The sequence below is a fragment of the Burkholderia sp. RF4-BP95 genome (assembly GCF_001521985.1).
GTDB classification, from domain to species: Bacteria; Pseudomonadota; Gammaproteobacteria; order Burkholderiales; family Burkholderiaceae; genus Burkholderia; species Burkholderia diffusa.
In genome coordinates this window covers 57,672-115,342 of record NZ_LOSX01000047.1, presented here as the reverse complement: position 1 = coordinate 115,342, position 57,671 = coordinate 57,672, and the positions used below count along the sequence as shown (strand labels likewise).

At 67.8% G+C, this 57,671-nt stretch carries 45 protein-coding genes (1 of these 45 only partly in view); 23 read left to right on the top strand and 22 right to left on the bottom strand.

Annotated elements, in window-relative coordinates; translation table 11 throughout:
- Positions 1-1,669, bottom strand: the 5' portion of a protein-coding gene (locus WS46_RS17805; protein WP_059691306.1) for an FdhF/YdeP family oxidoreductase. 656 nt of this gene lie to the left of the window's left edge; 1,669 of the gene's 2,325 nt are visible here — the first part of the coding sequence; its start codon is at positions 1,667-1,669; the stop codon falls past the left edge of the window.
- Positions 1,670-1,821: 152 nt separating this feature from the next.
- Between WS46_RS17805 and WS46_RS17800 the strand changes: the two genes are divergently transcribed.
- The gene (locus WS46_RS17800; protein ID WP_059691305.1) at positions 1,822-3,243 is read left to right on the top strand and encodes a PLP-dependent aminotransferase family protein; all 1,422 of its coding nucleotides are present in this window, start codon (positions 1,822-1,824) and stop codon (positions 3,241-3,243) included.
- 67 nt (positions 3,244-3,310) lie between these two features.
- Here the strand turns inward: WS46_RS17800 and WS46_RS17795 are convergent, their stop codons facing one another.
- The 7 genes from WS46_RS17795 to WS46_RS17765 all read right to left on the bottom strand — a co-directional run bounded on the left by WS46_RS17795 (position 3,311) and on the right by WS46_RS17765 (position 9,266).
- Positions 3,311-4,552: a mechanosensitive ion channel family protein gene (locus WS46_RS17795; protein ID WP_059691304.1), complete on the bottom strand. Its 1,242-nt coding sequence runs from the start codon at positions 4,550-4,552 to the stop codon at positions 3,311-3,313.
- Positions 4,553-4,850: 298 nt separating this feature from the next.
- A complete protein-coding gene (locus WS46_RS17790) occupies positions 4,851-6,305 on the bottom strand; it encodes a DHA2 family efflux MFS transporter permease subunit (RefSeq protein WP_059691303.1) in 1,455 nt (484 codons plus the stop codon).
- A complete protein-coding gene (locus WS46_RS17785) occupies positions 6,302-6,865 on the bottom strand; it encodes an isochorismatase family protein (protein WP_059691302.1) in 564 nt (187 codons plus the stop codon). Before WS46_RS17785 ends, WS46_RS17790 begins: the two co-directional genes overlap by 4 nt.
- 67 nt (positions 6,866-6,932) lie before the next feature.
- Complete coding sequence (locus WS46_RS17780) at positions 6,933-7,388, bottom strand: MarR family winged helix-turn-helix transcriptional regulator (protein WP_059691301.1); 456 nt, start codon at positions 7,386-7,388, stop codon at positions 6,933-6,935.
- A gap of 93 nt (positions 7,389-7,481) precedes the next feature.
- Positions 7,482-7,718, bottom strand: a complete 237-nt coding sequence (locus tag WS46_RS17775; RefSeq protein ID WP_059533907.1) for a hypothetical protein — start codon at positions 7,716-7,718, stop codon at positions 7,482-7,484.
- Positions 7,719-7,764: 46 nt separating this feature from the next.
- Positions 7,765-8,832, bottom strand: a complete 1,068-nt coding sequence (locus tag WS46_RS17770) for a serine hydrolase (RefSeq protein WP_059691300.1) — start codon at positions 8,830-8,832, stop codon at positions 7,765-7,767.
- Positions 8,833-9,029: 197 nt separating this feature from the next.
- The gene (locus tag WS46_RS17765) at positions 9,030-9,266 is read right to left on the bottom strand and encodes a hypothetical protein (RefSeq protein WP_082725353.1); all 237 of its coding nucleotides are present in this window, start codon (positions 9,264-9,266) and stop codon (positions 9,030-9,032) included.
- A gap of 93 nt (positions 9,267-9,359) precedes the next feature.
- On the opposite strand from WS46_RS17765, the gene WS46_RS17760 reads away from it, so the two are divergent.
- Positions 9,360-10,235 carry a LysR family transcriptional regulator gene (locus tag WS46_RS17760; RefSeq protein WP_059684736.1) on the top strand — a complete coding sequence of 292 codons (876 nt, stop codon included), beginning with the start codon at positions 9,360-9,362 and terminating at the stop codon, positions 10,233-10,235.
- 71 nt (positions 10,236-10,306) lie between these two features.
- Positions 10,307-10,591: a hypothetical protein gene (locus tag WS46_RS17755; protein WP_059534015.1), complete on the top strand. Its 285-nt coding sequence runs from the start codon at positions 10,307-10,309 to the stop codon at positions 10,589-10,591.
- 72 nt (positions 10,592-10,663) lie between these two features.
- Here the strand turns inward: WS46_RS17755 and WS46_RS17750 are convergent, their stop codons facing one another.
- The 3 genes from WS46_RS17750 to WS46_RS17740 form a co-directional block, all read right to left on the bottom strand.
- Entirely contained in the window at positions 10,664-11,410 is a 747-nt protein-coding gene (locus WS46_RS17750) for a transporter (RefSeq protein ID WP_082725352.1), read from the bottom strand.
- A 67-nt stretch (positions 11,411-11,477) separates the two neighbouring features.
- Positions 11,478-14,240 (bottom strand): magnesium-translocating P-type ATPase, encoded by a 2,763-nt coding sequence (gene mgtA, locus WS46_RS17745; protein WP_059691297.1) that lies wholly within the window; start codon positions 14,238-14,240, stop codon positions 11,478-11,480.
- A 717-nt stretch (positions 14,241-14,957) separates the two neighbouring features.
- On the bottom strand, positions 14,958-16,607 hold the full coding sequence (locus WS46_RS17740) for a S8 family peptidase (RefSeq protein WP_059691296.1): 1,650 nt from the start codon (positions 16,605-16,607) through the stop codon (positions 14,958-14,960).
- Between the two features lie 415 nt (positions 16,608-17,022).
- On the opposite strand from WS46_RS17740, the gene WS46_RS17735 reads away from it, so the two are divergent.
- A complete protein-coding gene (locus WS46_RS17735; RefSeq protein WP_059691295.1) occupies positions 17,023-17,919 on the top strand; it encodes a glutamate/aspartate ABC transporter substrate-binding protein in 897 nt (298 codons plus the stop codon).
- 138 nt (positions 17,920-18,057) lie between these two features.
- Here WS46_RS17735 and WS46_RS36490 read toward each other — a convergent pair whose 3' ends face one another.
- Positions 18,058-18,183: a hypothetical protein gene (locus WS46_RS36490; protein WP_257130006.1), complete on the bottom strand. Its 126-nt coding sequence runs from the start codon at positions 18,181-18,183 to the stop codon at positions 18,058-18,060.
- A 38-nt stretch (positions 18,184-18,221) separates the two neighbouring features.
- On the opposite strand from WS46_RS36490, the gene WS46_RS17730 reads away from it, so the two are divergent.
- Positions 18,222-19,469, top strand: coding sequence for a multidrug effflux MFS transporter (locus WS46_RS17730; RefSeq protein WP_059691294.1), 1,248 nt, complete (start codon positions 18,222-18,224; stop codon positions 19,467-19,469).
- Positions 19,470-19,515: 46 nt separating this feature from the next.
- Here the strand turns inward: WS46_RS17730 and WS46_RS17725 are convergent, their stop codons facing one another.
- A complete protein-coding gene (locus tag WS46_RS17725; protein WP_059691324.1) occupies positions 19,516-20,208 on the bottom strand; it encodes a hypothetical protein in 693 nt (230 codons plus the stop codon).
- 88 nt (positions 20,209-20,296) lie between these two features.
- On the opposite strand from WS46_RS17725, the gene WS46_RS17720 reads away from it, so the two are divergent.
- Entirely contained in the window at positions 20,297-21,862 is a 1,566-nt protein-coding gene (locus tag WS46_RS17720; RefSeq protein ID WP_179949167.1) for a YgcG family protein, read from the top strand.
- An 80-nt stretch (positions 21,863-21,942) separates the two neighbouring features.
- The gene (locus tag WS46_RS17715; RefSeq protein WP_059691292.1) at positions 21,943-22,563 is read left to right on the top strand and encodes a LemA family protein; all 621 of its coding nucleotides are present in this window, start codon (positions 21,943-21,945) and stop codon (positions 22,561-22,563) included.
- A gap of 17 nt (positions 22,564-22,580) precedes the next feature.
- Here the strand turns inward: WS46_RS17715 and pbpC are convergent, their stop codons facing one another.
- Positions 22,581-24,818, bottom strand: a complete 2,238-nt coding sequence (pbpC, locus tag WS46_RS17710) for a penicillin-binding protein 1C (protein ID WP_059691291.1) — start codon at positions 24,816-24,818, stop codon at positions 22,581-22,583.
- A gap of 10 nt (positions 24,819-24,828) precedes the next feature.
- On the bottom strand, positions 24,829-30,861 hold the full coding sequence (locus WS46_RS17705; RefSeq protein WP_059691290.1) for an alpha-2-macroglobulin: 6,033 nt from the start codon (positions 30,859-30,861) through the stop codon (positions 24,829-24,831).
- Between the two features lie 310 nt (positions 30,862-31,171).
- Here WS46_RS17705 and WS46_RS17700 point away from each other — a divergent pair, with 310 nt between their 5' ends.
- From WS46_RS17700 to WS46_RS17680, 5 genes are all read left to right on the top strand, one after another.
- On the top strand, positions 31,172-31,678 hold the full coding sequence (locus tag WS46_RS17700; protein ID WP_059691289.1) for a sugar dehydrogenase complex small subunit: 507 nt from the start codon (positions 31,172-31,174) through the stop codon (positions 31,676-31,678).
- Positions 31,678-33,297 (top strand): GMC family oxidoreductase, encoded by a 1,620-nt coding sequence (locus WS46_RS17695; RefSeq protein ID WP_059533877.1) that lies wholly within the window; start codon positions 31,678-31,680, stop codon positions 33,295-33,297. The genes WS46_RS17700 and WS46_RS17695 overlap by 1 nt, the downstream gene beginning before the upstream one ends.
- Positions 33,298-33,299: 2 nt before the next feature.
- Positions 33,300-34,577 carry a cytochrome c gene (locus WS46_RS17690; RefSeq protein ID WP_059691288.1) on the top strand — a complete coding sequence of 426 codons (1,278 nt, stop codon included), beginning with the start codon at positions 33,300-33,302 and terminating at the stop codon, positions 34,575-34,577.
- A gap of 175 nt (positions 34,578-34,752) precedes the next feature.
- Positions 34,753-35,172 (top strand): DoxX family protein, encoded by a 420-nt coding sequence (locus WS46_RS17685; RefSeq protein ID WP_059533874.1) that lies wholly within the window; start codon positions 34,753-34,755, stop codon positions 35,170-35,172.
- 63 nt (positions 35,173-35,235) lie between these two features.
- Positions 35,236-36,339 carry a porin gene (locus WS46_RS17680; protein WP_059691287.1) on the top strand — a complete coding sequence of 368 codons (1,104 nt, stop codon included), beginning with the start codon at positions 35,236-35,238 and terminating at the stop codon, positions 36,337-36,339.
- A gap of 195 nt (positions 36,340-36,534) precedes the next feature.
- Here the strand turns inward: WS46_RS17680 and WS46_RS17675 are convergent, their stop codons facing one another.
- Positions 36,535-37,845, bottom strand: coding sequence for an MFS transporter (locus WS46_RS17675; RefSeq protein WP_059691286.1), 1,311 nt, complete (start codon positions 37,843-37,845; stop codon positions 36,535-36,537).
- Between the two features lie 43 nt (positions 37,846-37,888).
- The gene (locus WS46_RS17670) at positions 37,889-39,073 is read right to left on the bottom strand and encodes a M20 aminoacylase family protein (RefSeq protein WP_059691285.1); all 1,185 of its coding nucleotides are present in this window, start codon (positions 39,071-39,073) and stop codon (positions 37,889-37,891) included.
- 181 nt (positions 39,074-39,254) lie between these two features.
- Between WS46_RS17670 and WS46_RS17665 the strand changes: the two genes are divergently transcribed.
- Positions 39,255-40,157, top strand: coding sequence for a LysR substrate-binding domain-containing protein (locus WS46_RS17665; protein WP_059533866.1), 903 nt, complete (start codon positions 39,255-39,257; stop codon positions 40,155-40,157).
- A 177-nt stretch (positions 40,158-40,334) separates the two neighbouring features.
- Positions 40,335-40,655: a pyrimidine/purine nucleoside phosphorylase gene (locus tag WS46_RS17660; RefSeq protein ID WP_006478890.1), complete on the top strand. Its 321-nt coding sequence runs from the start codon at positions 40,335-40,337 to the stop codon at positions 40,653-40,655.
- A gap of 112 nt (positions 40,656-40,767) precedes the next feature.
- On the opposite strand, the gene WS46_RS17655 is transcribed toward WS46_RS17660, so the two are convergent.
- From WS46_RS17655 to WS46_RS17640, 4 genes are all read right to left on the bottom strand, one after another.
- Entirely contained in the window at positions 40,768-41,100 is a 333-nt protein-coding gene (locus WS46_RS17655; RefSeq protein ID WP_175909541.1) for a hypothetical protein, read from the bottom strand.
- 424 nt (positions 41,101-41,524) lie between these two features.
- A complete protein-coding gene (locus WS46_RS17650; RefSeq protein WP_059691284.1) occupies positions 41,525-43,312 on the bottom strand; it encodes a chloride channel protein in 1,788 nt (595 codons plus the stop codon).
- 30 nt (positions 43,313-43,342) lie between these two features.
- Positions 43,343-43,756 (bottom strand): MarR family winged helix-turn-helix transcriptional regulator, encoded by a 414-nt coding sequence (locus WS46_RS17645; protein ID WP_059533862.1) that lies wholly within the window; start codon positions 43,754-43,756, stop codon positions 43,343-43,345.
- 107 nt (positions 43,757-43,863) lie between these two features.
- Entirely contained in the window at positions 43,864-45,039 is a 1,176-nt protein-coding gene (locus WS46_RS17640) for an HPP family protein (protein ID WP_059691283.1), read from the bottom strand.
- 365 nt (positions 45,040-45,404) lie between these two features.
- On the opposite strand from WS46_RS17640, the gene WS46_RS17635 reads away from it, so the two are divergent.
- From WS46_RS17635 to WS46_RS17595, 9 genes are all read left to right on the top strand, one after another.
- A complete protein-coding gene (locus WS46_RS17635) occupies positions 45,405-46,373 on the top strand; it encodes a LysR family transcriptional regulator (protein WP_059691282.1) in 969 nt (322 codons plus the stop codon).
- 182 nt (positions 46,374-46,555) lie between these two features.
- Complete coding sequence (locus WS46_RS17630; protein WP_059691281.1) at positions 46,556-47,464, top strand: LysR substrate-binding domain-containing protein; 909 nt, start codon at positions 46,556-46,558, stop codon at positions 47,462-47,464.
- Positions 47,465-47,682: 218 nt separating this feature from the next.
- Entirely contained in the window at positions 47,683-48,711 is a 1,029-nt protein-coding gene (locus tag WS46_RS17625) for a TRAP transporter substrate-binding protein (protein ID WP_059691280.1), read from the top strand.
- 3 nt (positions 48,712-48,714) lie between these two features.
- On the top strand, positions 48,715-50,601 hold the full coding sequence (locus WS46_RS17620; RefSeq protein WP_059691279.1) for a TRAP transporter large permease subunit: 1,887 nt from the start codon (positions 48,715-48,717) through the stop codon (positions 50,599-50,601).
- A gap of 8 nt (positions 50,602-50,609) precedes the next feature.
- Positions 50,610-51,686: a LacI family DNA-binding transcriptional regulator gene (locus tag WS46_RS17615; protein WP_059691278.1), complete on the top strand. Its 1,077-nt coding sequence runs from the start codon at positions 50,610-50,612 to the stop codon at positions 51,684-51,686.
- Positions 51,683-52,705: a D-isomer specific 2-hydroxyacid dehydrogenase family protein gene (locus WS46_RS17610; protein WP_059691277.1), complete on the top strand. Its 1,023-nt coding sequence runs from the start codon at positions 51,683-51,685 to the stop codon at positions 52,703-52,705. The genes WS46_RS17615 and WS46_RS17610 overlap by 4 nt, the downstream gene beginning before the upstream one ends.
- Positions 52,702-53,556 (top strand): amidohydrolase, encoded by an 855-nt coding sequence (locus tag WS46_RS17605; RefSeq protein WP_059691276.1) that lies wholly within the window; start codon positions 52,702-52,704, stop codon positions 53,554-53,556. The genes WS46_RS17610 and WS46_RS17605 overlap by 4 nt, the downstream gene beginning before the upstream one ends.
- Before the next feature lie 641 nt (positions 53,557-54,197).
- Complete coding sequence (locus WS46_RS17600; RefSeq protein WP_059533845.1) at positions 54,198-54,968, top strand: hypothetical protein; 771 nt, start codon at positions 54,198-54,200, stop codon at positions 54,966-54,968.
- A gap of 20 nt (positions 54,969-54,988) precedes the next feature.
- A complete protein-coding gene (locus tag WS46_RS17595; RefSeq protein ID WP_059691275.1) occupies positions 54,989-56,122 on the top strand; it encodes a LysM peptidoglycan-binding domain-containing protein in 1,134 nt (377 codons plus the stop codon).
- A 93-nt stretch (positions 56,123-56,215) separates the two neighbouring features.
- Here WS46_RS17595 and WS46_RS17590 read toward each other — a convergent pair whose 3' ends face one another.
- Positions 56,216-57,304 (bottom strand): calcium:proton antiporter, encoded by a 1,089-nt coding sequence (locus WS46_RS17590; RefSeq protein ID WP_059533841.1) that lies wholly within the window; start codon positions 57,302-57,304, stop codon positions 56,216-56,218.
- Positions 57,305-57,671: the final 367 nt, after the last annotated feature.

Here is a 57,671-nt window from a genome sequence, read left to right as displayed (position 1 = left end):
GCTCCGACATCAGGTTCGGCGACGCCGGTTTGTTCATCCCGTACGACACGTGGACCATGCTCATCGAATCCTCGACCGTCACGCCCTGCGCGACGTTGTCCTGCAGGTCGATCTCGGTGCGGCCGAGCGTCGGCAGGATCAGCGCATCGCGGCCGTGGATCAGGTGGCTGCGGTTCAGCTTCGTCGTGATGTGCACGGAGAGATCGCAGCGGCGCATGCCTTCCCACGTGCGCGGCGTGTCGGGCGTCGCCATCGCGAAGTTGCCGCCGAGACCGATCAGCACTTTCACGTGGCCTTCGAGCATGCCTTCGATGGTTTCGACGACGTCGTAGCCGTGCTCGCGCGGCGGCTCGAAGTCGAACACGTGGCCGAGCCGGTCGAGGAACGTCTGCGACGGTTTTTCCTCGATACCGACCGTGCGGTTGCCCTGCACGTTCGAGTGGCCGCGCACCGGGCACAGGCCCGCACCGGGGCGGCCGATGTTGCCGCGCATCAGCATCAGGTTCGTCAGCATCTGCACGGTCGCGACCGAATGCTTGTGCTGGGTGATGCCCATCCCCCAGGTCGCGATCACGCGCTCGCTGCGTGCATAGCGTTGCGCGAGGCCGTCGATCTGCTCGTACGACACGCCGCTTTCGGCCGTCAGCGCGGACCAGCTTTCGTTGCGCAGATCGTCGGCGAACGCATCGAAGCCGGCCGTGTGCTCGCCGATGAACGCCGTGTCGAGCACGCGCGGCGCATCGGCGGCGCGCGCGGCATCGTCGAGTTCGAGCACGCGCTTCGCCATTCCCTTGATCAGCGCGAAATCGCCGCCGATCGTCGGCTGGATGAAGGTCGACGCGATGTTGGTGCCCGACATCGTCAGCATCTCGAGCGGGCTTTGCGGATCGGCGAAGCGCTCGAGCCCGCGTTCCTTCAGCGGATTGATCGACACGATCGTCGCGCCGCGCTTCGCGCATTCGCGCAGCTCGCCCATCATCCGCGGATGGTTTGTCGCCGGATTCTGGCCGAAGATCAGCAGCATGTCCGCGTGCTCGAAATCGTCGAGCGTGACGGTGCCCTTGCCGACGCCGACCGACGCCGGCAGCCCGCGGCTCGTCGCCTCGTGGCACATGTTCGAGCAGTCGGGGAAATTGTTCGTGCCGTAGCGCCGCACCAGCAGCTGATACAGGAACGCCGCCTCGTTGCTCGCGCGGCCGGACGTGTAGAACGCTGCCTGGTTCGGGGCCGGCAGCGCGCGCAGGTGGCGTGCGATCAGGTCGAACGCGTCGTCCCACGCGATCGGCACGTAGCGGTCGGTCCGCGCGTCGTACACCATCGGGTCGGTCAGGCGGCCGTGCTGTTCGAGTTCGAAATCCGTCTGCTCGAGCAGCTCGGCGACGGTGTGCGCGGCGAAGAATTCGGGCGTCACGCGCTTGCTCGTCGCCTCGGCGGCCACGGCCTTCACGCCGTTCTCGCAGAATTCGAACGTCGACGCATGCTGGCGGTCGGGCCACGCGCAGCCCGGGCAGTCGAAGCCGTCCGGCTGGTTCTGGCGCAGCAGCGTGCGGTAGTTGCCGCCGCTGACCTTTTCCTTGATCAGGTTGATCGTGACGGCTTTCAGCGCGCCCCAGCCGGCGGCCGGGTGGGTGTACGGTTCGATGCGCGCGGCGGCGGATTTCTTTTTCATGATGCGTGTGTCGGGGTCGATGCACGGAGAGTACGCGCGGTGCGGCGGCCGCTGTGTGTACACCTTTCATCTTCAAAAAAGAGTACAGTTCCGGCCAGTCAGGTGGTGGCAACCGCAACTGTGTTGTTGAAGGGTTGTTGAAAGGGAGGCGCGTGAAGCGTTACGAACAACTGGCCGACGATCTGCAGGCGCAGATCGAGCGCGGCGTGTACCGGCCCGGCGAGCGGATTCCGTCGGTGCGCCAGGCGAGCCGGCAGCAGCAGCTCAGCGTCACGACCGTGCTGCGTGCGTATCTCGTGCTCGAGAGCCGTGGGCTGATCGAGAGCCGGCCGCAGTCGGGCTACTTCGTGCGGGCGCGGGCCACGGCGCCGGCACAGGCCGAGCTGCACGTGTCGGCGCCGACCGCCGAACCGTCGGCGGTGGACGTGAGTCGGCTCGTGCTGTCGACGCTGCGTTCGATCGCGCGCGACGACGCGGTGCCGCTCGGTTCGCCGTATCCCGATGCGTCGCAGTTCCCGGTGCAGCGTCTCGCGCGCTACGCACAGGCGATCGGCCGGCGCCGCACGCGCTGGGGCGTGATCGACGACCTGCCGCCCGGCAACCAGGAGTTGATCCGCCAGATCGCGCGGCGCTACGCGGAGCGCGGGATCCCGGTCGAGCCGGGCGAGATCGTGGTGACGATCGGCGCGACGGAGGCGATCAACCTGTGCCTGCAGGCCGTTGCAAAGCCCGGCGACACGATCGCGGTGGAGTCGCCGACGTTCTACGCGATGCTGCATGCGATCGAGCGGATGGGTATGCGCGCGCTCGAGGTGGCGACCCATCCGGGCGACGGCATCGATCTCGACGCGCTCGAACGGATTCTCGCGCGCGAGCGCATCGCCGCATGCATTGTGATGCCCAATTTCCACAATCCGCTCGGCTTCCAGATGCCCGATGCGCGCAAGCGCGCGCTCGTCGAGCTGCTCGCGAAGCATGACGTGCCCGCGATCGAGAGCGACGTCTATCACGAGCTGCATTACGGCGACACGACGCCGAGCGCGCTGAAGTCGTACGACCGCGACGGCCTCGTGCTGCATTGCGCGTCGTTCACCAAGAGCCTGTCGCCGCGCTACCGGATCGGCTGGGCGATGCCCGGCCGCTACCGCGACCAGGTCGAGAAGCTGAAATTTCTGAACACACTCGCGACGCCCGCGATCGAGCAGCTCGCGATCGCCGAATACCTGAAGCACGACGGCTACGATTTCCACCTGCGGCGGATGCGCAAGCAGTATGCGCAGCAGGCGAGCCTGATGAGCGCGATGGTGCGGCGCTTCTTCCCGGAAGGTACGCGATTGTCGCAGCCGCAGGGCGGGTACGTGCTGTGGGTCGAGCTGCCGCCGCAGGTCGACGCGATGAAGCTGTATGCGCGCGCGCTCGCGCAGGGGATCACGATCGGGCCCGGCCACATGTTCTCGGCGACCGCCGACTACCGGCACTTCATCCGGCTCAACTACAGCTATCCGTGGTCGCGGCAGATCGAGGACGCGTTGAAGGTGGTGGGGCGGCTCGCGGCCGAGTGCGCGGGGCGGTGAGCGGCGGCACGCGCGCCGCGATGCCGCGTTGCCGGCGGCGACCCGTTGCAGGCCGCCGCGGCGAGCCCTAGCGCGCGTGCGGCGCCGGCATGTCGGCTTGCGCCGCGCCGGCCATCCGGCGCATGTCGAAGCCCGACGGATGCTGGTACACGCGCAGCCCGAACTCGGGCAGCACCGCGATCAGATGATCGAACAGATCGGACTGGATCGCCTCGTAGTCGACCCAGGTCGTCGTGTCGGTGAAGCAGTACAGTTCGAGCGGAATGCCCTCGGCCGTCAGCGGCAGCTGGCGCGCCATGCACGTCATGTCGCGGCGGATCCGCGGATGGCCTTTCAGATAGTTCGCGACGTACGCGCGGAACGTGCCGAGATTCGTCAGCTGGCGGCGGTTCGCCTGGCATTCGCCGGCCGCGCCGAGCGTGCCGTTCCATTGCGCGATCGCGTCGACCTTGTCTTCGAGGTAATCCTTCAGGAGCGTCAGGCGTTCGAGCCGTTCGATCTCGTCGTTGCCGAGAAAGCGCACGCTCGTCGCGTCGACGAACAGCGCGCGCTTGATGCGGCGCCCGCCGGCCTCGGTCATCCCGCGCCAGTTCTGGTAGCTCTCGGTGATCAGCTTCCAGGTCGGCACCGTGATGATCGTGTGATCGAAGTTCGCGACCTTGACCGTGTTCAGCGTGATGTCGATGACGGTGCCGTCCGCGCCGGCCGATGGCATCGTGATCCAGTCGCCGATCCGCAGCATGTCGTTCGACGACAGTTGCACGCCGGCGACGAGGCCGAGCAGCGTGTCCTTGAAGATCAGCATCAGCACCGCCGACATCGCGCCGATGCCCGACAGCAGCAGGCCGATCTGCTTGCCGGTCGCGTCGCCGATCACGACGAGCGCGGCCGTGATGAACATCACGAGCTTGACGAGCTGCATCGCGCCTTTCAGCGACAGGCGCGGCTGGTCGCGCCGGCTCGTGCGATGCGTGTGCTCGAGCGCGGACAGCGTCGCGCTGATCGTCATCGACACCAGGAACACGATCAGCGCGAACAGCACCTTGTCGGCGGCTTGCGCGGCCACGGCGGGGATGCCGGGCACCGCGCCGAGCCCGAGCTTGATCACGACGAACGGCACGATGCGGTTCAGCCACTTGAATGCGCCGAACTCGAACAGCGCGTCGTCGATACGGGTGGCCGACAGCCGCGCAAGACGCGCGACCACGCGGAACAGCAGGAAATGGGCGGTGGCCGTGATCGCGCCGGCGGCAGCGAGCAGGATGAGGATGCCGACGAGCGGCGCAAACCAGGATTCGTTCAGGGTCATAAGGTCAGGCAGGGTCCTTCTCGTGTGTTGAATCTGCGCCGCGATGCGGCGTGCGCCCGATGAAGGGCACATGTAAGGGACCGTGATTGTGCCATCGGGTTCCGGCCGGATGTCGCGCACGCATGGCGTAGGGCTCCGGAGCATTTTCAGCGTTACGTCGGACTGCGTCGTTTTCATGCCGCGCAGCACGTTGCGCGTTTGCCATGCAGTGCCCGCGAGGGGCACGTGTCGCGCGGCGGCGAGCGGGGCGGAACGCGCAGGTCCGGTCGACCATCGATACGGGCAGTGGCGTCTGCATTCACCGCGAACCGGCCCGCGCGGCCCCCGCCGGCCGTCCGCCCGCGCCGCTCGACCATCGCGGCAGCCGCAGCGTCGTCACGAAGCTCGCCGCATGCAGCGTGCAAAGCAGGCCGAACGCCCACGCGTAGGCGGCCCCATGCGCGCCGCCCGTCGACGCGGATTCGGCCTGCAGCCGCCACGCGAGAAACAGCGTGCACATCGTCGTGAACGTCGGGCCGCCGAGGCGCTGAACGATATTGAGCGACGTCGTCGCCATCGGCAGGTTGCGCCGCTCGACCGACGCATACGCGGCGGAAATCGACGGTGCGCCGATCGCGCTCTGCCCCATTCCGCGCAGAAACAGCGCGGGCACCAGCACGTAGGGATCGTAGCCGGCCAGCGCCAGATACACGAACGGCAGCGTCGCGGCGAGCGCGAGCAGCGCGCCGGCGGCGGCCAGCCGGCGCACGCCGAACCGGCCGGTCAGCGCGCCCATCGACGGATAAGTGACGAGCATGCCGAGCCCGAGCGGCGCCAGCAGCCAGCCCATCTCGCCGGGCGAGCGGCCGCACGCTTCGATCAGGAACACCGGAATCAGCATCTGGCCCGCGTAGATCGCGCCGTTCGACAGAAACTGCGTGGCAGCGGCCGCGCCGAATACGCGCGAGCGAAACAGCGCGAGATCGATCAGCGCATGCTCGCCTTTGCGCCGCTCGACGCGCAGGAACGCGGCGAGCAGCAGCACCGACCCCATGATCGCGGCGATGCCGGGCATCGCGTCGATGCGCTCGGCGCCATACAGGAACAGCACGAGCGCCGGCGACAGCAGTGCGAGGCCGACCCAGTCGAGTTCGCGCCGCTGCGTTTCGTCGCAGTCGCCGGGCAGGAACCACACGGCCAGCGCAAGCGCCAGTGCACCGACCGGCAGATTCACGAGAAACAGCCAGCGCCACGAGGCGTGCTGCAGGATCGCACCGGCGACGACCGGCCCGAGGATCGGCGCGATCAGCACGGGCACCGCCGCATAACCGATCACGCGTGCCATCTGCTGGCCGGCCACGCGCGCGATCATCATCTGCGCCATCGGTGCGAGCAGCCCGCCGCTGACGCCCTGCAGCACGCGGAACGCGATCAGCGACGGCGCGGACCACGCGAGCCCGCACAGCGCCGACGTCAGCGTGAACGCGGAGAAACACCACAGGTACAGCGCCTTCGCGCCGATGCGGTCGACCAGCCAGCCGTTCAGCGGCAACACCAGTGTGAGGGCGAGCAGGTAGCCGCTCGTCACCCACTGGATCGTCGACAGGCTTGCGTGCAGATCGGTCGCGAGGCTCGCCAGCGATACGTTGACGATCGTCGCGTCGAGTTGCGACAGCAGCGAGCCGAGCGTCGCGACGGCGCTGACTTTCCAGATCGACGGATCGAGCCGGCCGGCCGCATGGCCCGGCGCCGGCCGAGCGCGTTTGTCGCTCACGCGCCGCGCCGGTCGAGCAGCGCGAGGATTGCTTGCGTCGGACCCGTCTCGCCCAGGCGCGGGAACAGCCGTTCGACGCTGTTCGTATGCGCGTCGGCGTTGAGGTCGGTCATCGCGTCGACCGCGAGCGTCACGTTGTAGCCGAGTTCGTGCGCCTGGCGGGCCGTCGATTCGACGCCGATGCTCGTCGCGATGCCGGCCAGCACGATCTGCGTGACGCCGGCGGCTTTCAGGTGCGCGTCGAGACCGGTGCCGGTAAACGCGCCCCAGGTCTTCTTCGTCACGACATGGTCGCTTGGCTGGCGGTTCAGTTCGGGCAGAAGATCGGTCCAGTCGGCGGGAAGGGCATCCAGACGCACCTGCTGCTGCGTGCGGCCCGGCGCGCTGCCGGCAACGTTGACGAGCACGACCGGCAGGCCGCGGCTACGGAAGGCGTCGAGCAGCGCGCGCGTGCGCTCGATCACCGGTGCGACCGGGTGAGCGGTGGGCAGCGCGACGATGCCCTTCTGCAGGTCGATGACGACGAGTGCCGTTTGCGTGTCGAGACGGGTCGTGCTCATGGCGTGATGCTCCGTGAAGTGGGCGAAGGAAAGCGTGCGCGCGGATGCCGCGCGGCACGCATGCGGGTCACTGCTCGCCGATGCGCCGGATCAGCGGAATCGCGGCGGCAAGCGTGCGGATGTCTTCGGGGGCGAGCTTCTCGATCGCGGCACCGAGCCACTTGTGCTTCGCGGTGTTGCGCTTGCGACGCGCCGCGAGGCCGGCCGCGGTCAGCATGAAGAGGATCTGGCGGCCGTCGGTCGGATGAGGCTCGCGTTCGACGAGCCCGTCTTCCTCGAGGCTCGCGAGAATCGCCTTCATCGACTGCGGCTTCATCGCCTCGGCGCGGGCGAGATCGGCGGTGGTCATCGGGCCTTGTCGTTCGAGCCGTGCGAGCGCGCTCGTCTGCGACATGCCGAGCCCTTCGGATTCGATCTCGGAACGCAGCCGGCGGATCAACTGGCCGACCGCGAGGGTCAGATCGGCGGCGACGGTATCGGCGGAAACGCCGGGTGAGCGTGGCGGTGTCATGCGGCGAATCATAGAACACGACAGTTTAACTTGCAAGTTTGGCTGTCGAATTTGGCGGGCGTGCGAGATGCGTGGTGTGTCGGTGCGGTGGGAGTGGGCAGCGCGTTACGCGCGGCGCGGTGACGGAATCGGCACGACGTCGTTGTACTTCGGCGACGCATTCTCGTGCAGCAGGTCGCCGAGATATTGCGCGAGTTCGTCCGCGGCGAGCGCGGACGGAATCTGCAGGTTGGCCGGCCGTCGCTTGCCGTCGGTGCCGAGATCGAACACGGTCCAGCGGCCGTTCGAACGCACGACGGCGAGCAGGCGTCCGAATGCGTTGAAACGGTATTCGTCCTGCATGGCATCGCTCCTTCGTGGATGAGCGCGCGGGCCGCGCGCGTCGTGCTTACTGGATCGAGCAGGCCAGCCAGCGATGGATCTTCAGGGCATCGCTCGACACGCCGGCGCGCGTCGGCGCGCCGAGCAGCACGACCGTTTCGCGGCGGCCCTTCACGTGCATGCGCATGACGACGCCGTGCCCCGATTCGTTGATGAAGCCGGTTTTCTGCAACCGGATCGGCAGGCGGCCGTGGCGGACGAGCGGATCGGAGTTCACGTAAAGCAGCTCGCCGTCGCCGGCCTGCACGGTGGTCGACGTGTCCGTCGAGAAATAGCGGATCAGCGGATCCTGCGCGGCCGCGGCGACGAGCCGCGCGAGATCCTCGGCGGTCGACACGTTGTGCGGCGAGAGGCCGGTCGGTTCGCGGAAATGCGTGTGGCGCATCCCGAGCCGGCGCGCCTCGCGGTTCATCGCCTTCACGAACGCGGCACGGCCGCCCGGATAGTCGCGGCTCAGCGCGGCGGCCGCGCGATTTTCCGACGACATCAGCGCGATATGGAACATCTGGCGGCGCGACAGTTCGGCGCCGATCGGCAGCCGCGAACCGGTGAACTTGATCGTGTCGCGGTCGCGCGAGGTGACGCGCAGCACGCCGTTCAGCGGACGGTCCGCGTCGCGCGCGACGACGGCGGTCATCAGCTTCGAGATCGACGCGATCGGCCGCACCGTGCGTGCGTTGCGGGCCAGCAGCGGCGTGCCGGAGTCGACGTCGAGCACGTAGGCCGCGCGCGAGTGCAGCGAGCGTACCGCGCGCGGGCTATAGCCGCAGCTTGCGAGCAGGCGCGGCTTCGCGGCGGGGCGAGGGCGAACCGCATTCGTGCGTTTCGCGCGCCGCTGCGGTGCGGGCGCCGCGTGACGCTTGACCGCTTGATGCTTCACCCGCGGGCGGCGATGCTTGACGGCCTTGTGCTTGCGGGGAGCGGGCTTTTTCTTGACGACTTTCGCATGCGCATGCGGCGACGCGGTGCGATGCGGCTGCGCGGACGCGTTCGTCGCGAACGCGAGTGTCAGGAACGAGAGGGCGATGATCAGGGTGGTCCGGGCGCGAGGCAGGCGCGCGATGAGGCCGGTCAAGCGAAAGTCTCCTTTTCTCGCGCGTTGCGGCGGCGCGAAATGCGTGGGCGGTCAGCGGGTGCGGGAAATTATAAGGTCGATCGCGTGGCGATGACGATGGAAGTGCGCGCAATGATGCGTGATGCGCGCGGATTCCTGCGGTTTTTTTGCGGAGGATCGAACGCGTGCGTTCGGCGGCGGGCGCCAGGTGTCGCGATTCAACGCGGCCAGTTCCGCCGCGACACGACCGCGAAGCTGATCGCGATCGAACCGGTGGCGGCACGTGGCGGCACGTCGTCCAGCGCATCGCCGAAGCGCAAGCGGCGGCTGCGGCCGTCGGCGCGTGCGGTGCGACGCTCGGGCGCCGGCGCGTCGGGCCCGGCATCGCTTGCGCCGGCGACGACCGTGTCGCACGACGCGTCGGTCAGGCACTCGGCCGCATGATCGAAAGGCATGGTAGGTAACTCCGAAAGGGGCGTTTCCGTATTGAACGTCACGCCATTCGATCAGTAAAATGAATGTTTCGATCGATACGATTCCTTTGAAGAATGGAATTGAAACTGCTGCGCACTTTCCTGACGGTCACCGAACTCAGCCATTTCAGCCGTGCGGCCGACACGCTGCACATGAGCCAGCCGGCGCTGAGCAAGCAGATCGGCGCGCTCGAGGCGAGCCTCGGCGGCAAGCTGTTCGAGCGCGGGCGGCACGGCGCGGAGCTGACGCCGTTCGGTGAACGCTTCCTGCCCGACGCGCAGGCGCTCGTGCGCGACGCCGACGAGATTCTCGCGCGTGCACGGGAGGCGACCAGCGGGCAACGCGGGCATTTGCGGCTCGGCATCTGCCTGTCCGTGCTGACGCTCGTGCCGAAACTCGTCGCGGAATTCCGGCGCCGCAATCCGGGCATCGCGGTCACGCTGAGCGACCTGTCGTCGTCCGAGCAAACTCGTCGGCTCCGCGCGGGCAAGCTCGACGCGGGGTTCCTGCGTTTGCCGTCGGATGAAGGATTGTCGTCGTTCAAGGTGATCGACGAGGGGCTGGCGCTCGCGGTGCCGCCGCACCTCGGCTTCAAGCGCGTGCCGGCCGATCTCGACGTGCTCAACGAGATCGGCTTCATCGCGCTGCAGCGCGCACGCGGCCCCGGGCTCGCCGCACAGATCGACCGGTGGTGCGTCGAGCGGCGCTTCGTGCCGCAGGTCACGCAGCAGGCGGAGGACGTGCAATCGGTGCTCACGTCGGTCGCGGCCGGGGTCGGCGTCGCGTTCATTCCTTCGCGTGCGCAGTATCTGCTGCGCGACGCGACCGTATTGCCGCTCGCCGGCAGGGACGCGAAATGGCGCGTCGGGCTGGCATGGCTGTCCGGTCGTGACGATCCCGTGACCACGCGTTTCGTGTCGTTCATGCGCGCCGCGATCAAGGGCGCGTGACCGGGCGTATAGTGTCCGCGATTGCATCCTTCCTGAATGCCGGTCCCGCACCGGCTCGCGAACCCGAACCGATGACTTCAGAATCCGACGACGCCCCGCTCGATCCCGCACTCGTTGCGACGCTCGCGACGCTGCACGACGCCGCGACCGATCCGTCCGGCAGGACGTGGTCGCTGCCGAAAATCGCGAAGCGCACCCAATTGCCGATGAGCACGCTGCGCCGCGTGCTGACGCAACTCGACGCCGCCGGCCTGAGCGCGACGACGCTGAACGACGACGGCACCGGCAGCGCCGCATTGACCGAAGCGGGGCGCGCCGTGTGCGCGCAACTGTTCGGCGCGAACGACGGCAAATGAGAAAACGGGCCGCCCGAAGGCGGCCCGTCGCGGTGCGGTCAGACATGCGGCGTCGGCCGCATCGTCACGGCATCACCACCGCGCCGTTACTCCACCCATGACGGAATGACGGTAGGTTTGGTCGTTCAGCCCGTGCCGGTAGCCGATGTCGAGATCGAGCCAGCGCCTCGGCGAGTAGATCGCACCCGCGATCACGAATGCCGGATTTGCGCCGGCCGTGCTTTCGGTGTTGCGCGATACGCCGATGTCCGCCACGAACTGCAGTTTGTCGGTTGCCTTGTAGAGCGCCGCGGCCGACACGGCCCAGACCGAGCGCAGATCGCCCTGGCGATTCGGCTGGTAGGCGAGGCCCGCATTCGCGAGCAGCGAGAAGCGCGCGACGTCGGCTTGCGCGAGCAGCGTCGCGCCGGTGCCGACACGGCCCGTGCCGAGCCCGCGACCGTCGTTGCCGGTCGGCATCGTCACCTTCGGTTTCAGCGCGAGCGACAGCGGCCCGCGTTCGACGAAGCGCCATTTCATGCCGATCTCGACATCGCCGATGCCCGCGCCGTTTTCGTCGGTGCGCGTTTGCAGATGCGTGTAAGGCGCGCTCACGTAGAGATCGACGTGCTCGCCGAACCCGCGCGTGAGCGTCGCGTTCCACAACTGATGGCGGCCGTTCTCGTCCTGTTTCGAGGTTTCCTCGCCGTTGAATTCGAACTGCCAGTTCGCATTGCCCTGCGTGCCCGTGTCGTCGCTGACGAGCGGATGCGCCGCGTAGGCATCCAGCGGCGCGAGGAGGGCGCTCGCGGCCGCGAGCGGAAGCATTCTTCTTTTCATCACGTCACCTGTAGTGCGTCGTGGGCGTGCCACCCATGCGGGCCGGCACGCCGTCGTTTGGAGGAAGTCAGAACCACTGCTTGTAGCGACGCACATAGATCGTCTTGACGATCTGCGCGAGCAGGATGTAGCCGACCATCGTCGCGGCGAGCCACAGCCAGTAGGTGCCCGGCAGGTGCATGAAACCGAGCGAATCCGCGAACGGCGAGAACGGCAGCCAGCAGCCGATCGCGATCGCGGTGAACGTCGACAGCAGCACCGGCAGCGCGGCCGTGCTCTGCAGGAACGGAATCTTCTGCGTGCGCAGCAGGTGCACGACGAGCGTCTGCGACACGAGGCTCTCGATGAACCAGCCCGAGTTCATCACGATCTGGCCGCCCGAGCCGCCGTGCAGGTGATACATCGCACCCGCGCCGAACACGGTCCACATCAGCACGTAGGTCGTGATGTCGAACACCGACGACGTCGGCCCGACCCACAGCATGAAGCGGCCGATGTTGCCGGCTTCCCACTTGCGCGGCTTCTTCAGGAACTCCGGATCCATCTTGTCCCACGGCAGCAGCATCTGCGACGTGTCGTAGATCAGGTTCAGCACGAGCAACTGGGTCGCGAGCATCGGCTCCCACGGCAGGAACGCGCTGGCGACGAGCACCGAGAACACGTTGCCGAAGTTCGAGCTGGCCGTCATGTTCAGGTACTTCAGGATGTTGCCGAACGTCTCGCGGCCCTTGATCACGCCTTCCTCGAGCACCATCAGGCTCTTTTCGAGCAGGATGATGTCGGCGGTTTCCTTCGCGATGTCGGCGCCGCTGTCGACCGAAATGCCGACGTCGGCGTCGCGCAGCGCGGGTGCGTCGTTGATGCCGTCGCCGAGGAAGCCGACCGTGTGGCCGTTCGCCTGCAGCGCCTTCACGATGCGCGCCTTCTGCAGCGGCGTGAGCTTCGCGAACACCGTCGTGCGTTCGACGAGCTGCGCGAGCGTCGCGTCGTCGAGCGCCTCGATTTCAGCGCCGAGCACCGGCCTGCCCGGTTCGAGGCCGACCTGGCGGCACACCTTCATCGTGACGGTCGGGTTGTCGCCCGTCAGCACCTTCACCGACACGCCGTTCTCGCGCAGCGCGGCGAGCGCCGGTGCGGCCGATTCCTTTGGCGGATCGAGGAAGGTCAGGAAGCCGCGCACGACGAGGTCGCGCTCGTCGGCGGTGCGGTACTGTTCGCGTTCGTCGCCGCGCGGGATCGCGCGGGTCGCGAGCACCAGCACGCGGAAGCCGTCCTCGTTGTAGGCGTTTGCCTGTTCGAGCAGCCGCTTGCGCGCGACGAAGTCGAGCGGACGCACGCCATGCTCGTCCTGCACGTGGGTCGATACCGCGAGCATTTCCTCCACCGCGCCCTTGCAGATCAGCAGGTGCGCGCCGTGCGCGTCCTCGACGACGACCGACAGGCGGCGGCGCACGAAGTCGAACGGCAACTCATCGATCTTCCTGTAACCCTGCGGCTTCACGCGCTCGCCGATCTCGTCGGCGCGCGCGACCACCGCGATGTCGATCAGGTTCTTCTGGCCGCTCTGATGGAAGCTGTTCAGCCAGCCGAGCCGCAGGATGTCCTCGTTCCGGTGGCCGGACAGGTCGAGATGGTGTTCGAGGATGATCTTGTCCTGCGTGAGCGTGCCGGTCTTGTCGGTGCACAGCACGTCCATCGCGCCGAAGTTCTGCACGGAATTCAGCCGCTTCACGACGACCTTGCGGCGCGCCATCGCGATCGCGCCGCGCGCGAGGTTCGCGCTGACGATCATCGGCAGCATCTCGGGCGTGAGGCCGACGGCCACCGCGAGCGCGAACGTGAGCGCGCTCAGCCAGTCACCCTTGGTCAGGCCGTTGATCATGAACACGATCGGCACCATCACGAACATGAACCTGATCAGCAGCCAGCTCACGCTCGCGACGCCGCGGTCAAAGCTCGTCTCGATCCGCTTATGGCTCACGACGTTGCGCGCGAGCGATCCGAAATACGTGTCCTCGCCGGTCGCGACGACCACGGCCGTCGCGGTGCCGCTGACAACGTTGGTGCCCATGAAGCACACGTTCTCGAGATCGAGCAGCGATGTCGACGCGTCGTTCGCCGCACCCGCCATGCCCGCGTGGGCCGACTTGCCGGCGACCGCGCCGAGCGTGTCGTACTTCTCGACCGGCAGCGCTTCGCCGGTCAGCACGGCTTGGCTGATGAAGAGGTCGCGCGACGCGAGCAGACGCACGTCGGCGGGGATCATGTCGCCGGCCGACAGATGCACGATGTCGCCGACCACCACTTCGCGCATCGGCACCTCGCGGCGCGCCGGCTCGGACGTGTCGGTCACCGCGCGCTGCACGGTCGCCGTCGTGCGGACCATCGCCTTGAGCTTTTCGGCCGCGCGCAGCGACCGGAATTCCTGAACGAAGCGCAGCAACGCGCTGATCGTGACCATCGCCAGCAGGATCGTCATGCCGACGTAGTCGCGATCGTCGGGTGCCGCGAAGTAAACGTCGGTGAAGAAGCTGATCGCGGCCAGCACCAGCAGCACGTAGACGAACGGATTGTGGAACGCATGCAGCAACTGACGCGTCCAGTGCGGCGGCTTGTCGTGCGCGATTTCATTCGGGCCGTCGTGCTGCAGACGGTCGGCGGCCTGCCCGTAGGTGAGGCCGCGCATGCTGGTATGCAGCGACTTGAAGGTTTCTTCGAGCGGGCGGGCCGCTTCCCGCGCGGCGCGCATGACGCGCGGTTCGTTCTGCTGACCGGGGCCGGCGTTGATGAAGCCGCGCTGTTTCTTTTGCGAGGTGTTTCGTTGTGTCATGAATCGCTCCTTGCGCACGCGGCGGCGGGCGGGAAGCGACCGTGACGTTATCGACGCACGAACGCTTCCCGCCGCGTCGCGCCGGGCGCGATCGGCTGTGGATCGGTGAAGGGAGGAAGGCTCGCCGGCGCGCGGAGTGCGGTCCGAGGGACGAAGCGCGGCGTCGCACCGGCGAGCGGTAATCGACTACTGTCGTCTGAGTTCATCTGCACTCCTGTCGGTTGCGGGTGGACGGCACGGGCGATCGATAGCCGCGCACGCGTGAGGGCGCGCGGCCGGACGGCACGCGAACGGAACACGCACGCAGCGTGCGCTGCGTGCGGCGCGAACGTATGCGCGCGGCAACGCACGGTTGCGCAGCGCGGACGTTCGGCGATATCGAAAAAATCGGCGGGGGATTCTGGCCGGTCAGGCCGGAAGGGCGCCGCATCCTGCTTCCCGGGATGCGGCAGAAGACGAGGCTCTGCGCGGTTTCCTCAGGCAGCAGTCAAGTTGGTCGAGGACCAACTACAACTCGCATCGGTGTTCACAGAACACTCCATGTAATCAGACGGGGGCGATGGTAATGGGTCGTCGTGCGAAGCGTCAACCCTTTTTACGCCCTTTTTTCAGGCAGTTCCTGCAATACACCGGTGCGACGACGCTGGCTTCGCGGACGAAAAAAACGCGCGCATGCCAGGCAGGCATGCGCGCGGTTGCGTCGAGGCGACGTGCCGGTTACTGCGTGGACGCCGTGACGGCAGCGCCTGCATCCGCGATACCGGAACCGGCCGGCAGCGCGGTGCACGACGTGCTGGCCGGCAGCATCGCCGCACGTGCGCCGCCTTGCAGTTTCTGCTGGATCTGGGCAGGCGTGAGGTTGCCGTTCACCGACAGCATCAGCCCGACGATGCCCGTCACCTGCGGTGTCGCGAGGCTCGTGCCGCTCGCGGTGCCGTACGTGTCCGTGTCCGGTGTCGTCTTACCGCTATTGGCCGTCGACAGGATGTTGACGCCCGGTGCGCTCAGCGCGACGTCGGAGCCGAAGTTGCTGAACGACGCGCGGCGCCCGGTCGCGTCGGTCGCGGCGACGGTGATCACGCCGCGGCAGTTCGCCGGCTGGTCGAGCGCGGTCGACAGGCCATCGTTGCCGGCGGCGACGACGACGGTCACGCCCTTCGCATTCACATCGTCGATCGCCTGCTGGAACGTCGCGCTGCACGCGCCGACGCCGCCCAGGCTCAGGTTGATGATCTTCGCGGGATTCGGGTTCGTCGGCACGCCGGCGACCGGGATGCCGGCTGCCCAGCGCATCGCGTCCGCGATGTCGCTCGTCTTGCCGCCGCACTTGCCGAGCACGCGCACCGGCAGGATCCGGCCGAGCCACGACACGCCGGCGACGCCGATGCCGTTGTTGGCGGCGGCGCCGATCACGCCCATCACGCGCGTGCCGTGCCAGCTGCTGGCGCTCGGCTCGCTCGCGCAGTGATAGTACGGGCCGCTGGTGTCGTCCAGTTCCTGCTGCGTGACCCAGTCGCCCGGATCGGTTGCATCGGTGCCGCGCGCCTGGCCGTTGTTGCTGGTGTTGGCGTTCGAGATGAAGCTGTAACCGGGCAGCAGATTGCCGACGAGGTCGGGGTGCGGCCGGTAGCCGGTGTCGAGCACGGCCGTGACGACGGTCGGCGCACCCTTGGTTCGCGTCCACGCAGGCGGCGCGTTGATGCCGACGCTGGCGTCGGACAGATACCACTGCTGGCCATAGGCGGGGTCGCTCGGCGTGTCGCGGATTCGCATCGGGTGATCGGGTTCCGCGTAGTCGACGTCGCCGTCGGCCGCGAACGCCTGCGCGAGCGCCGCCGCGTCGTCGGATGCGATGCGCTGGCCGATGGACAGCACGGCCGCGCCGTCCGACAGGGTTCGCTCGACCTGCACGTTCAGCGGTGCCTGCGATGTCGTCACGGCGGCATACGTCCGTGCGGCGCCGCTCGACGTCGGCGCTGTCCAGCGCGTCATCGAGCGCTGGATCACCGCGTCGAGCCGCGTGCCGGTGTCGATGGCCGCCATCGCGCGCGCGGCAGTCGGCGTTTTCAGCCGGACGATCAGGTGATCGACCGGCGGCTCGATGGGCCCGGTCGTCTGGGCGGCCATCTGCACGGCGGCCTGCTGCGTCGTGCATGCATTGCTGCCGTTGGTCGGGGGCGGGGTCGTCGGGGTTGGGGAGGGCGCCGGCGAGGGGGCCGGCGCTGCGTTGGAAGAAGACGGATTGCTGCCGTCGCCGCCACCGCCGCAACCGGCGATCGGAAGCAGGGCCGCGGCAGACAGCATGCCGGCGAGCATGCGCGCATGAGCGGAGTGGGCCAGCGCGAAATTGAATCGTTTGGCTCTCATGGTGAAACTCGATCCTCGTAGATGACCGTCGTGCTGGCGGCCGTGCCTGCCCGGCGTAAACCGGACCTGTTTTTTTATCGGACACGTGCAGACTGCTGCGACGCGCCATGCACTGGGTAACGGCCGATGAGGCGGCTTCTTGAATATGTTTTGTGTGAAAAAAGCGCGACACGCAAACGATTGCCTTGCTGTATTGCAGCATGAACGCGCGTTTGGAACGGATGATCTGTTCACGCAGTGCAAGATTGGAGGCGGATGACCGGGAGAAACGTGCGGCGCGGGCGTTTTTGCGCGCCACGGAAACGATTGCTCGCGGGCGGCATCGACGGAGTGCGCTTTACGCTTTCCCTGATGAGGCGCGAATTTTGTCGGGCGTACGATCGCGATTCGATCAACGTTTCGTCAGGAGAAAAGCATGGATCGCCGCTTCCGTTGGCTGGCCGTCGCACTGACCTGCGCGCTGGCGGGCACCGCGCACGCGCAGGCACTCACCGGCACGCTGAAGAAGATCAAGGACACGGGCATCGTGTCGCTGGGTATCCGCGAATCGTCGGTGCCGTTCTCGTATTCGGACAACCAGCAGAAGAACATCGGTTACTCGCGCGACATCGCGGCGCGCATCATCGACGCGCTCAAGACCGAGCTGAAGGCGCCGAACCTGACGGTGAAGGAAATCCCGATCACGTCGCAGAACCGGATTCCGCTACTGCAGAACGGCACGATCGACTTCGAGTGCGGGTCGACGACCAACACGCTGGAGCGGCAGAAGCAGGCCGCGTTCTCGAACAGTATTTTTTTGTACGGAATCCGCTTCAGCACGCGCAAGGATTCCGGCGTGAAGGACTTCACGGACCTGGCCGGCAAGACGGTCGCGACGACGGCCGGCACGTCGGACGAGCGCCTGCTGCGCAAGCTGAACGAGGAGAAGGGGATGAACATGACGATCATCAGCGCGAAGGACCACGCCGAAGCGTTCCTGAACGTCACGACGGGGCGCGCGGTCGCGTTCGTGATGGACGAGCCGCTGCTGTACGGCGAGATCGCGAAGGACCGCAATCCGAGTGCGTACACGGTGACGGGCACGCCGCTCGTTCACGAAAACTACGCATGCATGATGCGCAAGGACGATCCGGCGTTCAAGCACGTGGTCGACGGCGTGATCGCGAAGATGCAGACCTCCGGCGCGGCCGAGAAGCTCTACGACCAGTGGTTCATGCAGCCGATTCCGCCGAAGGGCGTGAGCCTCAATTATCCGCTGTCGCCGGAGATGAAGCAGCTGTTCAGGAATCCGACGGATCAGGCGCAGTACTGATCGACGCGTCGTCGGCGTATCGCACCGCAAATAAAAAGACCGCCGGCACCTGCCGGCGGCTTCCGTTTATGGCCCGGACCCTGGCGCGGCGCAAGCGTGCGTGAGACCTTGATTTCCGGCCGGCGCAATGCCGGTTCGTCAGTTGCCGACTGTGCCGAAATCGGCATTCAACCGTGCCCGCGCCATGGGATTCCTGTCGCGCTGCGCAACAACAGGCACAATACGCACTTCGTCGCGCACCGTTGTTCGTCGTTCGAACAGCACGGCGCGTGCCGCCGCCGTCCGAATCTTTCCCGGTTGTCATGAACGCCTCGCTCACCCCCGCGCGCGAATCGAACTCGCCGCGCTTCCTGTTGTTCCTGATCTGCCTGTTTGCCTCCGCCGGCCAACTCGCGATCGACATCTACGTGCCCGCGCTGCCCGACATGGCGCGCTCGTTCGCGACCACGCCGCAGGCGATCCAGTCGAGCGTATCCGGCTACATGGCTGCCTATGCGCTCGGCCAGCTGATCTTCGGCCCCGTCGCCGATGCGTACGGGCGCAAGCGCGTGCTCGCGTTCGGGCTCGTCATCTACACGATCGGCTGCCTGCTGTCGCTCGGCGCGCCGAACCTGGAGACGTTCGTGCTCGCGCGTTGCCTGCAGGGCTTCGGGATCGCGACCACGAACCTGCTCGCGAAGGCGATCATTACCGATTCGTTCTCGGGCCAGGCGCTGATGCACGCGTTTACGTACATGTCGATCGCGTGGGGGCTCGCACCGATCATCGCGCCGGTGATCGGCGCGCACCTGCAGGAGTGGTTCGGCTGGCGCGCGTGCCTCGTGTTCCTGCTGGTGTACTCGCTGGTGATGTGGGCGCTGCTCTGGCGCTATCGCGAAACCTTGCCGAAACCGGTCCATCTCGAGCCGCGCACGCTGATGGCGAACGCGGGCAAGGTGCTCGCGAGCCCGGTGTTCCAGAGCTGCTTCCTCGCGCAGGGGCTGTGCTACAGCATCCTGCTGGTGTTCAACATCGTCGGGCCGTTCATGGTGCAGACCACGCTGCACAAGCCGCCGACCTACTTCGGCTATCTCGCGCTCGGAATCGGGCTGATGTATTTCCTCGGCGGGCTGTCGAACCGGATTCACGGGCGCGGGCTGCCGAGTGCCGAGCAGCGGCTGCGCATCGGCGCACGCGTGATGGCGGGCGCGGCGGTCGCGATGCTGGTGCTGGCGCTGACCGTCGGCCTGCGCGTGTGGACGCTCGCGACGCCGGTGCTCGTGATGGGTTTCTGCGCGGGCGCGATGTATCCGACGCTGATGGCGAAGGGCAATTCGCTGTTTCCGCATATCGCGGGGCTGACGAGCGCGATCCTCGGGTGCGCGCTGCTGCTCGTGTCGTCCGCGATGATGGGGCTGGCCGGTTTCGTGTCGATTCACGTGCTGACGCCGCTCGCGGTGTTCTTCGTCGCGCTGTCGTTCATCGTCGTGTGGATGGTGACGAAGCTGCTGCGCTACCTCACGCAGCAGCAGGCGGCGCGGGTTGCTTGCGGGAGCGGGGAAGCCGCGTAAGCCTTAGAGGCTGCGCAAGCGCGTGCCGCAATGGCACGCCGGCCGCTCACAGCGGGTGCCCCGCGCCCGCCTGCGCCAGCAGCGAAACCGCGGCCGGATCCGGCATTCCGTTCGAATCGATCGCGCCGGCCTTGGCCAGCGCGTCGAGATCGCTGTCGACGCCCGGTTGACCGACCACGAACGGCGTCGTCAGGAAGGCCGGCGTCGACAGCGTGACCGAATAGCGCTGCTGCAGATTCGTCACGACCGCCGATTGCGCGGCCTGCACCGTGTTCGGGCTGCCCATCGCCTGCTGGAAGTGCGCATTCCCCTGAAAATTGCCGATCAGCCCGGCCGTGTTCGTACCGAGTTGCGCGGCGAGATAGACGAGCATCAGCTCGGTCTCGGGCGTCGTGTTGAAGGTGCCGCCCGCGTAGGCGAGCGAATGCAGGCTCGTGCCGCTCGATGCGACGGTGATCACGCACGGCAGCACGGCGTTCACCGTCACGCGGTAGTTGCCGCCACCGTCGGTCAGCGTCGTCGCCGAGCCTTGCGCGCAACTGACCGTGACCGACGCGCTCGCGAGCGCGGAGCCCGTGGCGGCCGTGCCGGACAGCGCGACGGTCTGCGTGTTGTTGCCGTTGAAGCAGACATCGACGCCGAAGCAGGCGTCGCCGTTGCAACCGGCCAGTGCCGCGAGGGCGGCGACGCAGGCGGTGCACCGCGAGGGGCGGAGAAAGCGCGGATGGCGAGGGTTCATGGTCGCGGGCATATGGGCAAGTGTGGCAACCGGTGGACGCCGGATAGGCGGTGTCGCTCATATTCTAGGTCTCGGATTCCGGCGGTGCATGCTCGCTTTCTCGACAGAGCGCGGGGAGCGCGTGCCGGCAGGTGAGTCTTGTCAAACCTGCTCGCGCGAGCAGCACGTTGCACCGGCGCGATCGGCAACCGCCCGGGTCCGGAGCCTTTCGATTCCCTTCGCAATTGGTTATGCTGCGGGACGATCAAAAAACGACGAGAGAACGCGCCATTCCCGACGGAACCGGCGCGCCGTTTCCGACATGAACCTGAAACGACTGACGCGGCGGTCACGCCTCCCGGATTGCGAGGGCGATCCGGCATCGATGGCATGCACGACCCGCAACGCGACGCGGCCCGCCCGCATCCGCGGCAAGGCGGTGGCGGCCGCGCTACTGGCCGGGGCGATGGTTCTGTGCAGCACGGCCTTCGCCGCGCCGGCCGCTGACGCCAGCGCGATTCCGTTGGCGGCCGGTGCGCCGTCGGCCTGCACGAACGTGGCTACCGCAGCCGCCTATCCCGTCGCCAACGACCCCGAAGCAGCGCCGCCGCTGACAGGCCGCGTGACCGACATGACGGGCGTACTGAGTGTCGCATGTGCGTCCGAGCTGACCGACCGTCTGGCCGATCTCGAGCGCCGGCTCGGCGTGCAGATGGCGATCCTGCTGGTGGGCTCGACCGGCCACGCGACCATCGAGCAGTTCGCGACCACGGTATTCGAGAAATGGCGTCTCGGCGCGAGCAAGATCGACAACGGTCTGCTGCTGGTCGCCGCACTGAACGATCGCACCGTGCGGATCGAGGTTGGATACGGCCTGGAAGACGCGATTCCGGACATCGTCGCGGGGCGAATCATCCGTGAACGCATCGTGCCGGCGTTTCGCGAGAAGCGTATCGAAGCCGGCGTGAGCGATGCGGTCGATGCGCTGGTGCGCGAGATGACGCCGCCTGAAATGGCGGCGTCGGATAGCGCACTGCCCGACGAGGACGCGCAGCGTGCGACGTCCGGCGATGCGAAGCGGTTGTCGAACGGCTTGCGGGAGAAACCCTCAGCCGACGTCGGGAGCTTCCTTTTCTGGTTACTGCTCGGGCTGACCGGTGTCGCGCTGGGTGTCGTCACCGAATGGCGCAAGCTGCGTTGGCAGGTGATGTTGCCGGCCAGCTTTCTCGTCGCGACAATCGTGCCGGTTGCGATGTTGCCGGTCGGCGCGATTTTCGAAGGCGATCTGGTCGCGATGCTGGGTGGGCTGGGGATCGTCGCGACGAGCATGGGTTACTGTGCGTGGCTCCTCGGCATCGCTCTCGTTCGATCCGCACGCGTCCGGAAGAATACGGCGATCATCGGCGTGACGTTGCTGGCGTTGATCTGGATCGGGCATCTGATGGGATATTCGCCCGGTGAGGTTCTGCTGACGGTCTTCTGCGTGGTGATGGGGATCCTGTTGATCGTCGAAAAACTGACGGGCAGCGATTGGTCGTCATCCCGCTCCACGTCCTCGTCTTCGTCGTTCAATTGGCCATCGTCCGGCTCGGATTCGTCCAGCTCCAGTTCGTCCGATTCATTCACCGGCGGTGGCGGCTCGAGCGGCGGCGGCGGGGCATCGGGCCGCTGGTAGCCGCCGTGCGCGGTGCGAGGGCGAACGTTTCTTTTCAACTTACCGCTCCAGCCGGAGCGTTCAACCGGAAGTCACAAACAATGAAATGGTTTCGAATCCTGCTCGTATGCTGCGTGCTCGCGCCGCTCGCCGGTTGCGGCTACAACGCGATCCAGTCGTCGGATGAAGACGTCAACGCGGCGTGGTCGGAGGTGCTGAACCAGTATCAGCGTCGTGCGGACCTCGTGCCGAACCTTGCCGCGTCGGTGAAGGGCTACGCGTCGCACGAGGAACGCGTGCTGACCGAGGTCGCGTCGGCGCGCGCGCGCGTGGGCAGCGTGCAGATGACGCCGGAGATGGCAAAGGATCCCGCCGCATTGGCGGCGTTCGATCAGCGGCAGGGCGAACTGTCGGGCGCGCTGAGCCGGCTGATGGTGGTGTCGGAGCGTTATCCGGAACTGAAGGCGAACGAGGCGTTTCGCGATCTGCAGACGCAGCTCGAAGGCACCGAAAACCGCATCGCGGTCGCGCGCGGCCGCTACATCAAGACGGTGCAGCAGTACAACGTGCAGATCCGCCAGTTCCCGGGCGTCGTGATCGCGCGGATCTTCGGCTACCAGCCGCGTCCGAACTTCAGCGTCGCGAACGAAGCCGCGATCTCGACCGCGCCCGTCATCGACTTCTCCAATCAGCCGCCGAAGGCGAACGCAGCAGGCCAGTAAGCGGCCGGCGCGGGCGCTCAGGGCTTGCGCCCAGCCGGCTTCGCAAACGCGCCGCGCACCTCGAAGCCGATCGCATCCGCCACGTTGCCGCGCGCGTCGACGAGTTCCAGCCGGTGCCTTCCCGGCCACGGCATCCACGCGACGCGGTCGGCGTGCCCGATCACCTTGTCGTCGAGCCGCCACGCGAACCGCGCGGCATGCCCGGACGACCGCTCGAACCAAATCCGCTGGTTCTTCGGCGGAATGTCCGGATCGATCGCGAAGATCGTGCCGTCGGTCGGCGCGCCGATCGTCAGCGGTGCGCGCGCGCCGTCCTTGCCCGGCGTGACGGGCGCCGCGAGCCGGATCGTGTCGAGCGCCGTGCCCGCGACGAACCACTCGTCGCGCGACGGCTCGACGTCGCGCTCGAACGTAATGCGACGCGTTTCGACGCCGGCCGGCGGACGTGGCGCCCGGCTCGGCAGGTCGCGGTGCAGGTAGCCGACGACGGCCGACCACACCGGCGACGCGCCCGTCACCCCCGACACGTCCCACATCGGCGAGCCGTCCGCATTGCCGACCCACACGCCGACCGTATAGCGCGACGTGAAGCCGACCGTCCAGTTGTCGCGCATGTCCTTGCTCGTGCCGGTCTTCACCGCCGAGAAGAAGCGCGTGGCGAGCGGGTTGTCGAAGCCGAACGTGCGCACGCGCGCGTTGTTGTCGGAGAGGATGTCGGCGACGACGAAGCTGGCCGCTTCGCTGAATACGCGCGTGCCGTTGTCCGCGCGCCCCGATGCCGATGCGCCGGAAGCGGGCGACGGCGCGGGCAGGTCGACGATCTGGCGTGCGACGCCGCCGTTCGCGAGCGCGCGATACGCGTTGGTCAGCGACAGCAGCGTGACGTCCGCGCTGCCGAGCGCGAGGCTGAAGCCGTAGTAGTCGCCTTCCTGCGCGAGCGGCAGGCCGAGCGCGGTCAGCGTGCGTGCGAAGCGGTGCGGCGTGACGAGCACGAGCGTGCGCACGGCCGGCACGTTCAGCGAGCCGCCGAGCGCGCTGCGCACGCTCACCCAGCCCTTGAAATCCTTGTCGTAGTTCTGCGGAATGTAGAGTCCGCCACCGGCCGCGAGGTTGATCGGTGCGTCGTCGAGCAGTGATGCGGCGGTCAGCCGTTTCTCGTCGATCGCCTGCGCATAGAGGAACGGCTTGAGCGTCGAGCCGGCCTGGCGCGGCGCGAGCACGGCGTCGACGTCGCGCGCGCCCGACAACGCCCCCGACGAACCGACCCACGCGCGAATCTCGCCGGTCGCGTTGTCGATCACGACGACCGCGCCGTCCTGCACGTTGCGCCGATGCGCGGGCGCGTTGAGCTCGGTCAGCGCGCGCGTCAGCGTGTCGCGCGCGAAGCGCTGCAGCGGCGCATCGAGCGTCGTGCGCACCTGCGCGCCGGCCGCCGGTCTGACTTCGGCCGCGATGCGGCGCGCGAAGTGCGGGGCGAGGGCGGCGCCGTCGTCTCGCACGGCGTTGGCCGGGCGGGCGATCACGAGCTGCACGTAGCCGTCGAGCGACGCGCACGCCTGTTCCGCATGCATGTCGCGCAGGATCCGGCACGCACGCTCGGCGACCTTCGCGCTGGCCGCGTTGGGCGCGCGCACCAGCGCGGCCGCGATCGCGGCTTCACGCGCGTCGAGACCGGACGGCGCCTTGCCGAACAGCACCTGCGACAGCGCGGCGAGCCCGACCGTCTCGCCGCGGAACGGCACGAGATTCAGGTAGGCCTCGAGGATCTGGTCCTTGCGCCAGCCGCGCTCGAGCAGCAGCGCGTTCATCGCCTGCGTGGCCTTCTGCGGCAGCGAGCGCTGGCCCGAGCGGCGCGGCGAATCGCTAAGCAAGCCGGCGAGCTGCATCGTCACGGTCGACGCGCCGCGTGTGCGCTCGTTCCACAGATTGCCCCACGCCGCGCCGGCGATCCCGCGCCAGTCGACGCCGCTGTGCGCGTAGAAGCGCTTGTCCTCGGACACGACGATCGCCTCGCGGAACGCGGGCGACACGTCGGCGAGCGAGACCCAGTCGCCGCGCCGTTCGGTGAGGTCGACGCGGGTGCGTTGCAGCGGCGTGCCGTCGCGCGCGAGCAGCACCCAGTCGGAACTGCGCCAGTTGCGGCGCACGTCGTCGTAGCCGGGCAGCGCGTGCGCGACCAGCGGCGCGGCCAGCGCGACGGCGACGAATACGCGGCCGGCGAAACGCACCGGCCGCGGCGATACACGATCGATCATCACGTACTCGTTACTTGCCCGCGTCGGCCGGCTTCACGGTCATCGGCGGGTTCGGCCACAGGCCATACACGGACGGCGCGTACAGCGCCTCGACGCGCGTCGGCGGCAGCCCGAAGGTGCCGACGTTGTTCAGCCGCACCGTGTATTCGACCGAGAGTTTGCCCTTCGGCAGATAGTCGTAATACGCGCGGTAGCCGTCGAAGTCGCGTTCGATGAACGCGGGCCATGCGCCGTCCGGCGATTTCTCGCCCTGCGTCGCGGCTTCGGAGTCGCGACCGAGGCCGGAGCCGAGGATCGTCGCGCCGGACGGGATCGGATCGTTGACGACGACCCACGTCATGTCGCTCTGCGCATCGATGTCGAGATGCACGCGCACGACGTCGCCGCGCGTCAGCACGCCCTTGACGGCGGGCGACACGGGCGTGACGGTCTTCGTGATCCGGTAACCGGCCGCGAACGGCGCGCGCAGCGGCACGGCCGCGAGGCTTTCGACGGTCGCCCACGGGCGGCCCGTGCCGTCCTGGGTGACGGACAGCGTGGCCGGTGCCTGCGCCGCACGTGGCCACGGCATCAGCACGCTGCGCGCGGCGGCGGCGCGGGTCGCGGCGGTGGCCGATGCGGGGGCGTCGGCGGGTGCCGGCGCCTGCGACCACGAGATCGCGCGCTCGTTGCCGCCGAGCGCGACCTTCGTCGTGCCCGCCACGGGCGTGCTCTCGTAGGTGCGCGAGAAGCGCTCGATCGCGAGCTGGCCGAGCGCGTTCGACGTCGTCGTCTGCCATGCGCCCTGGCGTTGCAGCGCGAGCAGGCCGGTCGCGATGCGCGGCATTTCGTCCTTCCACGCGGGGTCACCCGCGAATTCCAGCGCGAGACGCGCGGCGTTGGTCTCGGTGCTCGTCATCAGCCACCACAGATCGTCGTCGCGCGCGGTCGAGAACACGAGCTGCGTGCCCTGATACGTGAGGCGCGCACGCAGGATCTGCTCGACCTGCGCGCGTTTCTCGTCACGCTGCGGGATGTCCTTCACGCGCGTGAGGATCGCGTGATAGTCGATCACCGCCGACGTCGGCCACTGGTTCGGCGCGATCTCGATCGAACCGAGCATGCGGCCCTGCGCGGCACCGTAACGCGACAGCGCTTCGATCGCGGCGAGCTTGCGCAGATCGCGATCCTGGCGCGGCGCCCACGCGTTGCGCTCGATGCGGCCGTCGACGAAGCGCGCGAGCCCGGCCTCGAGCTGCGTGCGCAGGTCTTCCGGCAGCGCGAAGCGCGGGTCGAGGCGGCCGGCCTCGTCGGCGACCACGAGCAGGTACGACGACAGCGTCGGGCTGCCGTAGTGCGCATCGTCGGACGACGGCGGGAAGTAGCTCGCGAGGCCATCGCTGTCGAGGTACACGGGCATGCGCGCCACCAGCGCCTGCCATTGCGCGGCGTCGTGCAGGCCGATCGCACGCGACGTCTGCTGTTCGAGGCAGCGGTACGGATAGCGCTCGAACCAGCGCCGCACGCCGGGCAGGCCGTCGGCGAGCTTCGACTGCAGCGACACGGCGATGCCGCCGCGCGGCGCGCCCTGTGCGTTGTTGACGGCGCCGGCCGGGGCCGATACGGGCACCGTCAGCGTGCCGTCGACCTGCGTGAGCGTGGCTTGCTGCACGGTCACCGGCAGCGCGGGCACGACCTTCTGCGCGACGGCCAGCGCATCGGCCGCGCGCTTGCCGCCTTGCTCGGCCGCCTCGATGCGCCAGTTCAGCGCGCCGGCCGCGTCGAGCGCCTGCTCGGGCACCGTGATCGTCCATGCCACCTCCGTCGCCGCATTGGCCGCGAGCGACACGGTTTGCGGCGCGACGTCGAGGCCCGTCACGCGCGGCGTCACGACGACCTGCATCGCGCGGTCGGTCGTGTTGCGCAGCGTGACCTGCGCGCGGAACGCATCGCCTTCGCGCACGAGCGGCGGCAGCCCGGAGATCAGCTGCAGATCCTGCGTGCTGCGAATCGACGTGCTGCCGGTGCCGAAGCGGTCGGGACCGACCGCCGCGATCGCGACGATCCGGAAGCGCGTGAGCGCGTCGTTCAGCGGCACTTCGACGGTCGCGCTGCCGTTCGCGTCGAGCGTCACGCGAGGATTCCACAGCAGCAGCGTGTCGAACAGCTCACGTGTCGGCGCGCCGCCGCCGCCGCCGCCGGCCGGCACGGCCTTGCGGCCGAAGTGGCGGCGACCGACGATTTCCATCTGCGCGGTGGCCGTCTCGACGCCGTACGCGCGTCGCTGCAGCATCGCGTCGAGCAGGTTCCAGCTGTCGTTCGGCATCAGCTCGAGCAGCGCCTCGTCGACGGCCGCGACCGCGATCTGCGTGCCGGCGGGCGCCGGCTGGCCGTTCGGCAGCGTGACCTTCACGTGCGCCTGCGCCTTGCCGCGCACCGTGTAACGCGTCGCGTCGGTCGTCACGGACACGCCGAGACGATGCACGCCCGTGCCGACCTTGATCTCGCCGAGGCCATAGCGGAACGCGGGCTTCGACAGATCGACGAACGCGGTCGGCGCTTCATAGTGACGGCCTTCGCGCCAGAACGCGCGGGCCCATTCGACCGGCGCCTTCCAGCCCCAGGTGAAGAACGAGTACCACGGCACTTCGCGAATCCGGCCGCGCAACGCGAGCACCGACACGTACACGTTCGGCCCCCACGACTCGCCGACCTTCAGGTCGACGGTCGGGTTCTTGCCGTTGAGTTCGACGACGTGCGTTTCCATCACACCGCCGCGTTCGACCGCGACGAGCGCGGTTGCGTAGCGGAACGGCATGCGAACCTGGAAGCGGGCGGTTTCGCCCGCCTCGTAGGACGTCTTCTCCGGGATCACGTCGATCCGGTCGGTGTTGTCGCCGCCGAACCAGAGTTCGTCCTCGCGCGTGACCCAGACGGACGTCGACGCGTTCGACGTGCGGCCGTCGCCGTCCTTCGCGACCGCGATCAACTGGATGTTGCCGGCCTGTTCGAGCGTCGCGTCGCAGGCCATGCGGCCCTTGTCGTCGGTCTTGCCCGAGCACAGCACGCCGAGGTCGCGCGTGTCGCTCTTGTTGTCGTATGCGTAAAAGCCGCCGACCATCCGCTTGCGCGACGACGTCGTGATGTGCGCGACGCCCTTGATCTCGACCGGCACCGATGCGCGCGGCTTGCCCTGCAGGTCGACCGCGAGCGCCTGCACAGGCACGCGCTGACCGACCGACACCCAGCGGCCGGCCTTGATGCCGGCCACTACCGCGGCCGGCCACAGGATCGTGTCGCCGCGGATCGTCTGCACTTCGCCGTTCGGGTCCGCGAACGTCGCCTCGAGCGCGATACGCTTCGGCGCGTCGACGTCGGGCAGGCCCTTGAGCGTGACGGTGCCCGCGCCGTTGCGGTCGAGCGTCAGCGGCAGCTTGTCCGCGATCAGCCGGGTCGAGTCGGGATCGTTGTTCGCGGCCGATGCGCTGTCGCCGTCCTGCGCATCGTCGTCGGCGTTGCCGTCGCTGCGCTCGGGACGATACGGCGTGAAGCTGAAGTCCTCGAAGCGATCCGCGAACGGCGGCGACGCCCATTTCATCAGCGCCGACACCTGCACGGGCAGGTTCGATGCGCCGCCGCCCGACACATAGTCGATCTGCACCGCGAGCGGCGCTTCCTTGGCCGCGACGAGCGGGCTCTTCTGCGCGTCGCGCGCGCCGATCGTCCCCTTGAGCACCGGCAGGCGGAACGCCTCGACACGGAAGCTGCCGCTGTAGTAGCTGGCGGTCGGCGCATCGTCCGGGCCGCCTTCGAGCGACACGCTGTACTCGCCGAGCTTCGCCGCGGGCGGCAGCGTGAACTGCGTGTCGGCGCTGTGGTCGGCCGACCACGTGAGCGGCAGCTTGTAGGTCTGGTCGGAGCCGAGATGGCGGATCGTCACGCGCGTCGGGTATTGCGCCGGGAACGCGAGGCTCTGCAGCGTCTCGGTGCGCAGGAAGTGCTTCATCGACACGGTTTCGCCGGCACGCAGCAGCGTGCGGTCGAATACCGTATGCGCGCGCACGGTCGGCGCGCTGCCGGTGTCGGTCGGCACGTTGAAGCGCCACGATTCGATCCCGCGGTTCCAGTTCGAGCTGACGAACGCCATGTCCGGGCCCGTCTTGGGATCGTCGACGCGCGCCGACACGAAGTAGTCGTCGAAGCGTTCCGACTGGCTGCATTCATGCTTCGGCTCGAATGCCCCGTCGATCTTCAGCAGGCCTTGCGCATCGGTCTTGCCGGACGCGATTTCGTCGCCGTTGCAATCCGACACGCGGATTCGCGCGTTCGGCACGGGCTTGCCCTTGTCGAGCGTCGTGACCCATACGAGGTTGTTCTCGCGGCCCTGTTTCAGATGCACGCCGAGGTTCGTGACGAGCACGGTGGTACGCACGTACATGCTCGACGGCTTCGCGAGCAGCGAGCGGCCGAGCGCGGGCGACGCGAGTTCGAGCACGTAGAAGCCGGGTTTTTCGATCGGCACGCCGACGACCTCGAACGGACGCAGCGCCTTCGGATCGGCCTTCGGCAGCGTCAGTGCCTGCGCGCCCGGTTCGCCGGCGAGCAGCGACAGCGAACGCACGTCGATGCGGCGGTTCTGCGGCGCGGGCATCTTCTCGCCGGCCTGGAGCGGCACGTAGACGGGGTGCTGGCCCTTGCGCCGGAGCAGGCCCGGAATGCGCTCGTCGATCGTGCCGGCCGTCATCGACCAGTTGTCGAAGCGCTCGACGGTGCGCATCCATTGACGGATCGCGGTGTCGTCGTCGACCTTCAGGTTCGAGAATTGCGCGCCGCTCGTGTTGAGGCCCGCGATATGCAGGTCGGCCTCGACGTTGCGCAGCGTGACCGGCACGAGCGCGGGCGTATCCGGTTCGGCGAATCGCTCGACGATCCCGAAGGTGCCCGACGAGAATTTCGCGAGCGGCGGCATCGGCGCGGTGCGCGTCGCGAGCGGGAACAGGTCGGCGTTCGCGAGCGGGCGGTCCGTCACGTCGCGCAGGCCGGACGGCAGCTCGATCGTCAGGTTCGCCTGCGCGGGCAGCGGCGGGTTGAACGTGACGGTGGTCACTTCGTCGCTGTGATCGTCGGCCGCGAAGGTCGGCGAAAGCGAGCCGTCAGGGCCGCGCAGCTTGATCGCCTCGGCGTTCTTGCGCGAGATCGGCGCATTGAACGACAACGTCAGCGGACGCAGCGGCGTGCAGGGCGCCTTCGCGTTTTCGCGCTCGCACGAGAAGCTCGCGGCGAACGGTGCGCGCACGGTGAAGTCGAAGCGGCGCTCGGTGTCGTTCGCGATGCCGCTCGGGCTCGCGACGCCCTTGCCGTAGACGAGCTGCATCTTCGCGCTCGCGGGCAGCGCCTGCGCGCACGACAGCGTCAGCACGCGCGCGGCGTCCTTCTTCAGCCCGAAGTGGTCGAGCAGTGCGTTGCGGGTATCGTCGTCGGCGGCCGTGACGGGGATGCGGTTGCCGATGCCGACCGCTTCGCACCAGATGTTCGCGAGCGCGGAGCGCGGCTCGGCCGGGCCGTTCAGCTTCAGCACGAACACCTGGCGTTCCTCGATCTCGCGCGTGCCGGGGCGCACCGTCACCGGGAACGGGCCGCCGGTTTGAAACGTGAAACGGCGCGGGCCGCTGACCGCGTTGCCGGCGACCGAGCGCAGCGTATCGTTGAGCGCGACGGAGCAGCGCACGCCGGGCGGCAGGTCGTTCTCGAAATCGTAGACCCAGGTTTTGTCGTCGAGCCAGTGCCCCTGGCCGCGCGCGGCGGTGGAGTCGTTGCAGGTCATGCGCGCGGGACTCGGCGCGGACGCCGAACCGAACGCGACCATCGGTTCGTCGAACTTGACGACGCTTTGCCGGACTTCGGTGACGGTGCCTTGCGGCGACACGCTCACCGTGCGGGCGGCGCCCGCATGCAGCGACAGCGCCGCGGCAGCGCCGAGCGCCGTGACCGCGCCGATGCGCCAGAGCAGCCGTGTGGTGTGACGGGTTGAATTCGTGTTGTTGTGTTTGTTGTGCTGCTTCATCGCTCGATGCCCTCGGAGGGAAGCTTTCTGTTTGATTGCACGCGATTCTAACCGACGCGCATGTGAGCGGATGAAGGGAGGGGGAGGCGGCGTGTCGCCGGCTTGCGACACGCCGGCATCCGGAAGCAGAATTGTCGCGTCGACGACACAAAAATGCAGCGAAATGTCGATTGTCTCGGATTGCGGAACATTTATTGGACTATAAAAGCATTGTTCAATTCGAATTGTGCGCGTACATTTCAGGGCCGCGCGAAAGTTTGAGAAATATCAAGCGTGGTTTTCCCGAATCCGGTGTTCGAGAGAAGGAAACATGCACAACGACAACACCCCCCACTCGCGTCGCGATCGCGACGCAGCCGCATCCGGCATCACGCGGCGTCAATGGCTGCAGGGCGCACTGGCGCTGACGGCGGCAGGCCTCACCGGCTCGCTGGCGTTGCGGGCCCTGGCCGATAATCCCGGCTCCGCGCCGCTCGATACATTCATGACGCTCTCCGAGGCACTGACAGGCAAGAAAGGGCTGAGCCGCGTGCTCGGCGACCGCTTCCTGCAGGCCTTGCAGAAGGGCTCGTTCAAGACCGCCGACGGTCTGTCGCAACTCGCGGGCGCGCTCGCGTCCGGTTCATTGAATCCCGATCAGCAAGCCTCCGCGCTGTCGATTCTCGAAGCGTGGTATCTCGGCATCGTCGACAACGTCGTGATTACTTACGAAGAAGCGTTAATGTTCAGCGTCGTGTCCGATACGCTCGTGATTCCTTCGTATTGCCCCAACAAACCCGGCTTCTGGGCCGAAAAACCGATCGAGAGGCAAGCCTGATGGCCGATACCGATACGCAAAAAGCCGACGTCGTGGTCGTCGGATCCGGTGTCGCAGGCGCGATCGTCGCGCATCAGCTCGCGATGGCCGGCAAGTCGGTGATCCTGCTCGAGGCAGGCCCGCGCATGCCGCGCTGGGAAATCGTCGAACGCTTCCGCAACCAGCCCGACAAGACGGACTTCATGGCGCCGTACCCGTCGAGCCCGTGGGCGCCGCATCCGGAATACGGCCCGCCGAACGACTACCTGGTCCTGAAGGGCGAGCACAAGTTCAACTCGCAGTACATTCGCGCGGTGGGCGGCACGACGTGGCACTGGGCCGCGTCGGCATGGCGCTTCATCCCGAACGACTTCAAGATGAAGACCGTGTACGGCGTCGGCCGCGACTGGCCGATTCAGTACGACGACCTCGAGCATTACTACCAGCGCGCGGAGGAAGAGCTCGGCGTGTGGGGCCCCGGCCCCGAGGAAGACCTGTACTCGCCGCGCAAGCAGCCGTATCCGATGCCGCCGCTGCCGTTGTCGTTCAACGAGCAGACGATCAAGAGCGCGCTCAACGGCCATGACCCGAAGTTCCACGTGGTGACCGAGCCGGTCGCGCGCAACAGCCGTCCGTACGACGGCCGGCCAACCTGTTGCGGAAACAACAACTGCATGCCGATCTGCCCGATCGGCGCGATGTACAACGGCATCGTGCACGTCGAGAAGGCCGAGCAGGCCGGCGCGAAGCTGATCGACAGCGCCGTGGTCTACAAGCTCGAGACGGGGCCGGACAAGCGCATCGTCGCCGCGATCTACAAGGACAAGACGGGCGCCGACCATCGCGTCGAGGGCAAGTACTTCGTGGTCGCCGCGAACGGTATCGAGACGCCGAAGATCCTGCTGATGTCGGCGAACCGCGACTTCCCGAACGGCGTCGCGAACAGTTCCGACATGGTCGGGCGCAACCTGATGGATCACCCGGGCACGGGCGTGTCGTTCTACGCGAGCGAGAAGCTGTGGCCGGGCCGCGGCCCGCAGGAAATGACGTCGCTGATCGGTTTCCGCGACGGTCCGTTCCGCGCGACCGAAGCCGCGAAGAAGATCCACCTGTCGAACATGTCGCGCATCAACCAGGAAACGCAGAAGATCTTCAAGGCCGGCAAGCTGATGAAGTCCGACGAGCTCGACGCGCAGATCCGCGATCGTTCGGCCCGCTACGTGCAGTTCGACTGCTTCCACGAAATCCTGCCGCAGCCCGAGAACCGCATCGTGCCGAGCAAGACGGCCACCGACGCGATCGGCATTCCGCGCCCGGAAATCACCTATGCGATCGACGACTACGTGAAGCGCGGCGCCGTGCACACGCGCGAAGTCTATGCGACCGCGGCGCAGGTGCTGGGCGGCACGGACGTCGTGTTCAACGACGAATTCGCGCCGAACAACCACATCACGGGCTCGACGATCATGGGCGCGGATGCGCGCGACTCGGTCGTCGACAAGGACTGCCGCACGTTCGACCATCCGAACCTGTTCATCTCGAGCAGCTCGACGATGCCGACCGTCGGTACGGTGAACGTGACGCTGACGATCGCGGCGCTGGCGCTGCGGATGTCGGACACGCTGAAGAAGGAAGTCTGACCGTGCGGAAATCTACTCTCACCTTCCTCCTCGCCGGCTGCCTCGCGCTGCCGGGCCTCGTGCGCGCGGCCGACTCGGCCGATCCCGCGCAGATCAAGCGCGGCGAATATCTGGCGGTCGCGGGCGACTGCATGGCCTGCCACACCGCGAAGGGCGGCAAGCCGTTCGCCGGCGGCCTCGGGATGCCGGTGCCGATGCTCGGCAAGATCTACACGAGCAACATCACGCCCGACCCGGACACCGGCATCGGCAACTGGACGTTCGACGACTTCGAACGCGCGGTGCGTCACGGTGTCTCGAAGAACGGCAGCAACCTGTATCCGGCGATGCCGTACGTGTCGTACGCGAAGGTCAACGACGACGACGTGCAGGCGCTGTACGCGTACTTCATGCACGGTGTCGAACCGGTCAAGCAGACGCCGCCGAAGAACGAGATCCCCGCATTGCTGAGCATGCGCTGGCCGCTGAAGATCTGGAACTGGCTGTTCCTGAAGGACGGCGCGTACCAGCCGAAGCCGGCGCAGAGCGCCGAGTGGAACCGCGGCGCGTATCTGGTGCAGGGCCTCGCGCACTGCAGCACGTGTCACACGCCGCGCGGCATTGCGATGCAGGAGAAGTCGCTCGACGAGACGGGCGGCAGCTTCCTGTCGGGTTCGGTGCTGGCGGGCTGGGACGGCTACAACATCACGTCCGACCCGAATGCGGGGATCGGCGGCTGGACGCAGCAGCAGCTCGTCCAGTACCTGCGCACCGGCAGCGTGCCGGGTGTCGCGCAGGCGGCCGGTCCGATGGCCGAGGCGGTCGAGCACAGCTTCTCGAAGATGACCGACGCCGACATCGGCGCGATCGCGACGTATATCCGCACGGTGCCGGCCGTCGCCAGCGGCGACGCGAAGCAGTCGCGCTCGTCGTGGGGCAAGCCGGCGGAAGACGGCCTGAAGCTGCGCGGCGTGGCGCTCGCGGCGTCGGGCATCGATCCGGCGCGGCTGTATCTCGGCAACTGCGCGACGTGCCACCAGATGCAGGGCAAGGGCACGCCGGATGGCTATTACCCGTCGCTGTTCCACAACTCGACGGTCGGTGCGCCGAATCCGGCAAACCTGGTGCAGGTGATCCTGAACGGCGTGCAGCGCAAGGCTGGCAGCGAGGACGTCGGGATGCCCGCGTTCCGCAACGAGCTGTCGGATGCGCAGATCGCCGCGCTGACGAACTACCTGACCGGCCAGTTCGGCAATCCGGCCGCGAAGGTGACTGAGCAGGACGTCGCGAAGGCGCGTTGACGCCGGGCGCGACGCGGCACGAAGCAGGCAACACTGACGAGAGGAGGAGCACAGCACATCGGGCGGGCCCCGATGCCGGTTGTTGCAGAGCGGGGCGGGCGGCCGGCGGTCGTCCGTCCCGGTTCACAGGCAATCCGGTGCGCGCGTTTCGCGCACCGCTTTCGTTGATCACACCATGACACCGAATCAACCGTTTCTCGCGTCCCAGCGCGATGTGCTGCTGCTGCTGTCCCGAATCCTGCTCGTGATCCTGTTCGTGATGTTCGGCTGGAAGAAGATCGTCGACTTCTCCGGTACGATCGCGTTCATGGGAAGCGAGGGTGCGCCCGCACCGATCGTTTCGGCGGCCATCTCCGTCGTGATGGAGCTGTTCGCCGGCATTGCGATTCTCGTCGGTTTCCAGACGCGGCCGCTCGCGCTGCTGCTTGCGCTGTATACGATCGGCACCGGCTTCATCGGCCACCACTACTGGACGATGTCGGGCGGCGAGCAGATCGACAACATGATTCATTTCTACAAGAACATCGCGATCTCGGGCGGCCTGCTCGCGCTTTGCGCGGCGGGCCCCGGGCGTTTTTCGATCGATCGCGGGTGAACGGACCGCCGGCGCGTGCATGGGGCGCGTGCCGGACGGTCGAGACTCCGAGGGGGCATCATTTTGCGACTCAAACATTTCGCATGGCTGATCGTGGCCGCCACGCCGGCGGCCGCATTCGCACAGACCAGCGTGACGCTGTACGGCCGTATCGACGGCGGCGTCGAATACCTGAACCACATCGCGACGCCCAACGGCAGCTCGACGCGCTGGAGCGCGGAAGGCGGCGACTGGGGCACCAGCATGTTCGGCCTGAAGGGCGTCGAGGATCTCGGCGGCGGGATGTCGACGGTCTTCAACCTGGAAACCGCGTTCCAGGTGATGAATGGCACGACGGGCGGCGGACGCATGTGGTCGCGCCGCGCGTATGTCGGGTTGAAGAGCGACACGTGGGGCCAATTGCAGGCCGGCCGCAACCTGTTCATCGACAGCGACGGCGTGTGGGAATTCGATCCGTTCGTGCAGCAGGCGTTTTCGTCCGCATCGCTCGTGCGCGGCCGCAACTGGCAGCAGAGCAGCAACAACATCGAATATCACAGCCCGGTGATCGGCGGCTTCGACGTGCAGGCGCAATATGCGTTCGGCGACCAGTCGCGCGGCTTCAACTACGGCGCGGCCGACGACTTCGGCCGCTCGGACGGGATCATGATCTCGTATCACTCTCCGGTGCTCGACGTGCGCGGCATCTACGACGAGCTGCGCGACAACAACGGCAAGTTCAGCAACATCTTCACCGCGTCGCGCGAGTATTTCGTCGGCGCGAACGTGAAGGTGTCGAAGTTCAAGATCCAGGGCGCCTATACGCACTACCAGGCGCCGGACAGCCCGGCGGGCGTCGCCGATCGCGCCGATCACTACTGGCTCGGCGCGACCTACACGGCAACGCCGCAGTGGGCCGTGACGGGCGGCGGGTACTACGTGAAGGTCGGTGATGGCGGCGGCGATGCGTCGCACGATCCGTCGGGGCACGCGATCATGTACGTGCTCGGTACGACGTACAACCTGTCGAAGCGCACGTTCCTGTACGGAACGGTCGCGTATGTGCGCAACGGCGGCAACTCGAACTTCTCGCTGCTCGCATCGCCGCGCGACGCGACGTCGGGCACGAGCCCGATGACGGGCGAGTCGCAGACGGGCGCGTATGTGGGGATGATGCATACGTTCTGAGCGGGGCGTAGCGCGCGCAAGGCACGGGTGACGGTGGCCCGTGCCTTGTTGCGTTGGCGGCGACGGACGTATCGTCGGCACTGCCGGTTCATGTGAGCGGTGTCGATCGCGCAAAAGGAAAGACCCCGCCGAAACCGGTGAGGTCAGGGGATCGACGACGTCGCGGCCGCGCGCGTGCCGCGTATCGCCCGTCAGTCAATCGAGCGCCTTCCCGGCCTTCTCGTCCATGCAGCGAATCGCGAGCAGCGTGAGCACACCGCAGCCGATCGCATACCACGCGGGCGCATTCGGATTGCCGGTCGCCGCGATCAGCCACGTGACGAAGAACTGCGCGAAGCCGCCGAAGATCGCGACGCCCACGCTGTACACGAGCGCACCGCCGGTCGCCCGGACCGCGCGCGGAAACAGCTCGCCGAGCATCGCACCGGTCGCGCCGATGTTGATCGCGTGCACGACCGACAGCACGGCGATGATCGACAGCAGCGACGCGGCGCCCGGCCATCGGTTCAGCGCGATGAACGCGGGATAGATCGCGGCCATCAGCACGATGCGCGTCCACCAGACGATCCGGTTGCGCCCGTAGACATCGGACAGGTGCCCGCCGATCGGCGTCACGAGCATCAGGATCGCGCCCGCGACGCAGCCGGCCGTCATGGACAGCCAGGTCGGCAGATGCAGCACCTGCACGCCGTAGATCGCCATGTAGAACACGATGATGTAGTGGATCGACGTGCCGCCGATCGTCACGCCGAGGCCCGCGAACACGGCCTTGCCGTGGTGGCGCAGCACGTCGGCGAGCGGCAGCGACGCGACCGGCTCGTCATGCGCGGCGGCGGCCGGCACTTCCTCGACGGTGCGGCGCAGCCAGTAACCGAGCGGCACGAACAGCGTGCCGATGATGAACGGCACGCGCCAGCCCCAGCTTTCGAGCTGCGCGGCATTGAGCGTCGACGTGAGCGCGACGCCGGTGAGCGCCCCGGCGAGCGCGGCGAGCCCCTGGCTCGAGAACTGGAACGACGCGTAGAAGCCACGGCGGTGCTGCGGTGCCTGTTCGAGCAGCAGCGTCGTCGACGCGCCGACTTCGCCGCCCGATGCGAACCCTTGCAGCAGGCGTGCGAGCACGAGCAGCAGCGGCGCGGCGATGCCGGCCTGCGCGAAGGTGGGCGCGACCGCGATCGTCGCGGTGCCGAGCGCCATCAGCAAGAGCGTCAGGATCATCGCCTTCTTGCGGCCGGCGCGGTCGGCGTACATGCCGATCACGAGCCCGCCGAGCGGACGCGTGACGAAGCCGACGCCGAAGCTCGCGACCGCGAGCATCAGCTGCCCGAACGACGAGTGGACCGGAAAGAACAGCTTGCCGATGAGGATTGCGAAGAAACTGTAGACCGTGAAGTCGTAGAACTCGAGCGCGTTGCCGACCGCGGCGGCCGCGATCAGGCGGCGTTTCTTCGCGGCGGCGCGGGCATCGGCCGGCGAGCCGGCGAACGGAAGGGCGGACGTTTCCATGGGGTTCCCCTGCTGAAGCGCGAAACTGCGTGATGAAGGGCCGTCAGGCCGCGAGCCAGCCTTCGGCGACGCGGACCCAGTAGCTCGCGCCGATCGCAAGGATGTCGTCGTTGAAGTCGTAGCCGGGGTTGTGCACCATGCAGCCGCCCTTGCTGCCGACCCCGTTGCCGATGAACGCATAGCAGCCGGGGCGCGCTTCGAGCATGAACGCGAAGTCCTCGCTGCCCATCAGCGGGGCGGCTTCGGTCTCGACGCGCTCGGCGCCGAGCATCTGGCGCGCGATGTCGGCCGCGAACGCGGTCGGTTCGGGATGGTTGACCAACACCGGGTAGCCGTAGTCGTAATCCACGTCCGCGGCGACGCCGAAGCTTTCCGCCTGGCCCTTCGCGAGCGCTTCGATGCGACGGGCGAGCAGCGCGCGCACGTCGGCGTTCAGCGCGCGCACCGACAGCTTCATCACGACGGTTTCGGGAATGATGTTGAAGGTCTCGCCGGCCTGCACGCTGCCGACCGTGATCACGGCCGCGTGCTGCGCGTCGACCTCGCGCGCGACGATCGTCTGCAGCGCGACCATGATGCTGCCCGCGGCCGACATCGGATCGCGCGCGAAGTGCGGCATCGCGCCGTGACCGCCGACGCCGCGCAGCGTGATCGTCACGCGGTCGGCCGACGCCATCGCGGCGCCGGTGCGGAATGCCATGTCGCCGGCGGCGCGGCCCGGCATGTTGTGGATCGCGAAGATCGCATCGCACGGGAAGCGATCGAACAGGCCGTCGTCCATCATCGCTTTCGCGCCGCCGAAGTTTTCCTCGGCCGGCTGGAAGATCAGGTTCAGCGTGCCGGAGAACTGGCGCGTCGCGGCCAGGTGACGCGCCGCGCACAGCAGCATCGCGGTGTGGCCGTCGTGACCGCACGCATGCATCTTGTTCGCATGGCGGCTCGCGTAGGGCAGGCCGGTGGCCTCCGCGAGCGGCAGCGCGTCCATGTCGGCGCGCAGGCCGACGGTGCGCGTGCCTTGTCCTTCGCGCAGCACGCCGACGACGCCCGTCTTGCCGATGCCGCGATGCACTGCGTAGCCCCACCCGGTGAGCAGTTCGGCGACGAGATCGCTCGTCAGCGTTTCCTCGAACGCGAGCTCCGGGTGCGCGTGGATCCGGCGGCGCACTTCGATGAGGTCCGGGGCGATCGCGGCGATGCCGGGGATGACGGGGTTCACGGCTTGCAGCATGGTGTCTCCTGTGGGTCCGGTGGACGTTTGACGCGCATATGACGTGGAAGGATATAAATTTCTTTTGCGCACCAGAAGCTGCTAAATTGCTTTGGTGCACACCACCGGTTGCCGCTCGGGAATACCCTGAGCCTGCATGCAGCCGCGCTGCACGGGGTTTCCACGAATCACGCATGCCGCCATGAAATACCATCAGCTGAAAGCGTTCGTCACCGTCGCGGACGAAGGGAGCATCCGCGCGGCCGCGCGGCGCCTGAACGTGTCGCCGGCGGCGTTGACGAAAGCGGTCAAGGAACTGGAGATCGCGCTCGGCGTGTCGCTCGTCGTGCGCACCGCGCGCGGCGTGCAGCTCACGGCGTTCGGCCAGCAACTGCAGGTGCGCGCGCGGCTGATCGTCGCCGAGATGCAGCGTGCGCGCGACGACATCGAGCAGGCGCAGGGCGCGATGACGGGCTCGGTCGCGGCGGCGATCACGCCGGCCGCCGCGGTGACGATCCTGCCCGATGCATTTCGCGCGTTCCGGCGGCGCTTTCCGGTCGCGCGCGTCAGTCTGATCGAAGGGTTTCCGGGCGTCGCGCTGCCTCGCCTGCACGACGGCTCGCTCGATTTCGCGGTGGCCGTCGTCGTGCCCGAACTGCTGGCGGCCGAGTTCGATCACGCGGAACTCTACGCGAGCCGATCGTTGATCGTCGCGCGCAAGGGGCATCCGCTCGCGTCGGCCACGTCGCTCGCCGATCTCGTCGAGGCCGACTGGCTGATGAATCCGTCGCCGGAAAGCTCGACCCAGGTGCTGTTCAACTCGTTCATCGCATACGGGCTGCCGGTGCCGCAACGGGTCGTCGAATGCCCGAGCTTCGGCCTCGCGCACAGCCTGATGACGAGCTGCGACCTGATCGCGTCGATGCCCGAACAGCTGCTGCAAGGGGAGTGGGCGCGCGACCAGCTGGCCGTGCTGCCGATCCGCGAGCGGCTGCCCGGCGTGTCCGTGCAGGTCGTCACGCGGCGCGACAGTCCGCTCACGCCGGCCGCGGCAATGCTGCTCGACTGCCTGCGCGATTCCGCGCGCCGCAAGGGGCTCAGATGAGCCGCTCGATGCGGGCCACGCAATGCATCGGGTAGTGATCCTGATTATCGGCCGCCCGCCTCGAGTCGGTCCCGCTTGCGGCCCGCCCGCCGCGAGCCGGTATCATAGCGGCCGGCCTGCCGCCCCGGCCGGCTTCCGACAACACGCCATTCGGCATCCAGCAATCAGAGGCATCACATGACCAGTGCAACCCAATTCGACAACGTATCGGTCGTCAAGCGCGCGAACGTCTATTTCGACGGCAAGTGCGTGTCGCATACCGTGCTTTTCCCGGACGGCACGCGCAAGACGCTCGGCGTGATCCTGCCGTGCGCGCTCAACTTCGGCACGGACGCGCCCGAATTGATGGAAGTGCAGGCCGGCAAGTGCCGCGTGAAGCTCGACGGCAGCAGCGAGTGGCAAACCTACGGCGCCGGCGAATCGTTCTCGGTCCCGGGCAAGAGCCGCTTCGACATCGAGGTGCTGGAGACGCTCGACTACGTCTGCAGCTACCTGTAAGCGCGCAAGCAAGGTCGCGGCGCGTGCGCGCGGCCCATGCGCCTAAACAAAAAGCCCCGCCGAAGCGGGGCTTTTTGCATGCGGGCGGCGCAATGCCGTCCGGCAGCGGTGCTTACAGACAGGCGTTGATGTCGCCGGCGGCGGCCGCGTCGCCGCGCACGGCGACCCACGTCTTCGCGCCCGGATTCGGCGACGGACGAACCATCGCGGCCGCGCCGTTCGGCGGTTGCTGGCCCGGTGCGTAGACATCGGTCGCGAGGCCGTTGGCGAGCACGTTCTGCGAGATCACTTGTTGCTGCGACTTGTCGGCCCAGGTCTTGGCGATGCACGCCGAGACTTCCGGGGCGGCCTTCTGGCTTTGTCCCACGTTCTGCGCGGCCGGATCGGCCGCGTGAGCAGAAATTGCCACGGTCAATGCGATGAGCGGTAAGTATTTCACGTTCACGTTTATCTCCCTCGAGTCGTGATTGATTGAGTGGGATGCGCAGCAGAACTGCGTGCTTGTGAGATTGCATCGGACAAATGCGGTTCCGGCGATTCCGAAACAAGTTGTTAACGCGCTTGCCAAACGGCAATCCGGATGCTGTGCGTTCTGTCGCGCGGCCGCATGCGTCGTGCGTGGTCCGTATGGAGACACGGTGGCGACGTCATGCGTCGTGAGGTCGGCTCGCTGCCCTGAGGTGTGGCGGATTGACGGTCGCGGCGTGCTGCATGTGTCTGCATGTCGCGCCGCGACGCTTCTTTATTGGATGACGATGTGGAACGGCTGAATGATGGCCCCGTCGCATGCGGACCATGATGACAAACTTTCGTCCGATCGATTGTCAACGAAGTTTAAACGCCGGACGCGGCGGCGCGCGCGGTGCGTATCAGCCGGCCTTGCGTACACCTGCGTCGCGCAGGTTGACGGGTAGGACGGGACGGAAGCGTTCGCGCTTCTGTTCGTCGTCGAAGTGCTGGAGCGCGGGTTTGATCAAGTCGCTGCGCGATACGATGCCGATGATGCGCAGCGATTGCGGATCGTCGACGACCGGCAGGCGCTCCAGGCCGAGCATCGCGAGTCGCGATGCGACCACGCGGCACGTTTCGTGCGCCTGCGCGACGGCCGGCACGCGCCCGGCGAACGCGTTCGCGAGCACCGCGCCGGGACCGGCCTGCGCGTGCTGCGCGTCGAGCGTCGCGCGATCGATGACGCCGAGGAGGCGCCCGTTCTGCACGACCGGGTATGCGCGGTGCGTCTGCTTCGCGCCGAAGTACTGCGACTCGACCGCATCGAGCGTCGTGGCGCCGTCGATCGCGACGAGCGCGTCGGCTGGCGTCATCACTTCGGCCACGTCGTGGCGTTCGAGCGGATCGACGCCGTATTCGCGGTAGATGTGATACCCGCGGCGCGCGATCTTTTCCGTCATGATCGAACGCTTCATCACGACGGTCGCGAAGCCGTGCGCGACGAGCGTCGCGGCGAGCAGCGGCAGCAGCGCGTTCGCGTCGTGCGTGAGGCCGAACGCGAACACGATCGCGGTCAGCGGCGCGCCGAGCGTGGCGCCGAGCGTCGCGGCCATGCAGACGAGCGGCCACAGTGCCGGATCGCCGCCGGGCAGCACCGGCGACAGCACGGTGCCGAGGCCGGCGCCAAGCATCAGCAGCGGGGCCAGCACGCCGCCCGACGTGCCGGAGCCGAGCGCGATCACCCACATCACGGCCTTCACGATCAGCAGCGCGAGCGCGATCTTCAGCGCGATGTGCTGGTGCAGCAGGTCGCCGATCACGTCGTAGCCGACGCCGAGCGCGCGGGGCTCGAGCCAGCCGCCGACGCCAATCACGATCGCGCCGAGCGCCGGCCACCACATCCAGTGCACGGGCAGCTTCGCGAAGGTGCCCTCGACGCGGTACAGCGCGGCAGACAGGCCGCACGCGAGCATGCCCGACAGCAGGCCCGCGACGATGCACGACAGCAGCGCGACGGGCGTCGGCGATGCGGTGGCCAACGGAAACAGCGGGTCGACGCCGAAGAACACGGCGCGGGCGAAACCGGCCACCGCGCACGCGAGCGCGACCGGCAGGAAACTGCGCGGACGCCATTCGAACAGCAGCAGTTCGACCGCGAGCAGCACGGCGGCGACCGGCGTGCCGAACACGGCGGTCATGCCGGCGGCCGCGCCCGCGACGAGCAGCGTCTTGCGCTCGGCCGCGGTCACGTGCACGCATTGCGCGATCAGCGAGCCGAGCGCGCCGCCGGTCATGATGATCGGGCCTTCGGCACCGAACGGGCCGCCGCTGCCGATCACGACGCCGGACGACAGCGGCTTGAGGATCGCAACCTTCGGCGACATGCGGCTCTTGCCGAACAGGATCGCCTCGATCGCTTCGGGAATGCCGTGGCCGCGGATCTTCTCCGAACCGAAGCGCGCCATCGATCCGACGATCAGCCCGCCGATCACCGGCACGACGATCACCCACGCGCCGAGCGTGTTGTGGGCGGGCGAACGATCGGCGAACGAGAACTGCTGGAAGAAGAACAGGTTCGTGCACAGGTGGATCAGGCTCGACAGCACGAACGCCGCCAGCGTGCTGAGCACGCCGATCCCGGCAGCCAGCAGCGCGATCCCGGGCAGGCGTTCGTTGGTCGAGAAATCGCGTTTGTGTGGTGCGTTCATCGGAGTAGGGGAAGGTCGGTCAAACCTGGATCAGAAATCGATCTGCGGAACCTGGAACGTGCCCTTGAGCGATTTCAGTTCCGTGCGGTGCATGGCCGCGAGACGGGCGAGCAGCGTCTCGCCGGCTTCTTCGAGATGGACCTCGACTTGCCGGCGGTCGGCTTCGCTCGTCTTGCGCTTCACGAGCCCGAGCGCCTCGCAGCGCGTCACCAGCGCGACGACGCCGTGATGCTGCGCCTGCAGGCGTTCGGCGAGTTCGCCGATGGTGGCCCATTCGCGATGCGGGTAGCCCTTGATGTGCAGCAGCAGCAGATATTGCAGCGGCGTCACGCCTTCGCTTTGCGCGGCGCGTTCGGAGAAGCGCTCGAAGCGGCGCATCTGGTAGCGGAACTCGGACAGTTGCTGGAAATCGCCTTTGGTCAGCGCGCGTCGGGTATCGGTCATTGCGGTCGGTCGGTCGGGCAGCAGTTTCGGTAGCGCAAAATATATCACAATATGATATAAATGGACGATTTTCAGCGAAATGGCGCACATTTTTCTGTTCATCGGCGTTACGCGGCTTCGAGCATCCGCGTCTGCTGGTACAGGCCCGTGACGAGATCCGTTTGCGTAATGATGCCGACGAGCCGTCGCGATGCATCGACGACCGGGATGTGGTGGTGGCCCGAATGCGTAAACAGCGGCACCAGCGCCGTGATCGGCAGGGTCTGCGGCACGGACGCGACGTCGCGGGTCATCACGGTGGCGACGCTGGGCGGCCGGCCGCCGAACGACTGCGGCAGGCGCGCGGCCAGCCGTTGCCACAGCGGGGCCGGGTGGCGCAGCTGGCGCGTGAGGTCGGCGCGCGTGACGATGCCGATCAGGCGATCGTCGCCGTCCACGACGGGCAGCGCCTTTACGCGATGGCGGTCGAGCAGTGTCAGCGCGGCCATGACCGACGTCGACGGCGCGACTTCGATCGCGTTCTTCGTCATCAGGTCGGCGCACGTGAGCTGGCCGAACGTGCGCGCATACGCCTGCATCTCGGTTTCGCGCAGCAGCATTTCGAGGTCGTCCGGATCGACGTCGAGCCATTCGCCGCGGCGCTTCAGCACGGCGTCGAGATCGGCGCGCGTGAAGCCGCCGCGTGCCGGCGCGGCGCTGCCGCCTTGCGGCTTCGCGTCGGGACGCACGCCGCCGTGCGGATAGCGGTGGCCCGTCAGCGCGTGGTACACGAGCGCGGCCGACAGCAGGATCGCCGATTGCAGCGCGATCGGCTCGACCACGAAGCCGAAGCCGAGCGAGCGGATCGCGGGGCCGCCGAGCACGGCCGTCAGCGCGACCGCGCCCGACGGCGGGTGCACGCAGCGCAGTACGAACATGCCGCCGATCGCGAGGGCGACCGCAACCGCGGCGGCCGTGATCGGATCGGCGATCGACTGCGCGCAGGCGACGCCGACGGTCGCCGCCACCAGATTGCCGCCGATGATCGACCACGGCTGCGCGAGCGGACTCGCGGGCACCGCGAACAGCAGCACCGCCGACGCCCCCATCGGCGCGACGAGCAGCGGCACGAGGCCCGGCACGCCGGGCAGCAGCCGCATCGTGACGCCGACCGTCGCGATGCCGACGAGCGCGCCCGCGCACGAGCGCATGCGCTCGCGCCAGCCGAGCGTCATCGGATGGGGAATGAAGCTGTGCAGCCATTGGCGGAATGTGCGGCGCGACGGGGAGGAGCCTGACGACATGGACGATAAGCGGTAGAAAGGACGACGCGGATGACGCAGCGCAAGGAAGGCGCAAATTATATCGCGTTGTGATACAAATTGTCGCGCCGCATCAATACGTTGCGGGCGTGCGACGTATTCGTCTTGCAAAAACCTTTCATCAGATGAAAGCCTGGAGGCGCGGCGATCGCGCAAATTTGCCTGCGGCGGCGTACAATTCGGGCCACCGAATCCCCCGATATGCCACAACCACGCACGCGATGCCCGCTCTCCCGCCCGTTCCCCGGCATGGTGATCGCTTGCGTGTGGTTCGCGCGCCCGCCCCGATTCCCGTCTGACGCGAGCGCCGCCGACGTTCCTCCACCGATACTCCCCAAGCCAATTCAATGGACATGCTCGAAAACATGCGCCTGTTCGTGCGCGTTGTCGAAGCCGGCAGTTTCACCGCGGTCGCCAAAGAAATCGATGCGACCACCGCGCAGGTGTCGCGCGCGGTGTCGAATCTCGAAGCTCACGTACAGACGCGGCTGCTGCATCGCACGACGCGCCATCTCGGCCTCACCGAAAGCGGCGAGCGCTACTTCGAGCGTGCGAAATCGATCCTCGCCGAATTCGACTACGCGAACGCCGAGGCGCGCAACGCGCTGCTGCGGCCGAGCGGCAAGATGCGCATCCATGCGATGACGGGGCTCGGGCAGAGTCATGTCGTCTCGTCGATCGTGCGCTACCAGGAAGACAACCCGGACGTGTCGATCGAGCTGACGCTCGCGCAGCGGATGCCGAACCTCGTCGAGGAAGGCTACGACGTGTCGATCGTGACCGCGTCGCAGCTGCCCGATTCCGGTTACGTCGCGCAGACTTGCGGCACGAGTTGCAGCGTGCTGGTTGCATCGCGCGAATACCTGGCGCGGCATGGCACGCCGACCACGCCCGATGATCTGCCGAACCACGTGTGCCTGCGCCTCGATACGCCCGCATCGCCGGCCAGCGAGTGGCGGCTCGAGCGCGGCGACGACGAGGAAACGGTGTACGAGCTGCAGCCGGCGCCGTTCCAGGTCAACGTGCCGGATGCGTTGTGCGTCGCAGTGCGGGCAGGGCGCGGCATCGCGTGCGTCGCGCTGTACACCGTGCTCGACGACATCCGCGAAGGGCGGCTGATTCGTGTGCTACCCGAATACCGGCTGCAGACGGTCAGCGTGTATGCCGTCTATGCGACGCGCCGCTATCTCGACGCGAAGATCCGCACCTTCCTCGACCATCTGCGCACGACGCTCACGCCCGCGCTGGAGAACGACCTGCGCGAACTCGACCGGCTCGCGGTCGCGCCGACGCCGGGCACGCGCCAGCGCGCGTGATGCCGCCGCCGGGCGTCATGCGTGCCGCGTGATCCGAATCCGTTCGAAGCGGCCGGCGAGCGATGGTCATGGAGGCCTCGGTCGGCGCGCGCGGCGCGGCCGCGCATCGGCTGCAACCGAGTATGGGAATCGTATCGATATCGGTCTAACATCAAGACGCGATCGATTGATTCAAGATTTGAATGATTGAACTGAACCAGCTTCGCTGCTTCGTCGCCGTGGCCGAGGAACTGCATTTCGGCCGTGCGGCCAGGCGGCTCTTCATGACGCAGCCGCCCCTCAGCCGGCAGATCCAGTTGCTCGAACATGCGCTCGGCATCGCGCTGCTCGAACGCAGCAGCCGGCAGGTCAGACTGACCGCGGCCGGCGAGCGTTTCTTGCGCGATGCGCGGCACATCCTCGAATTTTCCGCGCGAGCCGAGCAGGCCGCGCAGCGCGTCGCGCACGGCGGGGCTGGCCGCATCACGCTCGGCTTCACGGCCGTCAGCGCATACCGGATGATTCCGGAACTGCTCGCGCATGCGGCGCACGCGCTGCCGGACGTCGATGTCGAGCTGCGCGAAATGGTGTCGACCGTGCAGATCGATGCGCTCGCGTCGCGCATGCTCGACGCGGGCTTCGTGCGCCAGCGCGCGGCGCGCCATCCGCTCGAATACCGGCTCGTGCAGCGCGAGCCGATGCTCGTCGCGGTTGCGCAGGGCGCGCCGCTGGCCGCGTACGAGCAGATCGGCCCGGACGAGCTCGACCGGCAGCCGTTCATCGCGTATTCGCCGAACGAGGGCAAGTACTTCCACGACATGATCTCGGGGATGTTCGCCAGCGCGGGGCGCTTGCCGAATTACCTGCATTACGTCGGGCAGACGCATACGATCCTCGGCCTGGTGCGTGCCGGGCTGGGCGCCGCGCTGGTGCCGGCGTCGGCGCGCGAGCTGCATGTGGACGGCGTGGTGTTCCGGCCGCTCGCGGGCGTCGACGTGGCGGCAGAGCTGTATCTCGCGTGGCGCGCGGACAACGACAATCCGGCGCTGCCTGTGTTCAACGCGATGGTCGGGCAGTTTCTGACGGACGGGGCGGACGGCGTCGTCGTTTAGAAAAAGTCGGTTGTCTGACGATATCCGCCGGCACGCCTGACGTGCGCCACGGGCCGGAAAGACCGATTCGGCGACGCCGCATGGCACTTCGGCCCGAAATTTCCACCTGCCCGTCACGGGAAAACCCTCATTTCTCGCTCATCGGTCGTCGTATTACCGTGTCGATACACTAAATCGATACAGTCGCATCGGAAGACGCGATTGGAAAGGAGACGGCCATGACTACCTTCACCCGGCGGCGCTTTCTGCAAACGGCATCCGCCGCCACGCTCGCGGTCGCGGGCGGCTTGCCGGAAATCGGTCGCGCGGCGCAGGCCGTGACGCTGCGCTGCTCGTCGTCGATGCCGGCCGATCGGAACGCCGCGCACTACGTGTGGTACGAGCGCCTCGCGGCGAACCTGAAGGCGAGCGTCGGCGACGCGATCCGGGTCGACTACTTTCCGAACAGCCAGCTCGGCAAGGAGAGCGACGTCGCGCAGCAGGTGAAGATCGGCGCGATCGACATGATGATCGCGGGCTCGTCGATCTGGGCCACGGTCGCGCCGGAACTCGGCATGCTCGATCTCGGCTACCTGTTCGACAGCTATGCGCACGTCGCGAAGGTGCTCGACGGCCAGGTCGGCGTCAGCCTGAACGCGCTGCTGCAAAAGCGCGCGGGCTGCTCCGTGTTGACGTGGGGTTCGCACTTCGGCGGGCGGTGCGTGTTCACGAAGCAGCCGGTGACGGCGCTGCAGGGCGTGAAGGGCACGAAGCTGCGCGTGCTGCCGACGCCGGCCTTCATGGACACCTTCAAGGTGATGGGCGCGGTGCCGACGCCGATTCCGTTCGGCGAGCTCTACATGGCCGTGCAGACGGGCGTCGTCGACGGGCTCGAGCACGATCCGGCCACCGTGCTCGCGAGCCGCTTCGACGAGATCGTCAAGTCGTGCTGGCAATCGCATCACGTGTTCGCGGCGATGACCGTCGTGATGGGGCGGCGCGCGCTCGAGCGGATTCCGGCGAACCTGCGCCCGGCGTTCGACCGCGCGGTGGCCGACGCGACCGCGCAGCAGCGCGCGATCGCGGCGCAGAAGGCCGAGCAGGCGGAGGCGGCGCTGAAGCAGCACGGGATGACGTTTCATCCGATGGCGGATGCCGAGCGCACGACGCTGCGGCAGGCGATGCACGACCGCCTCTACATGGCATTCGCGAAGCAGTATCCGGCTACCGCGCCGCTGTTTCCGGCGATCGCCGCCGCGCGGGGTTGAGCGATGGATACCGGTTCCGTTTCGAACGCCGTGCCGGCCGTCGCGTCAGGCCGTCCCGTGCGCGCCGCCGCCCGCGCGCTGGATGCGGCGATGCGCTGGATCGAATACGTGTCGGCCGCCGTGCTGGCCGTCGACGTGCTGGTCGTATTCGTGTCGGTCGTCTTCCGTTATTTCCTGCACGATCCGGTCGACTGGGCCGAGGAGGTCGCGAGCGCGCTGATGATCGTGCTGGTGTTCTTCGGCGCGGCGACGGTGCTCGGCCGCAGCCAGCACGTCGGCATCGACCTGTTCCGCGGCTGGCTGCCGGCACGCTGGCAGGGCGCGCTCGTGCAGATCGGGCACTGGATCGTCGCGGTCGTGTCGCTGAACCTGCTGGCGTCGTCGTGGCAGTTGCTCGGCGACTCGTACGATCAGTTGACGACCGGCGGCCTGCCGGGCTGGATCAACGTGTATCCGATGATGTTCGGCGCGCTGTTCATGAGCGTGTTCGCGCTCGCGAACGCGCTGAACGCGCCGCGCCGCCGCGTGCTCGGCACGCTGGCCTGCTGCGCGGTGCTCGCGGGCGCCGTGTACGGCTGGAACGCGCTGCGGCCCGAACACGCGATCGCGCCGGGGGCGCTGCTGGTCGCCGGCTTCGTCGGCGGGCTCGTGCTGGGCGTGCCGATCGGCTTCGTGCTCGCGTTCTCGGCGTTGCTGTACTTCCTCGCCGATCCGACGCTGCCGCTGCTCGTCTACTCGCAGCAGGTGATGGCCGGCGCCGATCACTTCGTGCTGCTCGCCGTGCCGTTCTTCGTGCTGGCCGGCTTGCTGATGGAGTCGAACGGGATGTCCGCGCGGCTCGTCGAATTGTTGCTGCGGATCTTCGGGCGCGTGCGCGGCGGGCTCGGGCTGATCGTGATCTTCGCGACGGCGTGCTTTTCCGGCGTGTCGGGTTCGAAGCTGGCCGACATCGCGGCGGTAGGCGGCGTCGTGATGCCGGCCGTGCGCCGCGCGCGGCAGGATCCCGACGAAACCGCGGCGCTGCTCGCGTGCAGCGCGGTGATGGCCGAGACGATTCCGCCGTGCGTGAACATGATCATCATGGGCTTCGTCGCGAACATCTCGATCGCCGGGCTGTTCGTCGCGGGGATCGTGCCGGCGGCCGTGCTCGCCGCGTCGCTGGCGGTCGTGACCGTGATCTGCGGACGCCGGATCGACATCGACGCGGTGTTCGTCGAACGCCGCGCGTGGCTGCCGCTCGCCGGCGGCGCGCTCGTCGCGCTGATCATGGTCGCGATGATCGGCAAGGGCGTGACGTCGGGCATCGCGACGTCGACGGAAGTGTCGGCGTTCGCGGTGGTCTATGCGCTGGTGGTCGGCTGGGCGGCGTTCCGCGAGCTGACCTGGCGCTCGGTCGGCCGCGTGTTCGTCCGTGCGGCGTCGATGGCGAGCGGTATCCTGTTCATCGTCGCGGCGGCGTCGAGCGTGTCGTTCGCGCTGTCGATCGAGCAGATTCCCGCGCTCGTCTCGGGCACAATGACGGCGTTTGCCCATCAGTACGGCTCGACGGCGTTCCTGTTGCTGGCGGCGCTGCTGATGATCGTGTTCGGCGCCGTGCTCGAAGGCGCGCCCGCGCTGATCATCTTCGGGCCGCTGCTCGCGCCGATCGCGCTGCAGCTCGGCATCAACCCGCTGCATTTCGGCACGGTCGTGGTGGTGGCGATGGGGCTCGGCTTGTTCGCGCCGCCCGTCGGGCTCGGGCTGTTCACGACCTGCGCGATCACGGGGACCGAGGTCGCGCGCGTGGCGCGGCCGATGGTGAAATACCTGCTGGTGCTGTCGGTCGCCCTCGTGGCGCTGATCTTCGCACCGGCGTTTTCGTTGTGGCTGCCGGCCCGTTTCGGCCTGTAGCCCGTTCATTGCAAGACGACATGAGTACGATTCAGGACGTGGCCCGTCATGCGGCTGTTTCGGTCAGCACGGTTTCGAACGTGCTCAACGGCCGCACCGATCAGATGAAGCCGGAGACGCTCGAACGGGTGAAGGCGTCGATGGATGCGCTGCAGTACCGGCCGAGCACGCTCGCGCGCCAGCTCAAGACGGGGCAGACGCCGCTCGTCGGGCTGCTGGTGCCGTCGATGGCGAATCCGATGTACGGCTACATCGCGCGCGAGATCGAGGCTTGCGCGCAGGAGCAGTACGGCCATCGCGTGCTGATCGGCAACACGTACCGCGACGCGGGCAAGGAGGCGTCGTTCTTCGACGACCTGTTCGCGCACGGCGTGCGGCGCGTGATCGTGATCTCGTCGCTCGCCGACGAAAGCCACCTCGAACGCGCGGCCGAACGCGGGATGACGGTCGTCAGCTACGACCGCCGCGCGACGCCCGGCGAGCAATCGAAGGTCGATCACGTGACCGCCGACAACGAAGCGGCCGCGCGGCTCGCGACCGCCTGTCTCGTCGCCGCGGGCCATACGCGGCTCGCGTTCGCGACGGTGGCCGGCGTCACCTTGAGCCGCAGCGACAAGATTCGCGGCTTTCTCGCGGCTGCGCGCGACGCGGGCGTCGATGCGCAAGTGCTCGACGGCGGTCCGGCGAACGAATACGGCGACGCGGTGATCGTCGAGGTCGGGCGCGCGCTGGGCGCGGCGCTCGCGGCCGATCCGGCGCGGCCGACCGGCATCGTCGCGGTCAACGACCTGTTCGCGCTGGGCCTGATGGCCGGGCTGCGCGACGGCGGGTTGCGCGTGCCGGACGACGTATCGGTCGTCGGGATGGATGGTCACTTCCTGTCGGCGATCTCGTGGCCGGCGCTGACCACGGTGCAGTTGCCCGTCACGGACATGGCCGCGGAAATGGTGCGGCGCGTGATGCGGCACGACGGCGACCCGTCGGAGCCCGGGCAGTGCGTGTTCCCGGGCGTCACGCTCGTCGAGCGCGCGTCGGTCGCGCCGCCGCCGCCACGTGCGGTCGAATCGGACGGAGCCCCCGCATGACGCGCGTCTACGTGACCCATCCGTCCGGGATGCTCGATTACTACTTCGGTGCGAAGGCGCTGTGCGCGCTGCGGGCGATCGCGGACGTCACGTGCAATCCGCTCGACCGCGAGCTCGGCACGGACGAGCTGATCGCCGCCGCCCAGGGATGCGACGCGATGATCGCGTACCGGCAGACGCCGGCACCGCGCGCGCTGTTCGCGGGGCTGCCCGCGCTCGCCGCGTTCCTGCGCTGCGCGGTCGACATTCGTACCGTCGACGTCGACGCGGCGAGCGAATTCGGCGTGCTGGTCACGCAGGCGAGCCCCGGTTTCGGGCCGGCCGTCGCGGAGTGGGTGATCGGCGCGATGATCGACCTCGCGCGCGGTATCGGCGCGTACGCCGATGCGTACCACCGCGGCACGCCGCCGCTGCCGCGGATGGGCCGCGAATTGCGCGGCGGCACGCTGGGCGTGGTCGGCTATGGACAGATCGCGCGCCATCTCGCGCCGATCGCGACGGCGTTCGGGATGCGCGTGCTCGTGTGCGATCCGTATGTGCGGGTCGACACGCCGTCGATCGAACAGGTCGACCGCGCGGCCTTGCTGCGCGACGCGGATTACGTCGTGTGCCTCGCGCCGGCGACGCCCGCCACCGCGAACCTGTTCGATGCGGGTGCATTCGCCGCGATGAAGCCGGGCGCGTGCTTCGTCAATGCGTCGCGCGGCGAGCTCGTCGACGAGCGGGCGCTGGCCGACGCGCTCGACAGCGGCCGGCTGGCCGGTTGCGCGCTCGATGTCGGCCGCGCGACGGACCAGATGCCGACGCCCGCACTCGCCGCGCATCCGCGCGTGATCGCCACGCCGCATATCGGCGGACTGACGCGGCCGGCGGTCGAGCACCAGGCATTGGAGACGGTCGAACAGCTTGCCGCGCTGCTCGACGCACGCGTACCGAACGGCGCGGTCAACACCGCGCACGCGACGCGGCTCGCACGCTGGCGATCGGCCGACGCATCCGCCGCGCCGGGCGCACGATGACGCACGACCGCCCCGGCGCACGGCCGTCGCCCGCCTGCGATTGCCATATTCATATTTACGACGATGCGTATCCGCTCGCACCGACGGCGACGTTCCGCCCGCCGCATGCACCGGTGGACGCGTATCGCCGCGTGCAGCGGGCGCTCGGCCTCGCGCGCGTGGTCGTCGTGCAGCCGACCGGTTACGGGTTCGACAACCGCTGCACGCTCGATGCGCTGGCCGCGCTCGGCCCGCAGGCGCGTGGCGTCGCGACGTTGCCCGTCGACGTGCCGGACGCCGAACTCGAGCGGCTGCACGCAAGAGGCATCCGCGGTGTGCGGTTCATGACGCTGTCGGGCGGCGTCGCGCGATGGGACGAGCTCGAGCGGATGGCCACGCGGATCGCGCCGCTCGGCTGGCACATCGACCTGCAGCTCGACGGCCGGATGCTGCCCGACGTCGAGTCGATGCTGACGTCGTTGCCGGCGCATGTCGTCGTCGATCACACGGGCAAGTTCCTGACGCCGGTGACGCCGGATGCGCCGGCGTTCGTCGCATTGCGGCGCCTGCTGGATCGCGGCCACGTTTGGGTGAAGCTGTCCGCGCCTTACGAGACTTCGCGATCCGGTGCGCCCGGTTACGACGACGTCGCGCGCCTTGCCGCCGTGCTCGCGCGCGAGCATTCGGCGCGCTGCGTGTGGGGTAGCAACTGGCCGCATCCGAACGCGTCGCCGGTGCCCGACGATGCGCACCTGCTCGGCTGGTTGCACGCCTGCGCGGCGGACGAGGCGGTCGGCCGCGCGATGCTCGTCGACAATCCGGCCGTGCTGTACGGGTTCGATGCGGACGCCGCGATCGGCGCCGAGACGTAACATCCCGGCGGCCGGCCGCGGGCCGCGCTTCGATCGACGTCGATTTCGATCGAGCGCGACGCGTCGCGGCGTCGGCAACATCCTTACCGTTCGGAAAGCTGACGCGCCGCGCACGCTTTCGATCGCGAAAGGGCAACGCACCGCGCCGACCGCTTGACGCTGCATGCCGGTCGGCGCAGGATACGTGCGTGCATTTGGAGCGGGGCGCGCTGGCCGCGCGTTCCCGCATCAGCGACGCGCACAAGAACAACGATGAGCCTTCACGCACTCGTACCGGAATCCCGGCGCCGCAGCCACCGGCCTGCCGGAATCGCGATTTTCCCGACGCCCGTCGCGTCACGTATCCGTCATCCCGTTTCGTACCGTGCATCGGTACACTTTCCCGTTCGCGCGCCGGCCGCGCCGGCCGCGACGATGAGCGGTGCCGATCGGCGCCGCCGCGTCGCGCGTCAGCCTGTCGCGCCCGAATACCGTATCGCGCACGACGCTTACACCGGCGTCTCGTGACGCCGCCGCCACGCATTCACGCATCGTGCCGTCGACCGTCCCGCGCGCGCGGCGGCACCGGAGTCCGAAGCATTTCGATTGAGCAGACGCAGCTTACGCACGCAGTTCAGTTCGAGGTTCAAGGAGAAAAACTCATGTCGCAGCTTTCGAATGAAGCAAACGGCAGTTCGGGGAGTGGCAAGGCAAAGCTGATCAAATGGGCGATCATCATCGCCGGCGTCGCGATCGCGGCACCGGCCGCGCTGTTCATCCTGAAGGGGATGATCGCGCTGATCACGGCGGCCGTGATCGGCCTCGGGGCGATCTATTTCGCGCCGGTCGTCGCGATGAAGTTCGCGAACCAGAAGGTGAAGATGATCGTCGAGGAAGCGCAGTCGAATCCGATCGAGACGCTCATCAACCAGCTCGCGGAAAAGCGCCAGGCGGCGCAGAAATTCGCGGACAGCATCACCGCGTTTCGCACCGAAGTGAAGAACTTCGAGAACAAGACCGAGCTGTTCGAGAAGCAGTATCCGGACGACGCGCCACGCTTTCGCGCGCAGCTCGACACGATGAAGCAGCTGCTCGCGTTTCGCGAAAGCCGCTACAAGCAGGTGCAGACGGAACTGAAGAATTTCGCGTCCGCGATCGATCGCGCGAAGGCGATGTGGGACATGTCGCAGGCGGCGCAGCACATGAACAAGCTCGCGGGCCGGCAGACGGCCGATACGTTCGAGCAGATCAAGACCGACGTGGCCGTCGATTCGGTGATGCGCTCGGTGAACAAGGCGTTCTCCGAAATGGAGACGTCGCTGCTGGACAATCCCGAGGTCAAGCAGGCGCAACAGCAGGCGGCGATGAACGGCACGCCCGTGCCCGGCCCCGATGCGGCACGGGCCGCTGCATTGCCGTCGAAACAACAATAACTTCCCGCAGGCACGCAACCATGAAAAAACTTCTCGGTGCAGTCGTGTTTCTGGTGGTGCTCGTCGGCGTATGGATCGTCCACCAGGGCGGCCTGTCGACACTGATTCCCGCGCACGATGCGGCGCCCGGCGCGACGTCCGCGCAGGCGGGCGCCGCAGGCCAGCCCGCGCAGCCGTCGACGTCGGGCAACGTGCTGCCGGCCGGCTTCACGCCGCAGGCGAGCACGCTGAAATCGATCGCCGAAAACGGCGTCGTGCGAGTCTCGGTGCAGAACCCGAGCGAGCCGTTCTTCGGCGAGGACAAGGGCGCGCCGCACGGCTTCAACGTCGAATTCGCGCGGCTGCTGTTCTCGGATCCGTCGTTCTCGCACGGCGGCAAGCCGGTCGTCGTCGATACGCGTCACGAAGTCGACACGTACCCGGGTGTGCCCAAGCAACTGCTCGACACCGATGCGAAGGGCAACCATGTCGTCGACGTCGCGATGGACGGGCTGACCTTCCCGGACAACACGCCGGCGGGCGTCGTCTACTCGGTGCCGTACGTCGACGATTTCGGCTATTCGCTGATCGTGCGGCAAGGCTCCGCGATCCGCTCGGCCGACGATCTGGCCGGCAAGACGGTCGGCATCCTGAAGGGCGACCCGGACGTGCGTGCCTTCGTCACGCGCCAGTATCCGAACGTCCGGTTCGTCGAGGTCGACGATTCCGACCCGGCTTTCATCGCGAAGAGCCTCGACGGCCATGCGGTCGACGCGTTCATCTACGACTATCCGTTCGCGGTCAGCTCGATCAAGGGCACCGACCTGAAGTTCGCGGTGACCAAGCTCGACGGCTCGAACATCGCATACAAGATCGGCGTGCGTGCCGACGACCAGGACCTGCTGATCTACCTGAACGCCGCGATCGCGAAGCTCAAGCAGTCGCCGCAGTATCTGGACCTGCTGCGCAAGTACTTCGTCAGCGACCAGGCGATGACGACCGCGGCCGCGTCGGGCGAAAAGACGTACGTGGTGAAGGCGGGCGACACGCTGAACATGATCGCGGCGAGCAAGCTCGGCAGCGGCCAGCGCTATCGCGAGATCCAGCGCCGCAACAACCTCGCGAACCCGAACCTGATCCTGGCTGGCCAGCATCTCGTGATTCCGGTCCGGTAGGCGCGGCGTGAGGCGAGGAGGGTGAAGCGGGGAAGATGAAGCACGGCGCGCGGCACGGCGAATCGTTTTCGCCGTGCCGCGCGCCGTTTTGCGTCAGTGCGTGATCGACAGGAACAGGTAAGCCGCGAACAGCGACAAATGCACGACACCGTGCAGCACCGTCGTGCGTCCCTGGCTGAGCGTCAGCGTGCTGACCAGCAGCGTCAGCGACAGCAGCACGGTTTCCATCGCGCCGATGCCGAGCGTGAGCGGCTGGCCGACCCAGATGAACACGGCCGCGACGGTCGGAATCGTGAGCCCGATGCTCGCGAGCGCCGAGCCGAGCGCGAGGTTCATGCTGGTCTGCAAACGATTCGCACGGGCGGCGGTGACGGCCGCGAGCCCTTCGGGCAGCAGCACGAGCGCGGCGATCACGATGCCGACCGCCGCTTCCGGCGCGCCGAGTTTCATCACCGCATGCTCGACGGCCGGCGACAGCAGCTTCGCTAGCAGCACGACCGCGACGAGGCTCGCGAACAGCAGCACGAGGCTGATCAGCGCGGTACGGCTGCTCGGCGGCGCCGCATGCACCGATTCGTTCGCGCTGTCATGCTCGGTGAGGAAGTAGTCGCGGTGGCGCACGGTCTGCACGAATACGAATGCGCCGTACAGCACGAGCGACGCAACGCCGGCGAACGCAAGCTGCGATTTCGAAAAGAACGGGCCCGGCGCGGCGTTCAGGTAGTTCGGCATCACGAGCGACAGCACCGACAGCGACGCGAGCACCGCGAGCGCCTTGCTGGCGCCGCGTCCCTGGAAATCCTGTTCGCCGTGCTTCCACGCACCGACCAGCAGGCAGAGGCCGACGATGCCGTTGCAGATGATCATGACGGCGGCGAACACGGTGTCGCGCGCGAGGCCCGATTTCTCGGGGCCCGCGCCGAGCATCACCGACACGATCAGCGCGACTTCGATGACGGTCACGGCGACCGCGAGCACGAGCGTGCCGAACGGCTCGCCGACGCGGTGCGCGACGACTTCGGCATGGTGGACGGCGGCGAACACGGCGCCGGCGAGCGCGGCGGCGAACACGGCGATGACGAGGCCTTCGGCCGGCACGACGCGCGACAGCGCGAGTACCAGCCATGCGGCAAGCGGGGCCCAGAGGGTCCAGCGCGGGAGCTGGTTGGACGAGAGCGGCATGGACGGTTTCCTATGCGAGTGGCGGCGCGCGACGCGCCGTCACGGGTTGACGAAGCCCGGCCGGATGATCCGCCGAACGAGGACGATGAAGCTGATGCACGGCAGCGCGGAACGGCGCTGCCTCGGGTTCGCCGCCGTGAGGCGACGAGGGGCGCGGGCGGGCCGAGGCCCGTCGCTGGATGAAACGGTTCGATGCGACCGAGTGCCGAAGGCGGGACGCTTGCACCTGACGACAGACGTGCCGGCGGGACTGAACCGACCCCGAAAGGGCGCGGACGATGGACGGCAACGGCGTGACACGCGGTTTCCCCCTGAAATCCGGCGAATTGTCGAATTTTATCAGGCGTTCGGGGGCCACTATCTCATA

What these genes read in the sequence shown, in the direction of transcription:
- WS46_RS17795 (WP_059691304.1), bottom strand. Translation starts at nt 4,552, where the DNA reads ATGACCCTGAACGAATCCTGGTTTGCGCCGCTCGTCGGCATCCTCATC.
- WS46_RS17785 (WP_059691302.1), bottom strand. Translation starts at nt 6,865, where the DNA reads ATGAGCACGACCCGTCTCGACACGCAAACGGCACTCGTCGTCATCGAC.
- WS46_RS17780 (WP_059691301.1), bottom strand. Translation starts at nt 7,388, where the DNA reads ATGATTCGCCGCATGACACCGCCACGCTCACCCGGCGTTTCCGCCGAT.
- WS46_RS17775 (WP_059533907.1), bottom strand. Translation starts at nt 7,718, where the DNA reads ATGCAGGACGAATACCGTTTCAACGCATTCGGACGCCTGCTCGCCGTC.
- WS46_RS17765 (WP_082725353.1), bottom strand. Translation starts at nt 9,266, where the DNA reads ATGCCTTTCGATCATGCGGCCGAGTGCCTGACCGACGCGTCGTGCGAC.
- WS46_RS17760 (WP_059684736.1), top strand. Translation starts at nt 9,360, where the DNA reads ATGGAATTGAAACTGCTGCGCACTTTCCTGACGGTCACCGAACTCAGC.
- WS46_RS17755 (WP_059534015.1), top strand. Translation starts at nt 10,307, where the DNA reads ATGACTTCAGAATCCGACGACGCCCCGCTCGATCCCGCACTCGTTGCG.
- WS46_RS17750 (WP_082725352.1), bottom strand. Translation starts at nt 11,410, where the DNA reads ATGAAAAGAAGAATGCTTCCGCTCGCGGCCGCGAGCGCCCTCCTCGCG.
- mgtA (WP_059691297.1), bottom strand. Translation starts at nt 14,240, where the DNA reads ATGACACAACGAAACACCTCGCAAAAGAAACAGCGCGGCTTCATCAAC.
- WS46_RS17740 (WP_059691296.1), bottom strand. Translation starts at nt 16,607, where the DNA reads ATGAGAGCCAAACGATTCAATTTCGCGCTGGCCCACTCCGCTCATGCG.
- WS46_RS17735 (WP_059691295.1), top strand. Translation starts at nt 17,023, where the DNA reads ATGGATCGCCGCTTCCGTTGGCTGGCCGTCGCACTGACCTGCGCGCTG.
- WS46_RS17730 (WP_059691294.1), top strand. Translation starts at nt 18,222, where the DNA reads ATGAACGCCTCGCTCACCCCCGCGCGCGAATCGAACTCGCCGCGCTTC.
- WS46_RS17725 (WP_059691324.1), bottom strand. Translation starts at nt 20,208, where the DNA reads ATGAACCCTCGCCATCCGCGCTTTCTCCGCCCCTCGCGGTGCACCGCC.
- WS46_RS17720 (WP_179949167.1), top strand. Translation starts at nt 20,297, where the DNA reads ATGCTCGCTTTCTCGACAGAGCGCGGGGAGCGCGTGCCGGCAGGTGAG.
- WS46_RS17715 (WP_059691292.1), top strand. Translation starts at nt 21,943, where the DNA reads ATGAAATGGTTTCGAATCCTGCTCGTATGCTGCGTGCTCGCGCCGCTC.
- pbpC (WP_059691291.1), bottom strand. Translation starts at nt 24,818, where the DNA reads ATGATCGATCGTGTATCGCCGCGGCCGGTGCGTTTCGCCGGCCGCGTA.
- WS46_RS17705 (WP_059691290.1), bottom strand. Translation starts at nt 30,861, where the DNA reads ATGAAGCAGCACAACAAACACAACAACACGAATTCAACCCGTCACACC.
- WS46_RS17700 (WP_059691289.1), top strand. Translation starts at nt 31,172, where the DNA reads ATGCACAACGACAACACCCCCCACTCGCGTCGCGATCGCGACGCAGCC.
- WS46_RS17695 (WP_059533877.1), top strand. Translation starts at nt 31,678, where the DNA reads ATGGCCGATACCGATACGCAAAAAGCCGACGTCGTGGTCGTCGGATCC.
- WS46_RS17685 (WP_059533874.1), top strand. Translation starts at nt 34,753, where the DNA reads ATGACACCGAATCAACCGTTTCTCGCGTCCCAGCGCGATGTGCTGCTG.
- WS46_RS17675 (WP_059691286.1), bottom strand. Translation starts at nt 37,845, where the DNA reads ATGGAAACGTCCGCCCTTCCGTTCGCCGGCTCGCCGGCCGATGCCCGC.
- WS46_RS17670 (WP_059691285.1), bottom strand. Translation starts at nt 39,073, where the DNA reads ATGCTGCAAGCCGTGAACCCCGTCATCCCCGGCATCGCCGCGATCGCC.
- WS46_RS17665 (WP_059533866.1), top strand. Translation starts at nt 39,255, where the DNA reads ATGAAATACCATCAGCTGAAAGCGTTCGTCACCGTCGCGGACGAAGGG.
- WS46_RS17660 (WP_006478890.1), top strand. Translation starts at nt 40,335, where the DNA reads ATGACCAGTGCAACCCAATTCGACAACGTATCGGTCGTCAAGCGCGCG.
- WS46_RS17650 (WP_059691284.1), bottom strand. Translation starts at nt 43,312, where the DNA reads ATGAACGCACCACACAAACGCGATTTCTCGACCAACGAACGCCTGCCC.
- WS46_RS17645 (WP_059533862.1), bottom strand. Translation starts at nt 43,756, where the DNA reads ATGACCGATACCCGACGCGCGCTGACCAAAGGCGATTTCCAGCAACTG.
- WS46_RS17640 (WP_059691283.1), bottom strand. Translation starts at nt 45,039, where the DNA reads ATGTCGTCAGGCTCCTCCCCGTCGCGCCGCACATTCCGCCAATGGCTG.
- WS46_RS17635 (WP_059691282.1), top strand. Translation starts at nt 45,405, where the DNA reads ATGGACATGCTCGAAAACATGCGCCTGTTCGTGCGCGTTGTCGAAGCC.
- WS46_RS17630 (WP_059691281.1), top strand. Translation starts at nt 46,556, where the DNA reads ATGATTGAACTGAACCAGCTTCGCTGCTTCGTCGCCGTGGCCGAGGAA.
- WS46_RS17625 (WP_059691280.1), top strand. Translation starts at nt 47,683, where the DNA reads ATGACTACCTTCACCCGGCGGCGCTTTCTGCAAACGGCATCCGCCGCC.
- WS46_RS17620 (WP_059691279.1), top strand. Translation starts at nt 48,715, where the DNA reads ATGGATACCGGTTCCGTTTCGAACGCCGTGCCGGCCGTCGCGTCAGGC.
- WS46_RS17610 (WP_059691277.1), top strand. Translation starts at nt 51,683, where the DNA reads ATGACGCGCGTCTACGTGACCCATCCGTCCGGGATGCTCGATTACTAC.
- WS46_RS17605 (WP_059691276.1), top strand. Translation starts at nt 52,702, where the DNA reads ATGACGCACGACCGCCCCGGCGCACGGCCGTCGCCCGCCTGCGATTGC.
- WS46_RS17600 (WP_059533845.1), top strand. Translation starts at nt 54,198, where the DNA reads ATGTCGCAGCTTTCGAATGAAGCAAACGGCAGTTCGGGGAGTGGCAAG.
- WS46_RS17595 (WP_059691275.1), top strand. Translation starts at nt 54,989, where the DNA reads ATGAAAAAACTTCTCGGTGCAGTCGTGTTTCTGGTGGTGCTCGTCGGC.
- WS46_RS17590 (WP_059533841.1), bottom strand. Translation starts at nt 57,304, where the DNA reads ATGCCGCTCTCGTCCAACCAGCTCCCGCGCTGGACCCTCTGGGCCCCG.